The sequence below is a fragment of the Halomonas sp. MCCC 1A11062 genome (assembly GCF_021404355.1).
Lineage (GTDB): Bacteria > Pseudomonadota > Gammaproteobacteria > Pseudomonadales > Halomonadaceae > Halomonas > Halomonas aerodenitrificans.
The window spans coordinates 1-56,778 of record NZ_JABFTW010000017.1 but is presented as its reverse complement, the minus strand read 5'-3'; the positions used below and the strand labels follow the sequence as shown (position 1 = coordinate 56,778).

54 protein-coding genes, 1 tRNA gene and 1 pseudogene (1 of these 56 only partly in view) are annotated in these 56,778 nt (G+C 66.4%); 31 read left to right on the top strand and 25 right to left on the bottom strand.

Annotated elements, in window-relative coordinates; all coding sequences use genetic code 11:
* The 8 genes from astB to fabV all read right to left on the bottom strand — a co-directional run.
* Positions 1-201 carry the beginning of an N-succinylarginine dihydrolase gene (astB, locus tag HOP58_RS16765; RefSeq protein WP_234260947.1) on the bottom strand. It extends 1,167 nt beyond the left edge of the window, so only the first 201 of its 1,368 coding nucleotides appear in the window; the start codon lies at positions 199-201; its stop codon lies beyond the left edge, outside the window.
* Entirely contained in the window at positions 198-1,667 is a 1,470-nt protein-coding gene (astD, locus tag HOP58_RS16760) for a succinylglutamate-semialdehyde dehydrogenase (RefSeq protein WP_026037898.1), read from the bottom strand. The genes astB and astD overlap by 4 nt, the downstream gene beginning before the upstream one ends.
* Positions 1,664-2,710 carry an arginine N-succinyltransferase gene (astA, locus tag HOP58_RS16755; RefSeq protein ID WP_010626668.1) on the bottom strand — a complete coding sequence of 349 codons (1,047 nt, stop codon included), beginning with the start codon at positions 2,708-2,710 and terminating at the stop codon, positions 1,664-1,666. Before astA ends, astD begins: the two co-directional genes overlap by 4 nt.
* Positions 2,710-3,783, bottom strand: a complete 1,074-nt coding sequence (locus HOP58_RS16750) for an arginine N-succinyltransferase (protein WP_010626667.1) — start codon at positions 3,781-3,783, stop codon at positions 2,710-2,712. The genes astA and HOP58_RS16750 overlap by 1 nt, the downstream gene beginning before the upstream one ends.
* A 50-nt stretch (positions 3,784-3,833) precedes the next feature.
* On the bottom strand, positions 3,834-5,048 hold the full coding sequence (locus tag HOP58_RS16745) for an aspartate aminotransferase family protein (RefSeq protein WP_010626666.1): 1,215 nt from the start codon (positions 5,046-5,048) through the stop codon (positions 3,834-3,836).
* A 113-nt stretch (positions 5,049-5,161) separates the two neighbouring features.
* Entirely contained in the window at positions 5,162-6,136 is a 975-nt protein-coding gene (locus HOP58_RS16740; RefSeq protein ID WP_010626665.1) for a GlxA family transcriptional regulator, read from the bottom strand.
* Positions 6,137-6,276: 140 nt separating this feature from the next.
* A complete protein-coding gene (locus HOP58_RS16735; RefSeq protein ID WP_010626664.1) occupies positions 6,277-6,486 on the bottom strand; it encodes a hypothetical protein in 210 nt (69 codons plus the stop codon).
* Positions 6,487-6,543: 57 nt separating this feature from the next.
* A complete protein-coding gene (gene fabV, locus HOP58_RS16730) occupies positions 6,544-7,755 on the bottom strand; it encodes an enoyl-ACP reductase FabV (protein ID WP_010626663.1) in 1,212 nt (403 codons plus the stop codon).
* Between the two features lie 164 nt (positions 7,756-7,919).
* Here fabV and HOP58_RS16725 point away from each other — a divergent pair, with 164 nt between their 5' ends.
* Positions 7,920-8,312, top strand: coding sequence for a hypothetical protein (locus HOP58_RS16725; RefSeq protein ID WP_010626662.1), 393 nt, complete (start codon positions 7,920-7,922; stop codon positions 8,310-8,312).
* Here HOP58_RS16725 and HOP58_RS16720 read toward each other — a convergent pair.
* Positions 8,298-8,807 (bottom strand): glutathione peroxidase, encoded by a 510-nt coding sequence (locus HOP58_RS16720; RefSeq protein ID WP_010626661.1) that lies wholly within the window; start codon positions 8,805-8,807, stop codon positions 8,298-8,300. The genes HOP58_RS16725 and HOP58_RS16720 overlap by 15 nt on opposite strands.
* Before the next feature lie 228 nt (positions 8,808-9,035).
* Here HOP58_RS16720 and HOP58_RS16715 point away from each other — a divergent pair, with 228 nt between their 5' ends.
* Positions 9,036-10,688 carry an acyl-CoA dehydrogenase family protein gene (locus HOP58_RS16715; protein ID WP_234260946.1) on the top strand — a complete coding sequence of 551 codons (1,653 nt, stop codon included), beginning with the start codon at positions 9,036-9,038 and terminating at the stop codon, positions 10,686-10,688.
* Here the strand turns inward: HOP58_RS16715 and HOP58_RS16710 are convergent.
* From HOP58_RS16710 to HOP58_RS16690, 5 genes are all read right to left on the bottom strand, one after another.
* Entirely contained in the window at positions 10,628-11,863 is a 1,236-nt protein-coding gene (locus HOP58_RS16710) for an EAL domain-containing response regulator (RefSeq protein ID WP_234260945.1), read from the bottom strand. The genes HOP58_RS16715 and HOP58_RS16710 overlap by 61 nt on opposite strands.
* A gap of 128 nt (positions 11,864-11,991) precedes the next feature.
* On the bottom strand, positions 11,992-12,609 hold the full coding sequence (locus tag HOP58_RS16705) for a LysE family transporter (protein ID WP_234255287.1): 618 nt from the start codon (positions 12,607-12,609) through the stop codon (positions 11,992-11,994).
* A 45-nt stretch (positions 12,610-12,654) separates the two neighbouring features.
* The gene (rnk, locus tag HOP58_RS16700; RefSeq protein WP_010626657.1) at positions 12,655-13,068 is read right to left on the bottom strand and encodes a nucleoside diphosphate kinase regulator; all 414 of its coding nucleotides are present in this window, start codon (positions 13,066-13,068) and stop codon (positions 12,655-12,657) included.
* A gap of 158 nt (positions 13,069-13,226) precedes the next feature.
* Positions 13,227-13,385 carry a hypothetical protein gene (locus HOP58_RS16695; RefSeq protein ID WP_158409637.1) on the bottom strand — a complete coding sequence of 53 codons (159 nt, stop codon included), beginning with the start codon at positions 13,383-13,385 and terminating at the stop codon, positions 13,227-13,229.
* 197 nt (positions 13,386-13,582) lie between these two features.
* Positions 13,583-13,669 (bottom strand) — tRNA-Leu (locus tag HOP58_RS16690).
* Positions 13,670-13,805: 136 nt separating this feature from the next.
* Between HOP58_RS16690 and queA the strand changes: the two genes are divergently transcribed.
* From queA to secF, 5 genes are all read left to right on the top strand, one after another.
* Positions 13,806-14,846 (top strand): tRNA preQ1(34) S-adenosylmethionine ribosyltransferase-isomerase QueA, encoded by a 1,041-nt coding sequence (gene queA, locus HOP58_RS16685; protein WP_234260944.1) that lies wholly within the window; start codon positions 13,806-13,808, stop codon positions 14,844-14,846.
* A gap of 101 nt (positions 14,847-14,947) precedes the next feature.
* Positions 14,948-16,066, top strand: coding sequence for a tRNA guanosine(34) transglycosylase Tgt (gene tgt / locus HOP58_RS16680; RefSeq protein WP_234255417.1), 1,119 nt, complete (start codon positions 14,948-14,950; stop codon positions 16,064-16,066).
* 92 nt (positions 16,067-16,158) lie between these two features.
* A complete protein-coding gene (yajC, locus tag HOP58_RS16675) occupies positions 16,159-16,488 on the top strand; it encodes a preprotein translocase subunit YajC (protein ID WP_010626654.1) in 330 nt (109 codons plus the stop codon).
* 153 nt (positions 16,489-16,641) lie between these two features.
* The gene (gene secD / locus HOP58_RS16670; RefSeq protein ID WP_010626653.1) at positions 16,642-18,492 is read left to right on the top strand and encodes a protein translocase subunit SecD; all 1,851 of its coding nucleotides are present in this window, start codon (positions 16,642-16,644) and stop codon (positions 18,490-18,492) included.
* Positions 18,493-18,514: 22 nt separating this feature from the next.
* On the top strand, positions 18,515-19,444 hold the full coding sequence (secF, locus tag HOP58_RS16665; protein WP_234260943.1) for a protein translocase subunit SecF: 930 nt from the start codon (positions 18,515-18,517) through the stop codon (positions 19,442-19,444).
* A 216-nt stretch (positions 19,445-19,660) separates the two neighbouring features.
* On the opposite strand, the gene HOP58_RS16660 is transcribed toward secF, so the two are convergent.
* Positions 19,661-20,455, bottom strand: a complete 795-nt coding sequence (locus HOP58_RS16660) for an inositol monophosphatase family protein (RefSeq protein WP_234260942.1) — start codon at positions 20,453-20,455, stop codon at positions 19,661-19,663.
* Between the two features lie 191 nt (positions 20,456-20,646).
* Between HOP58_RS16660 and trmJ the strand changes: the two genes are divergently transcribed.
* The 15 genes and pseudogenes from trmJ (at position 20,647) to HOP58_RS16585 (ending at position 34,744) form a co-directional block, all read left to right on the top strand.
* Positions 20,647-21,462 (top strand): tRNA (cytosine(32)/uridine(32)-2'-O)-methyltransferase TrmJ, encoded by an 816-nt coding sequence (gene trmJ, locus HOP58_RS16655; RefSeq protein ID WP_010626650.1) that lies wholly within the window; start codon positions 20,647-20,649, stop codon positions 21,460-21,462.
* A 113-nt stretch (positions 21,463-21,575) separates the two neighbouring features.
* Positions 21,576-22,445: pseudogene (gene cysE / locus HOP58_RS16650) on the top strand (serine O-acetyltransferase); the annotation flags it as partial.
* A gap of 122 nt (positions 22,446-22,567) precedes the next feature.
* On the top strand, positions 22,568-23,038 hold the full coding sequence (locus HOP58_RS16645) for a Fe-S cluster assembly transcription factor (protein WP_010626648.1): 471 nt from the start codon (positions 22,568-22,570) through the stop codon (positions 23,036-23,038).
* A 41-nt stretch (positions 23,039-23,079) separates the two neighbouring features.
* Positions 23,080-24,228, top strand: coding sequence for an aminotransferase class V-fold PLP-dependent enzyme (locus HOP58_RS16640; protein ID WP_010626647.1), 1,149 nt, complete (start codon positions 23,080-23,082; stop codon positions 24,226-24,228).
* A gap of 35 nt (positions 24,229-24,263) precedes the next feature.
* Positions 24,264-24,590, top strand: coding sequence for an iron-sulfur cluster assembly accessory protein (locus HOP58_RS16635; protein WP_010626646.1), 327 nt, complete (start codon positions 24,264-24,266; stop codon positions 24,588-24,590).
* Positions 24,591-24,801: 211 nt separating this feature from the next.
* Entirely contained in the window at positions 24,802-25,227 is a 426-nt protein-coding gene (gene ndk, locus HOP58_RS16630; protein ID WP_010626645.1) for a nucleoside-diphosphate kinase, read from the top strand.
* Between the two features lie 73 nt (positions 25,228-25,300).
* Complete coding sequence (gene rlmN, locus HOP58_RS16625) at positions 25,301-26,425, top strand: 23S rRNA (adenine(2503)-C(2))-methyltransferase RlmN (protein ID WP_234255303.1); 1,125 nt, start codon at positions 25,301-25,303, stop codon at positions 26,423-26,425.
* A 133-nt stretch (positions 26,426-26,558) separates the two neighbouring features.
* Positions 26,559-27,284, top strand: a complete 726-nt coding sequence (gene pilW, locus HOP58_RS16620) for a type IV pilus biogenesis/stability protein PilW (protein WP_234255305.1) — start codon at positions 26,559-26,561, stop codon at positions 27,282-27,284.
* Positions 27,285-27,316: 32 nt separating this feature from the next.
* Complete coding sequence (locus HOP58_RS16615) at positions 27,317-28,297, top strand: RodZ domain-containing protein (protein WP_234260941.1); 981 nt, start codon at positions 27,317-27,319, stop codon at positions 28,295-28,297.
* Position 28,298: 1 nt separating this feature from the next.
* A complete protein-coding gene (gene ispG, locus HOP58_RS16610; protein WP_010626640.1) occupies positions 28,299-29,414 on the top strand; it encodes a flavodoxin-dependent (E)-4-hydroxy-3-methylbut-2-enyl-diphosphate synthase in 1,116 nt (371 codons plus the stop codon).
* A gap of 28 nt (positions 29,415-29,442) precedes the next feature.
* Complete coding sequence (hisS, locus tag HOP58_RS16605; protein WP_267963486.1) at positions 29,443-30,756, top strand: histidine--tRNA ligase; 1,314 nt, start codon at positions 29,443-29,445, stop codon at positions 30,754-30,756.
* Positions 30,757-30,790: 34 nt separating this feature from the next.
* Positions 30,791-31,435 (top strand): tetratricopeptide repeat protein, encoded by a 645-nt coding sequence (locus HOP58_RS16600; RefSeq protein WP_234255309.1) that lies wholly within the window; start codon positions 30,791-30,793, stop codon positions 31,433-31,435.
* Entirely contained in the window at positions 31,432-32,598 is a 1,167-nt protein-coding gene (gene bamB / locus HOP58_RS16595) for an outer membrane protein assembly factor BamB (protein ID WP_010626636.1), read from the top strand. Before HOP58_RS16600 ends, bamB begins: the two co-directional genes overlap by 4 nt.
* Complete coding sequence (gene der, locus HOP58_RS16590; RefSeq protein WP_010626635.1) at positions 32,595-33,998, top strand: ribosome biogenesis GTPase Der; 1,404 nt, start codon at positions 32,595-32,597, stop codon at positions 33,996-33,998. The genes bamB and der overlap by 4 nt, the downstream gene beginning before the upstream one ends.
* Positions 33,999-34,105: 107 nt before the next feature.
* Positions 34,106-34,744, top strand: a complete 639-nt coding sequence (locus tag HOP58_RS16585; RefSeq protein ID WP_010626634.1) for a hypothetical protein — start codon at positions 34,106-34,108, stop codon at positions 34,742-34,744.
* Here HOP58_RS16585 and HOP58_RS16580 read toward each other — a convergent pair whose 3' ends face one another.
* Complete coding sequence (locus HOP58_RS16580) at positions 34,745-35,629, bottom strand: ATP-binding protein (protein ID WP_234260940.1); 885 nt, start codon at positions 35,627-35,629, stop codon at positions 34,745-34,747. It lies immediately after the preceding gene.
* A gap of 119 nt (positions 35,630-35,748) precedes the next feature.
* Between HOP58_RS16580 and HOP58_RS16575 the strand changes: the two genes are divergently transcribed.
* Both HOP58_RS16575 and HOP58_RS16570 read left to right on the top strand, forming a co-directional pair.
* Positions 35,749-36,549 (top strand): M48 family metallopeptidase, encoded by an 801-nt coding sequence (locus HOP58_RS16575; RefSeq protein ID WP_010626632.1) that lies wholly within the window; start codon positions 35,749-35,751, stop codon positions 36,547-36,549.
* Positions 36,550-36,606: 57 nt separating this feature from the next.
* Complete coding sequence (locus tag HOP58_RS16570; RefSeq protein ID WP_010626631.1) at positions 36,607-36,867, top strand: hypothetical protein; 261 nt, start codon at positions 36,607-36,609, stop codon at positions 36,865-36,867.
* 84 nt (positions 36,868-36,951) lie between these two features.
* Here HOP58_RS16570 and HOP58_RS16565 read toward each other — a convergent pair whose 3' ends face one another.
* From HOP58_RS16565 to HOP58_RS16525, 9 genes are all read right to left on the bottom strand, one after another.
* Entirely contained in the window at positions 36,952-39,252 is a 2,301-nt protein-coding gene (locus HOP58_RS16565; protein ID WP_234260939.1) for an ABC transporter ATP-binding protein, read from the bottom strand.
* Positions 39,249-40,991 carry an ABC transporter permease subunit gene (locus HOP58_RS16560; RefSeq protein WP_234260938.1) on the bottom strand — a complete coding sequence of 581 codons (1,743 nt, stop codon included), beginning with the start codon at positions 40,989-40,991 and terminating at the stop codon, positions 39,249-39,251. Before HOP58_RS16560 ends, HOP58_RS16565 begins: the two co-directional genes overlap by 4 nt.
* Positions 40,988-41,968 carry an ABC transporter permease gene (locus tag HOP58_RS16555; protein WP_010626628.1) on the bottom strand — a complete coding sequence of 327 codons (981 nt, stop codon included), beginning with the start codon at positions 41,966-41,968 and terminating at the stop codon, positions 40,988-40,990. Before HOP58_RS16555 ends, HOP58_RS16560 begins: the two co-directional genes overlap by 4 nt.
* 81 nt (positions 41,969-42,049) lie before the next feature.
* On the bottom strand, positions 42,050-43,669 hold the full coding sequence (locus HOP58_RS16550) for an ABC transporter substrate-binding protein (protein WP_010626627.1): 1,620 nt from the start codon (positions 43,667-43,669) through the stop codon (positions 42,050-42,052).
* Between the two features lie 106 nt (positions 43,670-43,775).
* Positions 43,776-44,600, bottom strand: coding sequence for a shikimate dehydrogenase (aroE, locus tag HOP58_RS16545; protein ID WP_234260937.1), 825 nt, complete (start codon positions 44,598-44,600; stop codon positions 43,776-43,778).
* On the bottom strand, positions 44,597-45,532 hold the full coding sequence (gene hemF / locus HOP58_RS16540) for an oxygen-dependent coproporphyrinogen oxidase (protein ID WP_234260936.1): 936 nt from the start codon (positions 45,530-45,532) through the stop codon (positions 44,597-44,599). The genes aroE and hemF overlap by 4 nt, the downstream gene beginning before the upstream one ends.
* A gap of 32 nt (positions 45,533-45,564) precedes the next feature.
* Complete coding sequence (locus tag HOP58_RS16535; RefSeq protein WP_234255326.1) at positions 45,565-46,122, bottom strand: Sua5/YciO/YrdC/YwlC family protein; 558 nt, start codon at positions 46,120-46,122, stop codon at positions 45,565-45,567.
* A gap of 76 nt (positions 46,123-46,198) precedes the next feature.
* Positions 46,199-47,299, bottom strand: coding sequence for a DNA-processing protein DprA (gene dprA, locus HOP58_RS16530; RefSeq protein ID WP_234260935.1), 1,101 nt, complete (start codon positions 47,297-47,299; stop codon positions 46,199-46,201).
* A 14-nt stretch (positions 47,300-47,313) separates the two neighbouring features.
* Positions 47,314-48,396 (bottom strand): LysM domain-containing protein, encoded by a 1,083-nt coding sequence (locus HOP58_RS16525; RefSeq protein WP_234260934.1) that lies wholly within the window; start codon positions 48,394-48,396, stop codon positions 47,314-47,316.
* A 249-nt stretch (positions 48,397-48,645) separates the two neighbouring features.
* Between HOP58_RS16525 and def the strand changes: the two genes are divergently transcribed.
* The 7 genes from def to HOP58_RS16490 all read left to right on the top strand — a co-directional run bounded on the left by def (position 48,646) and on the right by HOP58_RS16490 (position 56,137).
* Positions 48,646-49,155, top strand: coding sequence for a peptide deformylase (gene def, locus HOP58_RS16520; RefSeq protein WP_010626621.1), 510 nt, complete (start codon positions 48,646-48,648; stop codon positions 49,153-49,155).
* A gap of 105 nt (positions 49,156-49,260) precedes the next feature.
* Positions 49,261-50,247, top strand: coding sequence for a methionyl-tRNA formyltransferase (gene fmt, locus HOP58_RS16515; protein WP_234260933.1), 987 nt, complete (start codon positions 49,261-49,263; stop codon positions 50,245-50,247).
* Positions 50,247-51,596 carry a 16S rRNA (cytosine(967)-C(5))-methyltransferase RsmB gene (gene rsmB, locus HOP58_RS16510; protein WP_234255334.1) on the top strand — a complete coding sequence of 450 codons (1,350 nt, stop codon included), beginning with the start codon at positions 50,247-50,249 and terminating at the stop codon, positions 51,594-51,596. Before fmt ends, rsmB begins: the two co-directional genes overlap by 1 nt.
* A 37-nt stretch (positions 51,597-51,633) precedes the next feature.
* Positions 51,634-51,840 (top strand): dodecin, encoded by a 207-nt coding sequence (locus HOP58_RS16505; protein ID WP_010626618.1) that lies wholly within the window; start codon positions 51,634-51,636, stop codon positions 51,838-51,840.
* A gap of 112 nt (positions 51,841-51,952) precedes the next feature.
* Positions 51,953-53,326, top strand: a complete 1,374-nt coding sequence (gene trkA / locus HOP58_RS16500; protein WP_010626617.1) for a Trk system potassium transporter TrkA — start codon at positions 51,953-51,955, stop codon at positions 53,324-53,326.
* Positions 53,327-53,369: 43 nt separating this feature from the next.
* The gene (locus HOP58_RS16495; RefSeq protein WP_234260932.1) at positions 53,370-54,818 is read left to right on the top strand and encodes a TrkH family potassium uptake protein; all 1,449 of its coding nucleotides are present in this window, start codon (positions 53,370-53,372) and stop codon (positions 54,816-54,818) included.
* A 74-nt stretch (positions 54,819-54,892) separates the two neighbouring features.
* On the top strand, positions 54,893-56,137 hold the full coding sequence (locus HOP58_RS16490; RefSeq protein ID WP_234260931.1) for a TraB/GumN family protein: 1,245 nt from the start codon (positions 54,893-54,895) through the stop codon (positions 56,135-56,137).
* Positions 56,138-56,778: the final 641 nt, after the last annotated feature.

The following is a 56,778-nucleotide window of genomic DNA, read 5'->3' as shown; positions in this document are numbered from 1 at the left end:
CACGCCCTGGGCGTAGCCGGCGTCCATCAGCGCCTTCATCTTGGCCAGGCCCTGCAGCGCCGCCTCGCGGGGGTTGGAGACCAGCCCGCCGTGGCGCATCGAGGCCACGTTGCCGTGGGCCAGCCCCGAGTAGTTATGGGTCGGGCCCACCAGGCCGTCGAAGTTGACCTCCCGGTAGTCGGTATTCGTCGTTTGGCTCATAACACCACTCCGGGCGGCAGGTTGTCGGGCAGGGTCAGGGTCTCGGCTTCCATGGAGGCCACCGGGTAGGCGCAGTAGTCGGCGGCGTAATAGGCACTGGGGCGATGGTTGCCGCTGATGCCCACGCCGCCGAAGGGCGCGTCGCCGGAGGCGCCGGTGGTCTGGCGGTTCCAGTTGACGATGCCGGCGCGGATGCGCAGCAGGAAGTCATCCCAGTCGGCGCGCTCACCGCCAATCAGGCCGGCGGCCAGGCCATAGCGGGTATCGTTGGCCAGGTGCAGGGCTTCGTCCCAGTCGCGATAGCGGTAGACCTTGAGCAGCGGGCCGAAGTGTTCCTCGTCGGGCACGTCGAGCCCGGTGACGTCGATCAGCGCCGGCGACAGCAGACTGGTACCCTCCTCCAGGCACTCCATGCGCGCCAGCACCACACCACCCAGTGTTTCCAACTCGTCCTGAGCCTTGAGCAGCCCCTGGGCCGCCTCCTGGCTGACCAGACCGCCGTAGAACGGCGCCGGCTCCTCGAACTGCCCCGCCACCCGCAGGCGGGCGATGGCGTCGACCAGGGCGTCGAGCAGGTGATCGCCGACCTGCCCCTCGGGCACGATCAGGCGCCGCGCGCAGGTGCAGCGCTGGCCACCGGAGAGGAACGCCGACTGCAGGATGGTCAGCACCGTGGCGTCCTGGTCATGGACATCCTTGACCACCAGCGGGTTGTTACCGCCGAGCTCCAGCGCCAGGATCTTCTCCATCTGGTCGGCGAAATGGCGGTTGAGCAGGCCGCCCACGCGGGCGCTGCCCGTGAACAGCAGGCCGTCGATGCCCGGATGCGAGGAGAGCGCCTGCCCCACCGGTGCGGCCCCCTGCACCAGGTTGATGACCCCGGCGGGCAGGCCCGCCTCCTGCCAGCACTGCAGGGTCAGATCGGCGGTCAGCGGGGTCTGCTCGCTGGGCTTGAACACCACGGTGTTGCCGGCCAGAAGCGCCGGCACCATGTGGCCGTTGGGCAGGTGGCCGGGGAAGTTGTAGGGGCCGAACACGGCCATCACGCCATGCGGGCGATGGCGCAGCACGGCGGTGGTGTCGCCGAGGTCGCGGCTGCGCTCGCCGGTGCGCTCCTGATAGGCGCGCGCGGAGATCGCCACCTTGCCGATCATGGCGCCCACTTCGGTACGCGCCTCCCACAGCGGCTTGCCGGTCTCGCCGGCGATGGCCCGAGCCAGATCCTCGCGGTGGGTCTCGAGCACCTCGCGAAAGCGTTCCACCACGCTCAAGCGCTCGGCGAAGCCCAGCCGGGCCCAGCCCGGAAAGGCGCCGCGGGCGGCTTCCACCGCTGCCGCTACCTGGCTGTCGCTGGCCGCCGCACCCTGCCACAGGGTCTCGCCGGAGACCGGATCGCGTTTGGTGAAGCCAATGGCATCGCCCGGCTGCCAGCGCCCGCCGATCATCAGCTGTTGCATTGCGTTCATGATGTCTCCTCGGTATCCAGGACGCGCAGGGAGTCGCCGGCCGACACGCCCAGCCGCTGCGCCTCCGCCTCGTTCAGGGTGAGGGTGCCCTCCTCATCGGGAGCACAGGCCACCCAGGCGGCGCGGAAGTCGGCCATGGTCGTGCTGGCTGCCAGCCAGCGAGGCCGGGCGGGGGGCGTGTCGCTGCCGCTGCGGATCTCCACCCGGCAGCAGCGCGACTTGCGCACCGCGCGTACGTCGTCGATATAGGCTTCCACCGTCGGCCCACCGTCGAAGATGTCGATGTAGCCCTCCCAACGCAGGCCTTCCTTCTTGAGCATGGCCAGCGCCGGACGCGTGTCGTGATGCACCTGGCCGATGCAGGCCCGCGCCTCGTCGGAGAGAAACGGCGTGTAGATCGGGAACTTGGGCATCAGCTCGCCGATGAAGCTCTTCTGCCCCAGCCCGGTGAGGCGGTCGGCCTCGTCGAAGTCCAAGGGGAAGAAGTGGCTGCCCAGGCACTCCCAGAACGGGCTCTTGCCGCGCTCGTCGAACACCCCACGCATCTCCGCCAGCACCTTGTCGGGGAACTGGTCGCGGAACTCGGCCATGAACAACCAGCGCACCATCGACAGCAGCGCGCCGTTGCGCTGATGCTGACGCTCCTTGCCACGGAAGCCGGGGCGCAGGAACAGCGAGGCCACCTCGGCATCGCCGGTGTGGTCGGAGCTGAGGAACAGGGTGTCGATAGTACGGTGCAGGTCGAGCTGCACCGAGGAGTGGGCCAACGTACCCAGGCGGTAGTGATAGAACGGCACCTCGCGACCCACCTGACCCTCGATGGCGCAGCAGCCCGCCAGCTCGCCGCTCTCCTCGTCTTCCAGCACGAAGAAATAGTTGCGCCGGTCGGCCGGGGTGCGCTGCTCGAAGGCGGCCACTGCGGCGGCGATCTTGGCCGCCAGGAACTCGCGGTTGTCGGGCAGCGAGGTGAAGCCGACCCCGGTCTCACGGGCGATCTTCTGCAGTTCGTCCAGGTCGCCCTCGGCAATCGGTCGAATACGCATCACAGCTCCCCCTCGTCGAAGCCCGCTTCCTCTTCGCCGTTGGACGGCAGCGTCAGCGGTGCAGCGAGCACCGCCCGCCCCTCCTCCACGCCGAGCAGCTCGGCGTGCTCCGGCGAGAGCATCAGCTGGCCGGTGGGCGACAGCGCATAGCGCGCCACCACGCAGCGGAAGTCGGCCAGGCGCTGGTTGGCGACCATCGCCGGCTCGGCGTCCGGCAGGGCGTGGGCCGGGCGTACCCGTACCGGGTGCCAGGCGGCATGGCGGAAGGTATGCAGACGATTGCGCTCGCCCTTGATCACCGGCCCCGCGTCGAACAGATCGACGTGACGCGAGCGCATGAAGCCCTCGGCCAGCATCTCGGCCATGGCCGCCTCGTGGGCGGGGTGCTCGCGACCAATGGCGGCCCGCGCCTGGGGAGTGAGCAGCGCCAGATAGAGCGGGAACTGCGGCATCACCTCGGCGATGAAGCTCTTCGAGCGCACCCCGGCCAGGTAGTTGATGTCGTGATAGTCGCGCACGAAGAAGTGGCGCCCCACGCTGTTCCAGAACGGCGATTCGCCCTGCTCGTCGAGATAGCCCGGGAACGCCATCGCCAACACCTCGGCGAAGCGCTCCGGGTACTGGGCGATGAACATCAGCCGCGAGCGGCGCAGCAGGCTCTCGGCGCTGGTGCCGCGATAGCGCGGGTCCAGCGACAGCGCGCACAGCTGAGTGGTCTCGGACACCTCATGGGAGAGCGAGAGGGTCTGCACCTCGCGGCGCACGTTGAGCTGCTGCGAGGCGTGGATCAGGGTTTCCTGGCGGTAGGTGTAGTAGGCCTCCCGCGCGCCGGCCTCGGCGCGCAGGGTGGCGGTACCTACGACCTCGTCGCGTTCGAGATCCTCGAGCACGAAGGTGTAGTGTTCGTCGCCGGGAAAGTCCACCTCGCGCCCGAACGACTGCCGCGAGCGGGCGATGCGCTCCTCGAGGCGGTCGCGGTGGGCCGGCAGGTTGGTCAGGCTCGGCGTGGCCAAGCCCGCCAGCCGCTCCAGGGCCGGCAGGTCGGCCGGCCGAACGGGGCGTACGACCATCATGGCGGGATCTCCTGGTCGATTGGCGGTGTCGCGCATGGCTCGGCCAGCCTTCACCCGGCCGCCACCAGCCGCTCGATGGCACGCTCCAGCCGCGCCATGCCCTCGGCGATGTCGGCTTCGGGAATTACCAGCGACGGCGCCATGCGCAGCACGTTGGGCCCGGCGATCAGCGCCATCAGCCCTTCTTCGATGGCCAGCGGCAGGATGTCCTTGGCCCGGTCCTTGTATTCCGGCGTCATTTCGGCGCCGATCAACAGCCCCATGCCGCGGATCTCCTTGAACACCCCGTGCTTGCGGTTGATCGCCTCGAGATGCTCGCGGAACAGGTCATGCCGCTGCTTGACGCCGCCGAGCACTTCCGGCGTGTCGATGTGCTCCACCGCGGCCAGAGCCACGGCCGAAGCCAGGGCGTTGCCGCCGTAAGTGGAGCCGTGGGTGCCGATGGCCAGTGCCGGGGCGACCCGGTCGGTGGTGAGCATGGCGCCGATGGGGAAGCCTCCGCCCAGGGCCTTGGCGCTGGTGAGGATGTCCGGCTCGATGCCGTACTCCATGTAGGCGTAGAGCGAGCCGGTACGGCCCACGCCGGTCTGCACCTCGTCGAAGATCAGCAGCGCATCGTGGGCATCGCACAGATCGCGCAGGCCCTGCAGGAACTCCTGAGTGGCCGGCGTGATGCCGCCCTCGCCCTGCATCGGCTCGACCATCACCGCGCAGGTGTCGTCGTTGATCAGGTCGCGCACGCTGTCGAGATTGTTGAACTCGCCGTGGACGATGCCGCCCGGCACCGGACCGAAGCCCTGGGAGTACTTGGGCTGACCGCCGACGCTGACGGTGAAGAAGGTGCGGCCGTGGAAGGACTGGTAGAACGAGACGATGCGATGCTTGTGCTCGCCGAAGTTGTCATGCGCCCAGCGCCGCGCCAGCTTCAGCGCTGCCTCGTTGGCCTCGCCGCCGGAGGAGCAGAAGTAGGCCTTGTCGGCGAAGGTGCGCTCTACCAGGGTCTTGGCCAGCTTGAGCGAGGGCTCGTTGGTGTAGACGTTGGAGAGGTGCCAGAGCTTGTTGCCCTGCTCGGTGAGCGCCTTGACCAGCACCGGATGGCAGTGGCCCAGGGAGTTCACGGCGATGCCGCCGGCGAAATCGATGTATTCGCGCCCCTCCTGGTCCCACAGTCGGCTGCCCTCGCCGCGCACCGGAATGACCTTCTGGGGGGAGTAGTTGGGCACCATGTACTGGTCGAAGTCGGCGCGGGTCGGGGTATGGCTCATCTCGGTCTCCATTCCTGCAAAAGAGTGATAGCAACGCAGCGATGTCATCCGAGTATAAGGAGCGACGCGCCGGCCGGCTTTCAGCAATGGGACCGCGACTTGTAGATAAAGGCTTAAAGACGTTCTTCGCGGGGTGTAACCCCGAAATGGTTACGGTAGGCGGTGGAGAAGTGAGCGGGCGAGGAGAAGCCCGTCTTCATGGCGATCTCGCCGGCGGGAAGGTCGCTTTCGCGCAGCAGGCGCCGCGCCTCTTTCAGGCGTAGATCGAGGTAGTAGCGGCCGGGTACCGCTTGCAGGTACTTCTTGAACAGCCGCTCGAGCTGACGCCGCGAGATACCCAGATGCTCGGCCAGCTCGTGGGTGGTGAGCGGCTCTTCGATGTTGGCCTCCATCAGCATCACGGCGTCCACCAGCGGCGCCGGCGCGTGCCCCAGCCGGGCGCGCAGCGGCACCTGCTGCGGCTCGTCGGCCATACGCACCCGCTCCAGCACGAAGTGCTCCGAGACCCGTTCGGCCAGCTCGCTGCCGTGGTGGGAGGCGATCAGGGTCATCATCATGTCCATCGCCGCCGTACCGCCGCCACAGGTGAGGCGGTCACGGTCGATCTCGAACAGCTGCTGGGTCAGTCGCACGCGGGGATAGTCGCGGGTGAAGGCGGCGAAGCGCTGCCAGGGCAGCGTGGCGCGGTAGCCATCCAGCACGCCGGCGCGCGCCAGCAGCTCGGTGCCACCGCCCACCCCCACCAGCACCACGCCGCTGCGCCCCAACAGACGCAGCTGACCCGGCAACGCACTGTCATGCATGACCGGCAATGGGCTCGGCGCGCAGACGATCAGCATGTCCAGTTCGGTCGAAGCGTGTTCGAAGGGAGTACAGGCCGCCTGACTGAGGTCGGCCATGCTGGCAACCTCCCCACCGCCCGGGGAGAACGCCTGCAGGCGATAGAGACGCTGGCCGGCCAACTGATTGACCACCACCAGCGGCTCCAGAGCGCAGGCTTGGGCGAGCAGCGAGAACCCCGGCAGCGTCAACACGCCGACCCAGCGGGCGGCGTTCATGGCGAAGGTAGAGGTGGGGGTATCGGGCATTGCGCAGCGCCGTGTGCCGAAACGAAGGAGAAATGGTACTCCATCGGCAGCGTTGGCAATACCGCACGTTATACGCCCGTTGACGAAGTCCACCGCGGCAGCGCCACGGTGGCCTTTGGTTCACATCGGCAACCGCCAGATCAGAGCCAGAACGCCGACACCAGCCGATAAATCAGGAAAAGCCCCGTGGCCACGGCCACGGCCAACACCAGCCAGTGCCAGCCCTTGGCCGGCCGCTTGGCTTCGGGCTGCTCCTCATCGGGCTCGAGATGCTCGAAGTCCTCGGGCATCCTCACTTCCTTGAGATGCTCGTACTCTTCTTGCGGCGTCTTGCTCTCCCGGGTGTCCATGAGGCACCTCCTTCGATACTGGATTTGCCCGCCGAATCGCGTTCCGTCGCAGCGGGCCTACAAAGTGACGACATCGAACTGAACGTCAGGGTTCACGTCGGCGTCGTAATCGACGTCGTCACGCTCGAACCCGAACAGCTTCAGGAAGTCGTGCTTGTAACCAGCATAGTCGGTGATTTGGAACAGGTTTTCGGTCGTCACTTGAGGCCACAGATCCTTGCACGCCTGCTGCACGTCGTCGCGCAGCTCCCAGTCGTCCAGACGCAGGCGGCCGGCCTCGTCGGTGGTGAGCTCACCCTCCTGCCCTTGAGATGTGTAGAGTCGCTCGCCGAACAGGCGGTTGAGCTGCTCGATGGTGCCCTCGTGCAGGCCCTTCTCCTTCATCACCTTGTAGACCATGGCGATGTAGAGCGGCATGACCGGAATCGCGGCGCTGGCCTGGGTCACCACCGACTTGAGCACCGCCACGTTGGCACCACCGCCGGTGGCCTTGAGCCTGGCGTCGAGCTCACCGGCGGCGCGATCGAGATCCTCCTTGGCCTTGCCCAGGGCGCCGTGCCAGTAGATCGGCCAGGTGATCTCGGTGCCGATGTAGCTGAACGCCACGCTGCGGGCGCCGGGAGCCAGCACGCCGGCCTTGTCCAGGGCATCGATCCACAGTTCCCAGTCTTCACCGCCCATCACCGCCTTGGTGTCCTCGATCTCCTGCTCGGTGGCGGGCTCGACCTCGGCCTCGATGATGGTGTCCTTGTTGGTGTCGATGGCGGTGGCGCGGTAGGTCTCACCGATCGGCTTGAGGCTGGAGCGCTTCAGCTCGCCTGAGTCGGGCAGCTTGCGCACCGGCGAGGCCAGCGAATAGACCACCAGATCGATCTGGCCCAGGTCCTGCTTGATCAGCTCGATGGCCTTCTCGCGCGCCTCATGGGAGAAGGCATCGCCATTGATCGACTTGCTGTAGAGCCCTGCGGCCTTGGCGAACTTGTCGAAGGCGGCGGCGTTGTACCAGCCGGCGGTGCCGGGCTTCTTCTCGCTGCCGGGCTTCTCGAAGAACACACCCAGGGTGTCGGCGCCGTAGCCGAAGGCCGCGGTGATGCGCGCCGCCAGGCCATAGCCGCTGGAGGCCCCCACCACCAGTACCTTCTTCGGCCCGTTGGCCTTGTCGAGCTGGCGGGCGCGGGTGGTCTCGATCTGCTCGAGCACGTTCTTCTCGCAGCCGAGCGGATGGGTGGTGGTACAGATGAAACCGCGAACCTTGGGTTTGATGATCACGACAGACCTCGTTATTGGTGTTACGACGCCGCTCGGGACGCCGATTCGATACGAATGGACAGTGGCGACATTCTAGCGGCCACGCATGCGTCTGTCCGCACTTGAGCGCCGCGGACTCCTGGGGCACGATGCAACCCGGTGCCATGACATGGCAGGAGGTGAACATGAACGCACAAGCACTGGTGGATGAGCGCGGGGAGCTGTGGCTGGCGCTGGCTCCGCTGTGGCTGGACCGCGAGCCCAGCGAACGCGAGTTCGCCCGTATGGTGGCGGTGATAGAGCGCCACGAGCTGACGCTGCACGAGCTGGAGTGGATCTTTCGCCTGGAGTTGGCACCGGTGATGTCGCGCAACCAGATGTCGATCGCCGGGCGCTGGCGCGATTTCGACGACTATCAGTTGATGCAGCAGCTGGTGGCCCACAACCTCAAGCTCAAGGGCTGGCGACGCAAGAGCTGGGCGCTGTTCTCGGGGCTGACCACCATGATGACCCGCCATCGCTGGAACGAGCTGATCGCCCGGGTGATGATGGAGCGAGGCGAGTCACCGCACCCGTGAATTGGAACGGAAGTCCTCATCCAGTGCCTGCTCCAGCGCACGTTCGAGCTCCGACCCGCTGTCGCGGGGCGAGAAGCGCCGCAACACCCGGCCGTCCCGCGCCACCAGAAACTTGGTGAAGTTCCACTTGACCATGCCGGTGCCCATCACTCCCGGTGCCTGTCGCTTGAGCTCGACGAACAGCGGATGAGCGCCGCGACCGTTGACCTTGACCTTCTCCATCACCGGAAAGGTCACCCCGTACTGACTGGAACTGAAGGCGCAGAAGTCCAGCGCCGTTTCCGGCGACTGACGCGCGAACTGATTGCAGGGAAAGGCCAATACGGTAAAGCCACGGTCGCGATGGCTGCGATAGAGGTGCTCCAGCTCGCCGAGCTGGGGCGTGTAACCGCAGCGGCTGGCCACGTTCACAATCAGCAGCACCTGCCCTTGCAGGGCACGCAGGTTGAAGGGCTCGCCGCGGAAGGTACGGCACTCGTGTTCGTGGATGGCCATGTCTGCCTGCCTCGCTGTCACCTTTCCCACGCCACGTTTTACACGTAGCACCTCTCAGCGTATCGCGGCAACCTTTCGATGGGGTTTGCCCAGCGAGGCTTCGTTCGCGCGCCGGCTCCAAGCCTACCGGGAAGCGGCAAGCAGGTCACGCCCAGTGCGCGTTGACCGACCCGGAGCGACTGGCCATGCTGCAAGAACGAGGCACGACGGCGCCCAAGGAGAGCCTGCATGCGCGATAACGCCCCTCGCAGCCGACTGGCCACTCATGAGGTGGTCAACCAACCCGACACGCCCAGCGACAGCGACCTGTTGGCCAGCGATCTGCCACTGCGTGAGGCGCTGGAGCGCGAAGCCCCCGCTTGGGTCAGCGAACGTCTGGCAGCGCTGGGACGTGCAGCCGGCAGCCGGCATGTGCAGGTACTTGGCGAACAGGCCAACCGCCACCCACCGGAGCTGGCTCTGTTCGACCGCCACGGCCGGCGGCTGGACGAGGTGTGCTATCACCCCGCCTACCACGAGCTGATGCACCTGGCCATCGACAACGGCTGGCATGCCGTGGCCTGGCAGGAGGAGGGCCGCGGCGGGCATCAGGCCCATATCGCCGCGCTCTACCTGCTGACCCAGGCCGAGCCCGGCTTCTGCTGCCCGGTAACCATGACCCACGCCGCCATGCCGGTGCTGCGCCGCAGCCCCGACATCGAAGCGGCATGGGCGCCGGGGCTGATGGCCAACGCCTACGACCCACGCCCGCTTCCCGCCTGTCAAAAGCACGGACTCACCTTCGGCATGGCCATGACCGAGAAACAGGGCGGCAGCGACGTGCGCCGCAACACCACCCGCGCCGAGTGCAACGGCGAGGGCTGGCGGCTCACCGGCCACAAGTGGTTCTGCAGCGCGCCGATGTCCGACGCCTTCCTCACCCTGGCCCAGACCGATGCAGGACTGACCTGCTTTCTGGCACCGCGCTTCACGCCGGACGGCGAGCGCAACGCCATCGAGATCCAGCGTCTCAAGGAGAAGTGCGGCAACCGCGCCAACGCCTCCGCCGAGATCGAGTATCGCAGCGCCTGGGCAACGCTCGTTGGCGAACCGGGCCGTGGGGTGGCCACCATCATCGACATGGTGCAGCAGACCCGGCTCGATGCCGCTACCGCCCCGGTAGGCATGATGCGCCAGGCCTTGGCCGAGGCGTGGCGCCACGTGCGTGATCGCCACGCCTTCGGCCACCTGCTGGCCGAACAGCCGCTGATGCAGGCGGTGATTGCCGATCTGGCACTGGAAGTGGAAGCCGGCGTGGCGCTGGTCATGCGCGCCGCGCGCGCCTTCGACGGTGACGCTCGCGGCGAAGCGCACGAGACGGCCCTGGCCCGGGTGCTGCCCACCCTGGCCAAGTACTGGCACAACAAGCGCGGGCCCGGCTTCATGGCCGAGGCCATGGAGTGCCTGGGCGGCATCGGCTATGTCGAGGAGGCGCCGCTGGCCAGGCTCTATCGCGAGGCGCCGGTGAATTCGATCTGGGAAGGCTCGGGCAACGTGATCTGCCTGGATCTGCTGCGGGTGCTGGCTCGACACCCCGAATCGGTCACCGCCCTGCGGGTCGAACTGCGCGCCGCCCAGGGCCTGCAACAGGACCTCGACCTGGCTCTGGCCGGCCTGGAACACGACCTGACACTACCCGTCGAGACGCTGGAGCCCCGCGCCCGCTGGCTGACCCAGCGTCTGGCGCAGAGCCTGCAAGCCGCGCTGCTGCTGCGTCATGCGCCGGCCGAGGTGGCCGAGACCTTCTGTCGCTCGCGCCTCGGCGTGGAAGCCAGCCCCGCCTATGGGGTGCTGCCGACCGATTCGCCGCTGGCGGCGATTCTGGCGCGAATCGGCGACTGATCGGACGCCAGCAGCGTAATCTCCTCGGCCGGTACCGGCCGAGACAGGCCGAAGCCCTGCACATGGGTGCAGCCGAAGCGGGCCAGAGTCGGCAGGCAGTCGAGCTCCTCGACCCCTTCCGCCACCACACGAATGCCAAGGCGTCGACCAAGCAGGGCGATGGCCTCGACGATGGCGGCATCTTGAACGTCCTGCTGCACGTGCCGGACGAAACTGCGGTCGATCTTCAGCTCGCTGATGGGCAGCATCTGTAAGCGAGAGAGTGAAGAGAAACCGACACCGAAGTCGTCCACCGCCACCTCCATGCCGCTCAGGTGCAGCCGAGCGGCGACCTCCGAGCCCAGCAGCTCGTCATCCATGGCCGCCGTCTCGGTGATCTCGAGCACCACCAGCGGCGAGTCTTCTGGGGTCAGCTGACGCGTCAACGCCGGCAATTGGGCCTCCATCAGGTCGTCGGCGGTGACGTTGACCGAGATCGACAGCAGCACGCCCTGCTCACGCCAGCGCCGAGCGTCGAGCAGCGCCCGCTCGAGCACATGACAGGTGAGCCGGCGACTCTGGCCGGCCGTGAGCATGGGCAGAAAGCTGGCCGGGCCGATCAGCCCAATGTCGGGATGCGCCCAGCGCACCAGCGCCTCGACCCCGCTCAGGCGGCCGGTCGCCAGCTCGAACTGCGGCTGATAGTGCACGGTAAGCTCATGGTGCTGCAGCGCCGACTCCAGTTCATCGGCGGAGAAGAAGGGGCTGTCCTCGGGCACGATGGCCGGCTTGCAGCCGGGGCGCAGCCGATCCAGGCGCTGCCTGAGTTCGGCCAGACGCATCGGCTTGTCCAGCGAACCGAGCATCTGCAGCCCCAGGGTCTGACCGACCCGCTCGGCAATGCGTGAAATCTTGCGCTCGACGCCACCCAACAGCAGCACCCAGCCGGCGAAGTGCTGCTGCGCCAGCAGGCGCAACAGCTCGATGCCGTCCGGGTCGCCGAATTCGAGCCCCATGATTACCAGCTGTGGGGCACACTCATCGAGCTCCGCCAGCAGCGCATCGGCGCGCCGATAGCAACGACTCTCGAGGCCCAGGACATGTAACTGGAGGGAGAGGACCGCGACCACATCCGGGTCCTCGTCGAGCACCATGGCCAGCGCCCGCTCTTCTTCCACCTCGGAGAAAACGTTCATCAGGGGGACTCGTTCTCGAATTATTCTGAGACTACCATCATCCCTGATGAACAGCCGGTTCACTTCTCAACGCAATCCACCCAACACGCCCCACTCAGCACGCAAGCCACCCAACCGAGCGCACCCGCTCAGCCGAGAGGACCCGCCACCACTCGCAGTGCGAGCGCCAGCAGCATGACGCCGGTGATGCGATGGATCCAGTGTGCCCGTGCCTGCAGCCAGGGCAGCACGCGTGAATGCGTCAAGGACACCGCCACCAGTACGTACCAGCCGCCATCGATGATCATCGCCGTGAGCACGATGACCGCCTTGGCGGTCACGGACATGTCCGGCGTGACGAACTGGCTGAGCAGGGCAACGAAGAACAGGATCAACTTGGGATTGCCCAGTGCGACCAGCATGCCTTCGCGCGCCGCCTGACGGCGGGTGGTCACCACCCCGGCGGCTTCGAGCGCCGCCGCCCTGCCGGCGCGCAGCGCCTTGATGCCGAGCCAGGCCAGATAGGCCGCGCCGGCCCAGGTGATAGCCTGGAACAGGGTGGGGAAGCGCACGATCAGCGCGCCCAGCCCCAGCACCGTGAGCAGAGCATAGAAGCCCACCCCCATGGCATGGGACAGTGCCGCCACGATACCGGGTGCACGTCCACCACCGAGGGTATGGCGCAGCACCAATGCCAGGCTCGGACCCGGCGACATCGCGCCCATGGCGCACACGGCCACCAGCGACATCCATAGGGAAAGCGGCACTCCCCAGCTCCTCTTCGACGTTACGGTATCAATGGCGATACCACCTCAACGGTGGAACTGCCCCTCGCGCTCGGGTTGCCACAGGATCGCGTCGATGCGCAGCTGCGCCTTGCCGCCGCCAGGCAGCGGCCACTCGATCTCGTCGCCAATACGCAGACCGATGAGTCCGGCGCCAATGGGCGCCATCACCGAGATGCCGTCTTCGGTCGTGGCCAGCGCATGGGGATAGACCAGCGTGCGTATCATCTGACGGTTACGTGTCAGATCGGTGAACTGCACCTGGCTGTTCATGCTGACCACATCTTCCGGAATGTCTTCCGGGTCAATCACCTCGCCGCGCTCGAGCTCCTCTTCGAGGCAGTCGGCCACGAAGCGGTCCTTGTCGTCGGCCTGATCGATCAGGCGCTGCAGCCGCTCTGCGTCCAGGCGGTTGATGATGATGGGGGGACGAGATGACATACAACCTCCTTGGCACCGGCAGCGCCCCTTTTGGGATTGATGGCTGCCGGCCATGCAACGAAAACAGCCCTTCGCCCGATGGGAGAAGGACTGTGACTCTAACTATGGTAAGCCTAAGCCCGATGAAAGTCAGGCCCGGCCAAGACCTTCGCGAGGGATCAACCGCCCGGTCGGCGCCCCGACGTGGCCAGCACCACGACACCCACCGCGGCCAACGCCATGCCCACGAACGCCGCCGGGTTCCACGCCTGCCAGCCATACAGCGCCGTTGCCAGCCCGAGCGCCACCAGCACCCAGGCAAATGTCTTCACACCCATTCCGCAGTCCTCAGCTCCGAGTATAGGCCTCAGCATGCAGCGGATAGGGAGGTACATCAAGGAAAGTGCAAATATCGGGATTAAGCTGCTGGCATGCTGCTCGCTGGCTCGGATGAATCTTCTTCAAGCGCAAGTCGAAAGGCCCAAAACGCAAAAACAGCCGCCCATAAGCGACTGTTTCAATAGCTATTCTTTGATGGTACCGGCGGTCGGACTCGAACCGACAAGCACTTGCGTGCGGCGGATTTTGAATCCGCTGCGTCTACCAATTCCGCCACGCCGGCAGCGCCGAGCATTATACGTGGCCGGTGCGGCAGGTCAATCGCCAGGCCTGACGCGAGAGTCGTTTTTCGGTATCCTTGCCGGCTGTTTGCGGCTGCCCGGCAGCCGCTCGTTTCGACCATCTGCGGACCAACCTGCATGCAGCGCGCCGACTTCCATTACGAGCTTCCCGAGGAGCTGATCGCCCGCTATCCGTCCGAGCGGCGCAGCGACTGTCGCCTGCTGTGCGTGGACGGCCAGAGCGGCGAGCTGGCCCACCGCCGCTTCACCGACCTGCTGGAGCTGCTCGAGCCCGGCGACCTGCTGGTGTTCAACGATACCCGGGTGATCCCGGCGCGGCTGCACGGCCACAAGGCCAGCGGCGGTAAGGTGGAGATGTTGCTGGAGCGCCCGCTGGACGCCCACCGCGGGCTAGCCCACATTCGCTCGAGCAAGTCGCCCAAGCCGGGCACCGAGCTGATCTTCGAGGGCGACGTACGCGCCGTGGTCGAGGGCCGCCGCGAGGCGCTGTTCGAGCTACGTTTTCTCGGCGAGACGCCGCTGATCGAGCTGCTGGAGCGCCACGGCCATATGCCGCTGCCGCCCTACATCGACCGCGCCGACGAGCTCGCCGATCGCGACCGCTACCAGACCGTCTATGCCCGTCGCGACGGCGCCGTGGCCGCTCCCACGGCCGGGCTGCACTTCGACGAACCGCTGCTGGAACGCCTGGCGGCGAAGGGAGTCGAAAGTGCCTTCGTCACCCTGCACGTGGGCGCCGGCACCTTCCAGCCGGTGCGCGCCGACGATATCCGCGAGCACAAGATGCACAGCGAGTGGATCGAGGTGAACGAAGCGGCCTGCGCCAAGGTGCGCACCGCCCAGGCCGCCGGACGCCGGGTGATCGCGGTGGGCACCACCAGCGTGCGCTGCCTGGAGAGCGCATGCCGGCAGAGCGCCGATGGCGCCATCGCACCCTACAGCGGCGAGACCGACATCTATATCTATCCCGGCTACGAGTGGCGCTGCGTGGACAACCTGATCACCAACTTCCACCTGCCCGAGTCGACCCTGCTGATGCTGGTCTCCTCGTTCGCCGGCTACGAGACGATCATGGCGGCCTATCGCGAAGCCGTGGCCGAGCGCTATGCCTTCTTCAGCTATGGCGACGCCATGCTGTTGAGCCGCAAGCACTCCTGAGCCGAAACGTTTCTGAACCCAAAGAATGGCTGATCCGCAAGACGACCACCGAACCGACGTCTTGCAGTAGAGAAGAGAACTCCATGCGCAACGAATGCTTCATGTCCTTCGAGCGGCTGGCCAGCGACGGCCGGGCGCGTCGCGGGCGCCTCACCTTCCCCCGTGGCACGGTGGAAACGCCGGCCTTCATGCCGGTGGGCACCTACGGCACGGTCAAGGGCATGACGCCCAAATCGGTGGAAGAGATCGGCGCCGAGATCATCCTCGGCAATACCTTCCACCTGTGGCTGCGCCCGGGCACCGAGGTGATCGAGGCCCACGGCGACCTGCACGACTTCGCCCAGTGGCACAAGCCGATCCTCACCGATTCCGGCGGCTTCCAGGTCTTCTCGCTGGGCGAGATGCGCAAGATCACCGAAGAGGGCGTGCACTTCCGCTCGCCGGTGGATGGCGCCAAGGTGTTCATGGGCCCCGAGGAGTCGATGGCGGTGCAGCGTTCGCTGGGCTCCGACGTGGTGATGATCTTCGACGAGTGCACCCCCTACCCGGCCACCGAGAAGGAAGCCGAGGTTTCCATGGAGCGCTCGCTGCGCTGGGCCAAGCGCTCCCGCGATGCCCATGGCGACTCGCCCTCGGCGCTGTTCGGCATCATCCAGGGCGGCATGTACCCGGAGCTGCGCCGTCGCTCGCTGGAAGGGCTGATGGAGATCGGCTTCGACGGCCTGGCCATCGGCGGGCTCTCCGTGGGCGAGCCCAAGGAAGAGATGATCAAGGTGCTGAACTATTTGCCCGACTGGATGCCCGAAGAGTATCCCCGCTACCTGATGGGCGTGGGCAAGCCCGAGGACCTGGTGGAGGGCGTTCGCCGTGGCGTCGACATGTTCGACTGCGTGATGCCTACCCGCAACGCGCGCAACGGCCACCTGTTCACCGCAGAGGGCACGATCAAGATCCGCAACGCCAAGCACCGCCATGACACTCGCCCGCTGGAAGACGACTGCGACTGCTATACCTGCCAGAACTTCTCCCGCAGCTACCTGCACCACCTGGACCGCTGCGGCGAAATGCTCGGCTCGATGCTCAATACCATCCACAACTTGCGCTATTATCAGCGCCTGATGGCTGGTTTGCGCGGTGCCATCGAAGCGGGTACATTGGCTGACTTCGTGGCAGGCTACTATGCGCAGCGGGGGCTGCCGGTACCTGACGCACCGGATTGAACGACCGACCGCTGGCACCAGCTCGAAGGCGCCAGCGGCCGGCGGCAACACGCTCACTCGCGACTTAACTTACCTCAGGAGATACGCTTCTCATGCTGGATTTCTTCATCTCTCCGGCCATGGCTCAGGATGCCGGTGCCGCAGGCGGCGGCATGGCCCAGATCATCATGCTGGTCGGTTTCGTGCTGATCTTCTACTTCCTGCTGTGGCGCCCCCAGTCCAAGCGGGCCAAGCAGCATCGCGAACTGGTCGGCGGCCTGTCCAAGGGCGACGAGGTCGTGATCGGTGGCGGTCTGGTAGGACGCATCACCAAGGTGAGCGACGAGTTCATCACCCTGGAAGTGGCCGACAACACCGAAGTCAACGTACAGAAAAATGCCGTGGCCAACGTGCTGCCCAAGGGCACCATCAAGTCCATCTGACGTCGACGCTCCTCGCCCTTGCCGTTGGCTCTGCCCGAGCCGGGTAACGGCGGGGGTCGCCTGGCGGCCGGGTGTTCCCTTCTCGATCGGAAGCGAACATGCGGCCGCGCTGCCGTCCCGTAGCCTTCTTTACGCAACCTAGGCAGGGCTCCCATGCTCAACCGTTATCCCTTGTGGAAGTATCTGCTGATACTCATCGTGCTCATTGGCGGCGTCGTCTACTCGCTGCCCAATCTGTACCCCGAAGATCCGGCCGTGCAGATCAGCAGCGTTCAGGGCGACACCACCCTGGATGAAGCGCAGCTCGAGCGCATCCAGCAGACGCTTCGCGATGCCGGCATCGGCATCAAGGCCGTGGAGCGCGACGACACCAGCGTGCTGGTCCGCCTCGACGATGCCGACCACCAGCTGCGCACGCGCGACCTGTTGACCGATCAGCTCGGCGACGACTTCGTGGTGGCGCTGAACCTGGCCGAATCCACCCCGGGCTGGCTGCAGAACCTTGCCGCTTCGCCCATGACCCTGGGGCTCGACCTGCGTGGCGGCGTGCACTTCCTGCTCGAGGTCGACATGGACGCTGCCGTGACCCAGCGCCTCGAGGTCAATGCCAGCGCCATGCGCGAGCAGTTGCGTAGCGAACGCATCCGCTACCGCGGCACCGACATCGACGACCGCACACTGACGATCACCTTCACCAACGACGAAGACCGCGACACGGCACGCCGGCTGATCAGCCGCGAGTTTCGCGATTTCGACTTCGCCAGCGAGCAGGACGGCCGCGCTTCGCTGCTGGTAATGACGCTGACCGACCAGGCGGTGAACGAGATCCAGGACTACGCCATCAACCAGAACCTCACCACCCTGCGTAACCGGGTGGACGAGCTGGGCGTGGCGGAACCGCTGGTGCAGCGCCAAGGGCCGGACCGGATCGTGGTCGAGCTGCCCGGCGTGCAGGACACCGTGGCCGCCAAGCGCGTGGTGGGCGCCACCGCCAACTTGGAGTTCCGCCTCGAGGCGCGCCCGGACACACCGGACGCCGAGACCGAAAGCTTCGCCTTTCGCAACAACCCGAACCGCACCGCCGACCTGATGCGTGACGTGATCATCACCGGCGACAGCGTTTCCAGCGCCCAGCGCAGCTTCGACGAGAACGGTCGCCCCCAGGTCAACATCAACCTGGACGGCACCGGCGGCACGCTGATGAACCGCGCCACCCGCACCAACATCGGGCGCAACATGGCGGTGCTGTTCATCGAGCACAAGACGCGTGACCGGGTGGTGATGGAGGATGGCGAAGAGGTCACCGTGCGCGAGCCCTATACCGAGCGCGGCCTGATCAGCCTGGCCACCATCCAGAGCGCGCTGGGCAACAGCTTCCGCATCACCGGGCTCGACTCGCCCACCGAGGCAGGCGAGCTGGCCCTGCTGCTGCGCTCCGGCTCGCTGGCGGCACCGATCTACTTCGTCCAGGAACGCACCATCGGTCCGAGCCTGGGGGCGGAGAACATTGCCCGCGGGGTGATGTCGGTGCAGATCGGCCTGGTACTGGTCGTGCTGTTCATGCTGATCCGCTACAAGGTGTTCGGCGTCTTCGCCAACGTGGCACTGGCGTTGAACCTGACCCTGCTGATCGCAGCCATGTCACTGCTCGGCGCCACCCTGACGCTGCCGGGTATCGCCGGTATCGTGCTGACGCTGGGCATGGCGGTAGACGCCAACGTACTGATATTCGAGCGAATACGCGAAGAGCTGCGCAACGGACTGTCGATACAGCAGGCCATTCATGCCGGTTACGAACGCGCCTTCAGCTCGATCGTCGACGCCAACATCACCACCCTGCTGGTGGCGGTCATCCTGTTCTCGATCGGCACCGGCCCGGTCAGGGGCTTCGCCGTGACCCTGTCGCTGGGGATCATCACCTCGCTGTTCACCGCCCTGCTGGTGACCCGTGCGATGGTGAACCTCACTTACGGCGGCAAACCGGTCAAGAAGCTCTGGATCTAAGGCTCACCAACTTGAGGTGGTTATGAAAACCCTCGTCAATCGACAGTTCGACTTCATGGGCAAGCGCCGTATCGCCTTCGCGATCTCGGCAGTGCTGCTCGTGGCGTCGATCGTCTCGCTGCTGTTCCAGCAGCTCAACCTGGGGTTGGACTTCACCGGCGGCACCCTGGTCGAAGTCCGCTATACCGTGGCCCCATCGCTGGACGCCATCCGCCAGGTGCTCGAACAGGCCGGCTTCCGCGATGTTTCGGTGCAGACCTTCGGCGCCTCCACCGAGGTGCTGATCCGACTGCAGCAGGCATTCGAACCCGATGTCGGCGAGCAGGTCGTTGCCCTGCTGCGCGCCGATGGCGATACCGTCGAACTGGTGCGCGCCGAGTTCGTCGGCGCTCAGGTGGGCGAGCAGCTTCGCGACCAGAGCGGCCTGGGGCTGCTGGTGGCCCTAGGCGTGGTGATGCTCTACGTTGCCTTCCGCTTCCAGTACAAGTTCGCCATCGGCGCCGTGCTGGCCCTGTTCCACGACGTCATCGTCGTGGTCGGCATCTTCTCGCTGTTCCAGTTCGACTTCGACCTCACCGTCATGGCCGCCTTGCTGGCGGTGATCGGCTACTCGCTCAACGACACCATCGTCGTCTACGACCGAATCCGCGAAACGATACGCACCTCGCGAATCGACGACATGCCGGCGATCTTCAACGAAGCGATCAACCTCACCCTGTCACGTACGCTGGCGACGTCTGGTACCACCTTGCTGGTACTGATGGCGCTGTTGCTGCTGGGTGGCGACATGATCCACTACTTCGCCATCGCGCTGATCCTCGGGGTGGTCGTGGGTACCTTCTCCTCCATTTACGTGGCGGCCGCCCTGCTGATCGCCGTGAAGCTGGAGCGCAAGGACCTGATTCCGCCGAAGAAGGAAGAGCTGGAAGAAGGCGAGGAAGAGCTGCCCTAGTCCAACACTCAGCCATACGAAAAAAGCCACCCGAGCGATAGCCGGGTGGCTTTTTTGAATTCTTCATTCGCCCATGGGAACAGCGAATTGGCGTCGCGAGCGACGAGAGGCTGGTCGCCGCCGGAGCACAGGAACCGGAGTTTACTTTAGTAAATGAGGATTCCGAGCACCGCCGGCGGCCAGGATATCGAGCGCAGCAGCCAATCCGCGTTCACATCAGAAGTGTGGCTTGAGCTGCTGAACCAGGGCCTTGTACAGGCGCGGACCGGCAGCCATCAGTTGGCCCTTGGCTTCGACACTCGGCTGGCCATCCGGGGTGCCCATCAGCGCACCGGCTTCCTTTAACAGCAGGCTGCCGACCAGGCGATCCTGCTCCTCCAGCCCGAGCACGAAAGCGGCGTCGACGCGGCCGGCGGCCAGCTCGGCCATGTCGAGCAGGCCACTGCCGGTGGCAAGCTGGGTCTCGACCTGCGGGCCGAGCTGCTGAACCAGGGTCAGGTAAGCGGGAAGATGACGCGAGCGATGATCGCTCTCGGGCAGACTCATGGCGATTCGAGTGCCGAGTATCGCACTGGACTTGGGCACACGAATACGCTTGCCGTTGTGCTGAGAACCGCGACCACGGCTGGTCAGGTACTCATCGTCGCTGTAGGGGCAGATCACCACCGCATGCTCCGGGCGACCCTTCACCAGGCACACCACCGACAGGGCAAAACCGCTGCCGGCCACGCCCAGGCTGGAGTAGCCATGGAAGGGCTCGATGCGCCATTCGATGTCCCGCCCTTCGCCTTCGCCGGCGCGGTGGGGGGTGAAGCGACCGCTGACCCCGTGCTGGGGATAGCCGCGGTTGAGCTGACGAACGATCAGCGTCTCGGCGTTGCGGGCAGTATCCTCGAGCAGGCGCTCGATACTGTGTTCTTCGTGAGCGTTCTCGATGCGCTCACGAATGCGCAAGAACTGTTCGGCGGCGCTGCGCGTGGCGCGCAGGGCGAATTGGACCATCGGATGCATGATCGGGCCTTGGAGCGTCGGTGATGTTAAAGAACAGGCTAGTTCGAACGTAGATCCCGGGTCGAACGGGGAGCTCGGTCGAACGCGTGGCGCGCATCCTAGCAGAATCGCCCGGCATGCGCCATTGCTGCCGGCAGGCGTGGTAGACTCGGCGGTTCGCAGTTTCTCTCGTACGGCAAAGGCAGCCCCGCATGCTAGAGCGCATTCGTATCGTGCTGATCGGCACCAGTCATCCCGGCAATGTCGGCGCCACCGCCCGCGCCATGCACAACATGGGGCTTGGCGACCTGACCCTAGTCTCACCGCGCTGCGAGCCGCTGACCAGCGAGAGCATCTCCCGCGCCTCGGGAGCCGACCATATCGTGCATGCCGCCCGGGTCGTCGAAACCCTGGAGGAAGCCGTCGCCGACTGCACCCTGGCGGTGGGAGCCAGCGCCCGCTCACGCACCCTGCCCTGGCCGATGATCACCCCGCGCGCGCTGGGAGAACGGCTGCCGGCCGAACTCGCCGGCCCTGAATCGCGGGTGGCACTGGTCTTCGGCCGCGAGGACAGCGGGCTCTCCAACGCCGAGCTGCAGCGCTGCCATGCCCACGTGCACATCCCCACCAACCCGGACTTCAGCTCGCTCAACCTGGCTGCCGCCGTGCAGGTGCTGGCCTACGAGTGCCGTCTGGCCTGGCTCGAAGCCGGCAACGGTGGGGGAAACAGAGAGAACGACCAGGATGAGGAGCCGCAGCAGCCGCTGGCCAGCCACCAGGAGCTGGAGCACTACTTCGCTCACCTGGAACGCACCCTGATCGCCATCGGCTTCCACGATCCGGCGCTGCCACGCCAACTGATGGCCCGGCTGAGACGCTTCACCCTGCGTGCACGTCCCGAGCGGATGGAGCTGAACATCCTGCGTGGCATGCTCACGGCCACCGAGAAGTGCGCCGCCGGGCACCCGGGAGCCGACGAGGGGGCCGTGTCACCCCCGGATGAGAAAGGCGGCGACGGCACAGCGTAGCCTAGCGCCTGCACTGCCACCAAAAATCCTTGAACGCTGCCCGGCGCGCCCCCATATGATGAGTCTGTTACCGATTCCCGCCGCCAGGCCGCTTCACCGCCACCAAGGACCGCTGCATGTTTCAACGACTGCGCGAGGACATCAATAGCGTATTTGACCGCGATCCGGCGGCACGCAACTTCCTGGAAGTGCTCACCAACTATCCGGGATTGCATGCGCTGCTGCTGCATCGTCTGGCCCATTGGCTGTGGCGAAAGCGCCTGAAGTGGCTGGCCCGCACCCTGTCGACCTTCTCGCGCTGGCTTACCGGCATCGAGATCCACCCCGGGGCGAAGATCGGCCGACGTTTCTTCATCGACCACGGCATGGGGGTGGTGATCGGCGAGACCGCCGAGGTCGGCGACGACGTCACGCTCTACCAGGGCGTCACCCTGGGTGGCACCAGCTGGCACAAGGGCAAGCGCCATCCGACCCTCGAAGATGGCGTCATCGTCGGTGCCGGCGCCAAGATCCTCGGCCCCTTCACCGTCGGTACCTGCGCCAAGATCGGCTCCAACGCAGTGGTGACCAAGGAAGTACCGGCCGGCGCCACGGTGGTGGGCATCCCCGGCAAGATCGTCAAGCGTGCCGATCCGGATGCCGCCGAGGCACTGGAGGTCGACCCGGAGCGCCGCGAAGCGATACGTCGCAAGTTCGGCTTCGACGCCTACGGCGTGAGCGAAGACATGCCCGACCCGGTGGCGCGCTCGATCCAAGCCATGCTCGACCACATGCACGCCGTGGACGAACGCATCGAGCGCATGTGCAGCACGCTGCGCAAGCTCGACGCCAGCTACCGCGAGGGCAAGCTGCCGGAGCTGCGCGACGAGGACTTCGCCGACATTCTTTCCGATGTCGACGCCTGCTGCGGTCCCACCGCCGGCTCCAGAACCGAACATGATGGAGATCAAGGCAACGGCGAGCCCCCTCGCAGCAATGGTTGACCTTGGCAGTCGGGCTTTACCATAATGGCGTTTCATCCTTGCTCGCCGCTGGCGGCGGGCCGTTTCGCCCCGCCCGACCGAAGGGCCGAGGTACGCTATCCGATGCGTCTGAAGAGCCTGCCATGCGTTTGACCACCAAGGGACGCTACGCCGTCACTGCCATGCTCGACCTGGCCCTGAACGCAGATAAGGGCGCCATCTCGCTGGCCGATATCGCACGCCGCCAGGAGATCTCCCTGCCCTATCTGGAGCAGCTCTTCGCGCGCCTGCGGCGTGCCGGGCTGGTCAACAGCGTGCGCGGCCCCGGCGGCGGCTACCTGCTGGCGGTTCCTGCCGCAGAGATCTCGGTGGCACGGGTCATCGACGCCGTCGACGAGTCGGTCGACGCCACGCGCTGCCAGGGGCTATCGGACTGCCAGCAGGGCGACACCTGCCTGACCCACCATCTATGGTGCGAACTCTCCGGCCAGATCCGCGGCTTTCTCGACGGCATCACCCTCGGTCAACTGGTCGAGCATGGTGACGTGCGCCGCATCGCGGCTCGCCAGAACGCCCGTCACGACGCCAACACCATCCTGACCTCCTCGCCCTGATCGCCCGGGCAGAGGAACAGACTGGAGAATTCCGCCAGACAATGAGCGCACTCGTCTATCTCGACTATGCCGCCACCACCCCGGTCGACCCCCGCGTCGCCGAGGTCATGCAGCGCCATCTGACCCTGGACGGCATCTTCGCCAACCCCGCTTCGCGCAGCCATATGCTGGGCTGGCAGGCGGAACAGGCGGTAGAGAACGCCCGCCGTCAGGTCGCCGACCTGATCGCCGCCGACCCGCGCGAGATCGTCTGGACCAGCGGCGCCACCGAGGCCGACAACCTGGCACTGATCGGCTTCATGCGCGCCAATCGCGAACGCGGCCGGCATCTGGTGACATCGATCGTCGAACACAAGGCGGTGGTGGACACCGCTGCGGCGCTGGAACGGGAGGGCTTCGAGGTCACCTGGCTGACGCCGGGCAGCGATGGCCGTATCCAGCCCGAGCAGCTGCGCGAGGCCATGCGCCCCGACACCGTGCTGGTCTCGCTGATGGCGGTCAACAACGAGCTGGGCTGCATTCATGACCTGGCCGCGCTGGCCGAGGTCGCCCATGCCGGTGGCGCGGCGTTTCATGTCGATGCCGCTCAGGGCGTGGGCCGCATCGACCTCGACGTCGGCCGGTTGGGCATCGACCTGATGTCCCTCTCCGGCCACAAGGCCTACGGCCCCAAGGGCATCGGTGCGCTCTACGTGCGACGCAGCCCCGACCTCCGCATCGAGCCGCTGATCCATGGCGGCGGCCACGAGCGCGGCATGCGCTCCGGCACCCTGGCCACCCATCAGATCGTCGGCATGGGCGAAGCCTTTCAACTGGCCGCCGCCGAAGGCGAGGCCGACCAGGCGCGCATCCTGGCGCTGCGGAACCGACTGCTCGCAGGGCTGTCCGAGCTGGACGGAATTCATTGCAACACCGCCATCGACGTGGCGGTGCCCAACATTCTCAACCTGGCGTTCGAGGGCGTGGACGGCGAGTCGCTGCTGATGGCCCTGCGCAGTATTGCACTGTCGACCGGTTCGGCATGCAACTCCGCCAGCGTCGAGCCATCCTATGTATTGAAGGGCATCGGCGTACCGCGAACGCTGGCACTGGCCTCGCTGCGTTTCAGTTTCGGCCGTTTCACCGACGAGGCCGATATCGAAGCTGCGCTCGAGGCCTTGCGTCACGCCCTTCCGGGCCTGAGACGCTGATCGTCGCTCAGCCACTTTGCTGCAGGAGTACCAACATGGCGCACCTTTCGATTACCTCCTCCGCCGCCGAACAGATCCAGCGGGCTCTGGCGGAGCGTGGGCACGGCCTGGGCCTGCGGGTCTCGGTCAAGCCCAGCGGCTGCTCCGGCTACAGCTACGTACTCGACTTCGCCGACGAGGCGGCCAATGACGATGCGGTGTTCGAGGAGCATGGCGTGACCGTCTTCGTCACCCCTGAGGCATTGCCGATGCTCGACGGCAGCGAGGTCGACTACGTCTCGGAGGGGCTCAACCGCTTCTTCCGCTTCAACAACCCGAACGTGAAGGATCAATGTGGATGCGGTGAGAGCTTCACCGTCTGACCCATAGTGGGTCGACGATTGTTCAACGCCTGCCGGCAGCGGTATACTCTGCGCCCATCGATGGCGCCGCCTGGGCGATGACCGGGCGACACCGAACGCATTGGATCTCTATTGGCGCCGCGCCGTACCGACACCACCCCGGTGGGCGGGTACGGCGTGGCGCCGCACCATTGGATCTTCAACTCCATCACTCAGCAACGAAGAGGCCACCATGGCAACCGAACGTACCCTGTCCATCATCAAGCCCGACGCCGTCGCCAAGAATGCCATCGGCGACATCATCTCTCGCTTCGAGAAGGCCGGTCTCAAGGTCGTTGCCGCCAAGATGCTGCACCTGTCCGAAGAGAAGGCCGGCGGCTTCTACGCCGAGCACAAGGAGCGCCCCTTCTTCAAGGATCTGGTGGGCTTCATGACCTCCGGTCCGGTGGTGGTGCAGGTGCTGGAAGGTGAAGATGCCATCGCCAAGAACCGCGAGCTGATGGGCGCCACCAACCCCAAGGAAGCCGCCCCGGGCACCATCCGCGCCGACTTCGCCGAGACCATCGACGCCAATGCCGTACACGGCTCCGACTCGCCGGCCTCCGCCGAGCGTGAAGTGGCCTACTTCTTCAGCGCCGACGAGATCTGCCCCCGCTAAGCCACCAGGCCAGGCACTTTTCGCGGGGGCGCTCACGCCCCCGCTCTCGCCCTGCCCCGATCTACGTGATGCCATGACCGCCACCACCGCCCAACGTACCAATCTGCTCGGCCTGACTCGCGAGGAAATGGAAGCCTTCTTCCTCTCCATCGGCGAGAAGAAGTTCCGTGCCGCCCAGGTGATGAAGTGGATTCATCACGACGGCTGCGACGACTTCGAGGCCATGACCAATCTGTCCAAGGCGCTGCGTCAGCGGCTCGCCGAGGTGGCCGAGATTCGCGGCCCCGGCGTGGTCTATGAAGGTACTTCCAGCGATGGAACCCGCAAGTGGGTGCTGGAGGTGGAGGACGGCAGCTACGTGGAAACGGTGCTGATCCCGGCCGACAACGGCAAGCGCCGCACCCTGTGCGTATCGTCCCAGGTGGGCTGCTCGCTCGATTGCAGTTTCTGCTCCACCGGCAAGCAGGGCTTCCAGCGCAACCTCACCGCCGCCGAGATCATCGGTCAGGTGTGGGTCGCCCAGCGCAGCGTGGGGCCGCGCAAGGATACCGCCAATCGCCCGGTCACCAACGTGGTGATGATGGGCATGGGCGAGCCGCTGATGAACTACGACAACGTCGTGCCGGCCATGAAGCTGATGCTCGACGACAACGGCTACGGACTCTCCAAGCGTCGTGTCACCCTCTCGACCTCGGGCGTGGTGCCGATGCTCGACAGGCTCGGCGACGAACTCGACGTGAGCCTGGCCATCTCGCTGCACGCCGCCACCGACGAGCTGCGCAGCGAGTTGGTGCCGCTCAACCGCAAGTACAACATCCGCACCCTGCTCGACGCCTGCCAGCGCTACCTGGCCAAGTGCGACGACACCCGCATGATCACCATCGAGTACACCGTGATCAAGGACGTCAACGACCAGCAGGAGCATGCCCAGCAGTTGGCCGAACTGCTGCGCGAGCTGCCGTGCAAGATCAACCTGATTCCGTTCAACCCGTTTCCTCATTCGGGCTACGAGAAACCGTCGCGCAACCAGGTGATGCGCTTCCAGCAGTGGCTCTATGAGCTTGGCTACACGGCGCCGATCCGCACCACCCGCGGCGACGACATCGATGCCGCCTGCGGGCAGTTGGTGGGTCGCGTCAAGGACCGCACCCGGCGTCATGAGCGCTACATCCGCTCGATTCAGATCGACGCCGACTGATGCGGGAAGCCGCCTTGACTTCAACTCGTCACGGCGCTTTGATGAACAGGCTTTTTTCGTCCCTGGCCAGCGCCGCTCGGGTGCCAGGCAAGCGAAACACCCACAGCCCGACAGGCCCGACCATGAGGATGCCATGACGCGCTTCCCCAACCTGCCAAGCCGATGCCCCCCGCTGGTAGCCATGGCGGTCGTCTCGTTGTGGCTTTCCGGCTGTGCCAGCCAACCCGAGCAGCAAACCGAAGCGAATCCGACCGAGGCATTCACGCAACTGGGCATGGCCTATCTGGAGCGCGACAACCTGCCGCGTGCCATGTCCGCGCTCAACCGTGCGTTGGAACGCTCGCCCAACGACCCCGAGGCGCTGCAAGCCATGGCCATCGTCTATCAGCGCCAGGGCGAGCGGGAGCAGGCTGACAAAACGTTTCAGCGAGCCATCGCCGCGGCACCGGACAACAGCCGTGCACGCAACAACTATGCCGTCTTTCTTTACGAACAGGGTCAGGTGCGGCGCGCCTGCGAGCAGCTCGAGGCGGCTTCCCGGGATACCCGCTATGCCAACCGAGCCCAGTTGTTCACCAACCTCGGCCAGTGTCAGTGGGAGCTGGGCGAGATCGACCAGGCACGCCACAGCCTGGAACGCGCCCGCAGTCTCGAACCGCGCAATCCCTGGAGTTACTTCACCCTGGCTGAGCTGGAGCTGGAACAGGGCAACCCCGACCGCGCCAGACAACAGCTGGAGATATTCGTGGGGCTTGCCGGCATGACGCCGGATGCCCAGGCGCTGGCCCGGCAGATCGCCGCCAGCGCACCGGACATGACCGTCACCCCCGGCTCTGACAACCAGCGTGACGCACATTGATCAACGATTCCAAGACTGAAGGATGCTCAGCCATGAGCGATAACCAAGATATCGATGCCGTCGGCCTCGGGTCCCAGGCCTCTCCCGGGGAGATGCTGCGCCGAGAGCGTGAAACGCAAGGTCTGTCGCGGGAAGAGGTCGCCACGGCGCTCAACCTGCGCCCTGCCGTGGTCATCGGCATGGAAGAGGACAACTACGAGCAGGTGCCGGTGGCTGCCTATCGCCGCGGCTATTTGCGCGCCTATGCCCGCTTGCTGGGCATCGACGACCGACCCGTGCTGCAGGCCTATACGGAGCGCTTCGGCTCCCAGGAGAGCGAGCAGCGGGTCACCCCGGTACAGGTCACCAAGCCACCGTCGCGCATCGGCGTATGGCTGTTCAAGCTCGTCACCCTGCTGGTAATTGCCGGCCTTATCGGCCTGACCCTGGTGTGGTGGCAGAGCCGTGACGGCAACCAGCCGCCCGCCGTCGACGATGGCGAGCCGGTATCGGTCGAGACCCTCGACGGCACCACCACCATCGAGGAGGAACCGCGCCCTGAGGTCGAAGAGGCGCTGCCGCCGGTGCCTCTCGAAGGCGTCGACCCGATCGGCGAAGAGGACACACAGCCCCTCCTCGGCGAAGTCGACCCCAGCGGTGCCCAGGCCCTGCTGGCCCAGACCGGTACCGCGACCACTCCCGAGGAAGAGGCCATCGTCGAGGAAGCCGCGGCCCAGGACATCGTCGCCGAGGTGGAGCCGGAAACGACCGACGTGGCGGCGCCCGCCGACCGCACCGTGCTGCAGCTGACCTTCAACGAGCAGTCCTGGACCGAGATCTTCGACGCCACCAATAGCCGCGTTTTCGTCGGTCTTCAGGAACCCGGCACCACAGCGACCGTCGAAGGAGAGCCACCGTTTCGCCTGACCATCGGCAACGCCACCGGTGTCGAACTGAGCTGGGCCGGCGAGCGCGTCGACCTGCGCGCGCGCGCCGGGGCCAACAACGTCGCCCGCTTCACCCTGGGAGAGTGACATGCATTCCCCATCGCCCATCGTGCGTCGCAAGTCGCGCCAGATCCACGTCGGCAAAGTACCGGTCGGGGGCGACGCCCCCATCTCGGTGCAGAGCATGACTAACACCGACACCCTGGACGTGGCCGCCACCGTGGCCCAGATTCAGCGCCTCGAGGACGCCGGCGCCGATATCGTACGCGTCTCGGTGCCGTGCATGGATTCAGCCGAAGCCTTCGGCCGCATCAAGCAGCAGGTCAACGTACCGCTGGTGGCGGATATCCACTTCGACTACAAGATCGCCCTGCGCGTGGCCGAACTCGGCGTCGACTGCCTGCGCATCAACCCCGGCAACATCGGCAAGGAAGACCGCGTGCGCGCCGTGGTTTCCGCCGCCCGCGACAACGGCATCCCGATTCGCATCGGCGTCAATGCCGGCTCGCTGGAGAAAGAGCTGCAGCGCAAGTACGGCGAGCCCACGCCGGAGGCGCTGGTGGAGTCGGCCATGCGCCACATCGACCACCTCGACCGCCTCGACTTCCAGGAGTACAAGGTCAGCGTCAAGGCCAGTGACGTGTTCATGGCCGTGGCCGCCTATCGCCAACTGGCCAAGCTGATCGAACAGCCGCTGCACCTGGGCATCACCGAGGCCGGCGGCCTGCGCTCGGGTACCGTCAAGTCGTCGATCGGCCTCGGTATGCTGTTGATGGACGGCATCGGCGATACCATCCGCGTCTCCCTGGCCGCCGACCCGGTGGAAGAAATCAAGGTCGGCTACGACATGCTCAAGAGCCTGCGGCTGCGCAGCAAGGGCATCAACTTCATCGCCTGCCCCAGCTGCTCGCGCCAGAATTTCGACGTCATCGGCACCATGAACGCCCTCGAAGAGCGCCTGGAAGATATCATGACACCGCTCGACGTCTCGGTGATCGGCTGTGTGGTGAACGGCCCCGGCGAAGCCAAGGAAAGTGATATCGGCCTGACAGGCGGCACTCCCAACAACCTGATCTACATCGACGGCAAGCCCGCCACCAAACTGACCAACGACCATCTGGTCGACGACCTGGAGCGCCTGATTCGCGAGAAGGTGCGCGAGAAGGAACAGGCCGAAAAGGATCTGATCGCCCGCGGGGCCTGATCCGCCGTTGACCATCAAGGAGCCATCGTTGAGCAAGTCCGACAGCAGCAAGAAGAAGATCCAGGCCATCCGCGGCATGAACGACCTATTGCCGGACCGGTCCGCCCTGTGGCAGTACTTCGAAGGCAAGGTACAGGCGCTTACCCAGCGCTACGGCTACGCCGAGATCCGCACGCCCATCGTCGAGCAGACCGCACTGTTCGCCCGCTCCATCGGCGAGGTCACCGATATCGTCGAGAAGGAGATGTACACCTTCGAGGATCGTAATGGCGACAGCCTGACCCTGCGCCCCGAAGGCACGGCCAGCTGCGTGCGCGCCGCCATGGAACACGGCCTGCTGCACAACCAGACCCAGCGGCTGTGGTACCAGGGCCCGATGTTCCGTCACGAGCGTCCACAGAAGGGTCGCTACCGCCAGTTCCATCAGGTCGGCGTGGAAGCCTTCGGTCTGGAAGGTCCGGACATCGATGCCGAGGTGATTCTGCTCTCCGCCCGCCTGTGGCGGGAGCTGGGTCTCAGCGATCACGTCACTCTGGAGCTCAACTCGCTGGGCTCCAGCGAGGCGCGCGCCGCCTATCGCGACAAGCTGGTGGCCTATTTCGAGCAGCACCGCGACCAGCTCGACGAGGACTCCCTGCGCCGTCTGACCAGCAACCCGCTGCGTATCCTCGACTCCAAGAACCCGGACATGGCGCCGATGCTGGCCGATGCGCCCAAGCTGATGGATCATCTCGACGACGCCTCGCGGGAGCACTTCGAGGGCCTCACCGCCCTGCTCCAGGCTGCTGGCATCGACTACGTGATCAATCCGCGCCTGGTGCGCGGCCTCGACTACTACGGCCGCACCGTGTTCGAGTGGACCACCACGGCGCTCGGCAGCCAGGGTACCGTGTGTGCCGGCGGCCGCTACGACGGCCTGGTCGAGCAGCTCGGCGGCAAGCCGATCCCCGCGGTAGGCTTCGCCATGGGCATCGAACGGCTGGTGCTGCTGCTCGAGACCCTGGAGCTGGTGCCCGACTCCGCCCTGGGCGAGCTGGACCTCTACGTGCTGCCCATGGATGATGTCGCCACCACCCAGGCCATGCTGCTTGCAGAAAGGATCAGAAGCGAGCTGCCCGAGCTGCGCCTGCAGCTGCACTGCGGCGGCGGCAGCTTCAAGAGCCGGATCAAGAAGGCCGACAAGAGCGGTGCCCGCCTGGCCCTGCTGCTGGGCGAAGACGAACTGGTGGCAGGCCGCGCCACGCTGAAATTCCTGCGCGAGGAGCGCGAGCAGATGAGCCTGGACCAGGGCGCTCTGATCGACACCCTCGCCAGCATGACGGCGAGCGACGAGCACGCCTGATCGAACCGCATATTGCAGTAAAAGGAGACCGCCCGTGGCGGAGCTGAGAACCGAAGAAGAGCAGCTGGAAGCCATCAAGCGCTGGTGGAAGGAGAACGGCACGGCGCTGATCGCCGGTGTCGCCATCGCCATTGCCGGCGTGGTCGGCTGGAACGCCTGGCAGAACCATCAGGAAAACCAGTCGGCATCGGCCTCCATGCGCTACCAGCACCTGGTCAATCTGACCGACAGCGGCGAGATCGATGAAGCCCGCAGCCTGGTCGCCGAGATCACCGACAACCACGGTCGCACCCTGTATGCCGACCTGGCGCGCTTGATCGACGCCCGCCTGGCCGTGGAGACTGGTGACCTCGACGCCGCCCGCGGGGTGCTCGAAGGCGTGATCGAATCCAGCAACCGCGACTACGTGCAGGGCCTGGCGCGGCTGCGTCTGGCCAGACTGCAGGTGGCCGCTGGCGATGCCGAAGCCGCCCTGGACACGCTGGCACGGGACATCCCGGCAGCCCTCGCCGCCCAGCAGGCCGACGTGCGCGGCGACGCCCTGCACAGCGTGGGACGCACCGACGAAGCCCGTCAGGCCTGGCAGGAAGCGCTTGCCGTCGCCGAACAACGCAACCAGCCGATCTATGGCGTCCAGCTCAAGCTCGACGACCTGGGCGCCGAAGAGGCCACGCTATGAAGACGACTCTCGCTCGCAAGACCACTCTCGCTCTGGTCGCCACGCTGACCCTCGGCCTGCTGGCCGGCTGCGCCAACCGCTCGGAACCGCGCTACACCCCCAAGGAGCTGCAGCGCTTCGAGGCCCGCGCCGAGCTGCGCAGCGACTGGCGCCAGCGCGTGGGGCAAGGCCTCGGCCGCGCCGTCTACCCCATTTCGCCCACCCTCGACGGCGGCGTGATCTATGCCGCCGACGAACGCGGCCGACTCATGGCCGTGGCAGCCGACAGCGGTGAGCGGCGCTGGCAGACCGACCTCGAGGTCGGCGTCTCCAGCGGCCTGACGGCGGCGGCCGGGCAGATCTACCTGGGCACCCGCAACGGCGAAGTGCTCGCAGTGAGTCAGGCCGACGGCGAGGTCACCTGGCGTTCACGTGTCGCCAGCGAAGTGTTGGCCGCGCCCCAGCCCAACCAGCAGCTCCTCGTGGTACAGAGCGTGGATGGCACCGTTACCGCGCTGGATCGGCGTACCGGCCAGGAGCGCTGGGTGTACAACACCACCGAACCGGCCCTGACCCTGCGCGGCACCGGCACCCCGTCGGTGATCGATCCGGTCACCTTCGTCGGCTTTGCCAGCGGCCGCCTGACCACGCTGGACAACCGCAGCGGTCAGCCGCTGTGGGAGCGTCGTATCGCCGTACCCCGCGGACGCAGCGAAATCGACCGCATGGTCGACCTGGGCGGCCAGCCCGTGCTGACCCCCGATGGCCGACTGTTCGTGGCCAGCTACAACGGACGCCTGACCGCCCTCGATGCGACCAGTGGTGAAACGCTGTGGGAGCGCGATCACTCCAGCTATCAGACCCCCGTGCTGGTGGGCGATCGCCTGTTCACCGTCAGCGAGGCCAGCCATGTGACGGCCTTCGACGCCCGCACCGGCGAGGAAGTGTGGCGCAACCGCGACCTCGAGGGTCGCTGGCTGACCTCTCCCGCCTTCGCCGACGGCAACCTGGTGGTGGGCGACTTCGAGGGCTACATCCACCTGATCGACATTCAGAACGGTCGCTTCACCGCGCGTACCCGGGTCGACAGTTCCGGCATCAGCGTGCGTCCGGTCACCGACTTCCGACGTCTCTACGTGCTGACCAATAACGGCCGCCTGGAGGCCCTGGAAATTACCCGATGACACCTGTGATCGCCCTGGTTGGCCGCCCCAATGTGGGCAAGTCGACGCTGTTCAACCGCCTGACCCGCAGCCGGGATGCCCTGGTGGCCGACTTCCCGGGGCTTACCCGCGACCGCAAGTACGGTAACGGCATGCTGGGCGACAAGGCCTATACGGTGATCGACACCGGCGGCATCAGCGGCGACGAGGAGGGTATCGATGCGGCCATGGCCGAGCAGTCGCTGGCCGCCATCGACGAAGCCGACATCGTGCTGTTCCTGGTCGATGCCCGCGCCGGACTGAATGTCGCCGACGAAGCGATTGCCAACCACCTGCGGGTCAACCAGAAGAAGACCTGGCTGGTGGTGAACAAGACCGACGGCCTGGAAGAGCACTCGGCCATGGCCGATTTCTGGCAGTTGGGTCTTGGCGACCCGCGCCCCATTGCCGCGGCCCACGGTCGCAACGTCACCAGCCTGATCGAGGAAGTGCTGGCACCCTTCCCCGAGCGCGACCTGAGCATCCCGGCGGATACCGGCACCAAGGGCATCCGCATCGGTGTGATCGGCCGGCCCAATGTGGGCAAGTCGACCCTGGTCAACCGCCTGCTCGGCGAAGAACGGGTGGTGGTATTCGACGAGGCCGGCACCACCCGTGACGCCATCGAGATCCCCTTCGAGCGGCGCGGCAAGCCCTACGTGCTGATCGATACCGCCGGCGTGCGGCGGCGCAAGAACGTCAGCGAGATCGCCGAGAAGTTCTCGATCATCAAGACACTGGAGGCGATCAAGGAGTGCCATGTCGCGATCATGGTGCTCGACGCCCGCTCGGGCCTGGTGGAGCAGGATCTGCATCTGCTCGACTACGTGCTCACCACCGGGCGTGCCCTGGTGCTGGCGGTCAACAAGTGGGACGGCCTGGAGCACGAGGCCAAGGAGAAGATGCGCGCCGACATCAAGCGTCGGCTGGGCTTCGCCGACTACGCCGACCTGCACTTCATCTCGGCCCTGCACGGCACCGCCGTGGGTGACCTCTATCCCTCCATCGAGCGCGCCTTTGCCTCAGCCAACAGCCACTGGTCGACCAACCGTCTCACCACCCTGCTGCAGGATGCCGTCAGCCAGCATCCGCCGCCGCTGGTGCATGGGCGACGGATCAAGCTGCGCATGGCCCACCAGGGTGGCAGCAACCCGCCGATAATCGTGGTTCACGGCAACCAGACCGAAGCGCTGCCCGAGTCCTACAAACGCTTCCTGACCAATACGTTCCGCAAGGTGCTCAAGGTTCGCGGCACCCCGATTCGCTTCGAGTTTCGCTCTGGCAACAACCCCTTCGACCCGCTGGCCGGTGCCAGCGACCGGGAGAAAGCCAAGCAGCGCGAGCTGGGACGCACTCGGGCCGCACGCAACAAACGCCGCTGATGCCTGTCAAAGCGCCCGATCGCCAGATCGGGCGTATTGCCACCCGCTCCCTGGTCTACCCTGCTACCTACCCTTAGCTTTAGTCGTTCATCCAACAGGAGGAACCGATGTTCCTGAGTCGCGTGTCGTCGTTCTTGCTGCCGCGTCGCCGTTGGCGCCTGCTGGCCCCGCTGAGCCTGTCCTTGCTGCTTGCCGGCTGCCTGGCCCTGCCCCAGACCGGCCTTTTCGCCTTCCGCCTGGCCGTGACATCGCTGGGTGTGGAAGACGTGCGGATCGGCCCCTACTCGATCCAGGCCGGTCTCGACACCAGCGACGTGGCCTCGCTGATCGCTTCCAGCCTCGGTGCGGGCAGCCTGCCCGTGCAGGCCACCCTGGCCATGGGGCTGGCGCTGCCCGTCGGCATGCCGGCAGTGGAGATGTCGGGGTTCCGCTGGACCCTGGACGTGCCCGGCGCCGATCCGGTCAGCGGCAACTATCAGCAGGACGTGACGCTGACCTCGGGTGACGACACCCGCCTGCGCCTACCGGTGGAATTCGACGTGCTGGCCACCGACCGCCGCCGCCTGGCCCCCATGGTGGAACTGGCCACCCAACTGGCAAGCCAGGGCGAGCTGCCGGCAGGCAGTGAGCTCGCCATCACCCCGGGCAGCCTGCGCGGCCTGGGCGTGACCCTGCCCGCCGGCCTCTTTACGCCGACCCTGCGCTTTGCCGTGGGGCAGGATGGCGAGCTGACTCCCCAGCGCTGATCACTCGCCCTGCCGGCGCCCAGCTTCATGCAGCCGCCGGCGCCCGACCCACTGGCAGGCGAACTGCCAGGCTCCTCTGCCGCTGCGTCCGCCGCGCAGGGTGGCGTAGCGGATCGCCTCGGCACGCGCCTCGGCGTCCCAGTCCTTGGCGCTGCCCAGGTGCGTGACCCAGTGGCAGCAGGCTTCCAGATAGGTGTCCTGGCTGAAGGGGTAGAAGCCCAGCCACAGGCCGAAACGGTCGGAGAGCGAGATCTTCTCCTCCACCGCATCACCGTGGTGAAGCTCCTCCCCCACCAGGCGCGAACCTTCGTTGTCGGCCATGGACTCCGGGAGCAGGTGGCGACGGTTCGACGTGGCGTAGAGCAGCACGTTCTCGGGCGGGCCGGTGAGCGCACCGTCGAGCACGCTCTTGAGCGCCTTGTAGGCGTCGTCGTGGCCCTCGAAGGAGAGGTCGTCGCAATACACCACGAAGCGCTGCGACTGAAGGCGCAGTTGCTCGACCAGCATGGGCAGGCCAGCCAGATCGTGGCGGTCGACCTGCACCAGGCGCAGCCCCTCCGGGGCCAGACTGTTGAGCAGCGCACGAATCAACGACGACTTGCCGCTGCCGCGTGAGCCCCACAGCAGCGCATGGTTGGCCGGCAAGCCCTGTAGAAAGGCGCGGGTATTGTCGACCAGCGCCAGCTTCTGGCGCTCGATGCCCAGCAGGTCGTCGAGGGTGAGGCTATCCCGTGGCGGCACCGGCAACAAGCGGCCGCCCAGCACGTGGCGCTGCCACAGTGCAGCCACATCACGTGACCAGTCGACCTCTTGCGGGGCGGGCGGCAGCCAGTGCTCCACGTGATCCAGCAGGCGGCCAAGGCGTCTGCTCAGCTCGGCATCCATCGGTATCTCCTTGGAAGTTCCACGGTTCGTGGTTGACGTTGCGTCGTTACGGGGTATCTTGTGGCGAACCGTCACCGACGTCCAGGGTCTCAAGGGATCTGAAGAACGAGGAATCGAACATGCGCTGGATTCGTTATGCTGCCGTGGCCGCCCTGGCCCTGACCCTAACTGCTTGTACCACCTCGCCTACCGGCCGCCAGCAGCTCACGCTGGTGTCGGATGCACAGCTCAATCAGATGGGCCGCGAGGCCTTCGAGCAGTACCAGCAAGACCTGCCGGCCGCCGGCCAGGCCGAACAGCGCTATGCCCAGTGCATCGCCAATGCCCTGATCACCGTGCTGCCGGAGCGCGAGCGCGACCAGGACTGGCAGATCCGCGTGTTCGAATCGGAGCAGGCCAACGCCTTCGCCCTGCCTGGCGGCTACATGGGCATCAATACCGGCCTGCTGCGGGTTGCCCGCAACCAGGATCAGGTCGCCGCCGTGGTGGGTCACGAGATCGGCCACGTGCTGGCCCGCCACGCCAACGAGCGCGTCTCTACCCAGACCTCGACCCAGTTGGCGCTGTCGGTACTGGGGTCCGCGGCAGGCCTGCAGGGCCCTGGCGGCGAGCAGCTGATGGGTGCGCTGGGCCTCGGCGCCCAATACGGCATCATGCTGCCCTTCTCGCGTCGCCACGAAACCGAGGCCGACATCATCGGCGTGCGGCTGATGGCGGATGCCGGCTTCGACCCGCGCGCCAGCCTCGACCTGTGGGACAACATGAGCGCCGAGGGCGGCGCCCGTCCACCGGCCTGGATGTCCACTCACCCCAGCCACGGCCAGCGCACTCAGGTGCTGCAGCAGGAGATGGACGGTGCCCTGACCCGCTATGAACAGGCGCGCCAGGCGGGAAGGCAGCCTAACTGCCAGCGCCCCTAGAGAAACACCGATGTATTGCTGCGCCACCTGAAAGCCCCGTAGACGGCTGGAAAACGAATGCTGAGACTAGGACTGCTGCTGTTGACCCTGCCCATCCTCGTACTGATGGGCCTCTACTTCTGGGAACTAAGCAGCGTGCGTGAATGCACCCTTATCCAGGGCGGCTACTGGGACTACCTCGACGGCGTGTGCCGCTCCACCCCGCAGCCCTTCGTGCCCTGGGTGGAACGTCAGCCCTGGCTGGTCAACGGCGGCATGCTGCTGTCGGTGGCCGGTGTGGTGCTGTGCATGGCGGGGCTCTACGTCAAGCGACGCTGACGTTGATCGACCGCGCAGGGCGCGCCCCTGCGCGGTACTCACCTCCCGACGAGCGACGCGCTCCTGTGACCTATCGCCCAAGCGCTACTCGTAGAGATAGCACGCCACCGAATGCTGATCGGCGACCTGCCGCCGCTGAGGCGAAGCCTGTGCCTGGAAGCGCACGCTGAGGGTCCCCTCTCCGCCACGCTCGATGCGGCCGGCTTCGGCCAGCGCCGAATGCTTGGCCCGCATCACCTCGAGCAGCTCGCGCTCCGCGGCCTCGGCGCTCCCCCCGCGCACCTGCAGGTGTACGTCGAGCCCAGCCACTTCGGCGCTACCCAGATGCTCGATCTCACGCCCGGCGATTCGCCACTCGCTCAGAGCGGTGATCACGTCGCGCCCTTCCCAGCCGCAGTGGGCCATGGCCCGGGGGCAGCGGGTATGGAAATGGCAGCCGTTGGGCGGCTCCACCGCGCTGGGAATCTCCCCGGCACTCTCCAAGGGCGGTTTGACCACGCTGGGGTCCGGCTCGGGACTCGCCTCCAGCAGCAGTTGGGTGTAGGGGTGCTTGCGCTCGCGCACCACCTGTTCGGTAGGCCCCACCTCGATGATCTCGCCCAGGTACATGATCGCCGTGCGATCCGCCACGTAGCGGATGGTCGGCAGGTCATGGCTGACGTAGACGAAGGAGATGCCCAGTTCGTTGCGAAAGCGGTGCATCAGGTTGAGCACCCCGGCGCGGATCGAGACGTCGAGCATCGACACCGGCTCGTCGGCGACGATGAAGCGCGGCTCGAGCACGATGGCCCGGGCGATGGCGACCCGCTGGCGCTGGCCGCCGGAGAGCTCGTGGGGAAAGCGCTCGGCATACACCTCAGCCGGCTTGAGCCCGGCCCGCTCCAGCGCCTCGACCACCTTGTGCCGCAGCGCCTCGCCCTCGGCCAGGCGATGGATGATCAGCGGCTCGGCGACGATGTCGAAGATGGTGAAACGCGGGTTGAGCGTCTGGTAGGGGTCCTGAAAGATCATCTGCGCCCGACGCCGGAACGTCTTCAGCTCGCGTCCGCTGAGCTGGGCGATGTCGGCGCCCTCGAAGCGAATCTCTCCCGCGGTGACGTCGAGCAGCCGCACCAGCATCTCGCCGGTGGTGGTCTTGCCCGAGCCCGACTCGCCGGCCAGGCCCAGGATCTCACCTTCACGCAGGTCGAAGGAGATACCGTCGACGGCATGCACCTTGCGGTCCTTGTTGCGACCACGCAATCCATCGAGGAAGCCCTGTTCCACCGGAAAGTGCTTCTTGAGCTCCGCCACTTCGAGCAGCAGCGGTGGATCGGCATCCAGGTGCTCGATGGAGCCGGCGCCCTGCACCGGCTCGTTCAAGCGCTCCCCGACCACCGCCCAGGTCTCGTTGAGCGCCGCCTTCACGCGGAAGGCCTCGGCCTGGTCAGGGTAGTGGCAGGCCGACTGGCGATCCGGGCCGACGCTGTGCAGTGGTGGCGTCTCACGCACGCAGCGCTCGGTGGCAAAGGGGCAGCGCTCGGCGAAGCGACAGCCGGCCGGCGGATGGAGCAGGTCGGGCGGGCTGCCGGGAATGGAGATCAGCTCGCGCTGGGCGCCCTCCAGGGTCGGGAAGGCGTTGGTCAGGCCCATGGTGTAGGGATGGAACGGCGTGCCGAACACCTCCCGCACCGGCCCGGTCTCCATGATGTGGCCGCCGTACATCACCGCCACCCGATCGCAGGTCTGTACCACCACCGAGATGTCGTGGGTGATGAACAGGAGCCCCATGCCGCGCTCGCGGCGCAGCTTGGAGAGTCGCGCCAGGATCTGCGCCTGGGTCACCACGTCGAGCGCGGTGGTCGGCTCGTCGGCGATGATCAGCTTCGGGTCCAGCGCCAGGGCCATGGCGATCACCGCGCGCTGCTTCATGCCACCGCTCATCTCGTGTGGGTAGGCGGAGAGCCGGCCCGGGTCGATGCCTACCGCGCGGAACAGCTCCTCGGCGTGGGCCCAGGCGGCTTTGCGGTCGATCTTGATGTGGGCACTCATCGCCTCGAGGATCTGATCGCCCACGGTGTAGACCGGGTCCAGCGCGTTCATCGCCGCCTGGGAGATCCAGGCGATTTCCTTCCAGCGCACCTTGCGCATGCTCTCGTCGTCGAGCCCCACCAGGTCGCGCCCGTCGAAGTCGATGCGCCCGCGGGGCACCTCGCCGTTGGGCGGCAACAGCCGCAGCATCGCCTTGGCCGCGGTGGTCTTGCCGCAGCCCGACTCGCCCACCAACCCCAGCGCCTCGCCGGGGCGCAGATCGAAGTGGATACCGTCGACGGCCTGCACCGGCCCAGCGCCAGTGCGGTAGTGAATGGCCAGGTCCTCGACCTTCAGCAGTCGTTGATCGGTCATCGGCGTGCCCTCAAGCGTGGGTTGGCGACCAGCTCCAGCGAGCGGGAGATGAAGAACACGGAGAGCACCGTGATCATGATGAACAGCCCCGGCGGCAGGTTCCACCACCAGGCGTCGCGCCAGGCGCCGGAGAGCCGCGCATTGTGCAGAATGCCACCCCAGGAGATCGACTGGGGCGGCCCCAGGCCGAGGAACGAGAGCGTGGCCTCGGCGATGATCGACACCCCGACGATGATGGCCAGCTCGAGGAATACCAGCGGCATAACGTTGGGGAAGATGTGCAGATACATGATGCGCAGGTCCGAGGCACCGGCCACCCGCGCCGCCTTGACGAAGGGACGCTCGCGCAGGCTGAGCACCTGGGAGCGGATCAGCCGCGCCACGGTGCGCCAGGTGAGCAGCGACACGGCGAGGATGACGATCAGCAGGCTCGGCTCGAACAGCAGCACCAGAATCAGCGCGAAGGGCTCGAAAGGGATGCCGTACATGACGTCGACGGTACGCATCAGCACGGTCTCGGTACGGCCGCGGAAGTAGCCGGCAATGAGCCCCACGTTGGCGCCGATCAGCACCACCAGGGCGGCGCCGATGAAGCCCACCAGCAGGGCGATGCGCGAGCCGTGCACGTTCTGGCTGTAGAGGTCACGGCCGAGGTGGTCGGTGCCGAACCAGTGCTCGCCGGAAGGCGGCGCCAGGCGGTTGACGAAGCGGTCCGAGCCCAGTGCGAAGTAGTCCTCCCCGGTGACCATCAGGGCCCGCAGGTGACGCTCCTCCTCACTGGGCACCAGTTGCCAATCGTCCGCCTCGCGCTCGAACACGATACCGCTGCGGCCCACGGCGAAGGCGTGGCCCTCGTCGGTGACCCAGCCGGCGCGCATGGCGCGGGAATCGGGCGAGTCCTGGCTCTGCCAGCGCTCGCCCACGGCGCTGCGCGAGAGCAGCGTGCCGCGTTCGCCGACGATCAGGCCGTGACCGCTTTCGGCCAGGTGGATGTGGTTGAGGTCACGATTGGTGGGCAGCCGCTCCAGCGAAAGGCTGTCGTCGTCCGGGTCGAGGCGCAGGGTCAGGCCGCGCTCGCCCACCATCCAGGCGCTGCCGTCCGCATCCAGCGCCACCGAGTTGAGCCTCATGCCGCGCCCCAGCGGGCTTTCCAGCGCCTCGAACTCGCCGCTGGCAACGTCCAGGCGCAGGATCGTCTCGTCGACGCCCACCAGCAGCGCCGTGGCGTCGTCGAGCCAGGTCACGCCGGTCAAGGCCACTGACACCGGTGCCTCGATGGGCAGCCACTCGCTGCCTGCGGCGGCATCGTCGAGCAGGGCGACGCTGCCACCCACGCCCACCGCCAGCGCAGCACCACCGGGGGCTATGGCGACGTCGATCAGGGTCGTGGGCAGCGGGGCCTCGAGCTCGGCCCACTCGCCGTCGCGATAGCGCCAGGTGGCGCCGTCGCGCCCCACGGCCAGCCCCACGCCGTCGCGATAGTCCGCCGCGTTGAGGGTGCGCTCGCCGAGCGCGGGCAGCTGCACCCAGCGCGGGCGCTCGCCGTCGACGCTGCGCGCCAGCAGCGAGCCCTCTTCGCGCTCGTTCACCGCCAGCGGTTCATGGGTGGAGAGAAACGGCGCGAACAGCGCCATGCAGATGATCGACAACAGCACCACGACGCCCACCAGGGAGAGGCGATCGCCGATCATCGCGCGCAGCGGTTCCTGCGCGCTCTTGAGTATGCGGGATCCGATCATTTGAAGCTCACCCTCGGGTCAAGCATGGTGTAGAGAATGTCCACCAGCAGGTTGAGCGTGACCACGAAGGCCGCCATCACCAGGAAACTGGCCTGGGCCAGGGGGAAGTCCGAGGTGCGCACCGAGTTGAGGATCTCGCGCCCCAGCCCCGGCCAGGAGAACACCACCTCCACCACCACCTGACCGCCGGCGGCCAGGCCCACGGTCACCGCCAGTTGAGTCACCACCGGCAGCAGCGCATTGCGCGCGGCGTGGGCGTAGAGGATACGCCGCTCCGGCAGGCCCTTGGCGCGGGCCATCTCGATGAAGTCCTCGCCGTACACCTCGAGCATGGTGTTGCGCATGATCAGCAGCGGCGAGCCCAGGTAGTAGAGCGCTACCACCAGCGCCGGCAGGATCAGGTGGTGCAGGAAGTCGAGGGTGAAGATCTTGTCGAAGAAGCCCGTAGCCTCGTAGGGCAAGGTGCGCATGCCGCTGGTGGGCAGCCAGCCCAAGGCGATGCCGAATACCAGAATGGCGATCATGCCGGTCCAGAACATCGGCGCCGAACGGAACATCAGACCGACGAAGATGCCGGTGGTGTCGGTACGGCTGCCGCGACGCCAGGAGAGCCAGGCCCCCAGCGGCACGCCCACGGCGTAGGCCAGCAGGATCGCCGGCAACATCAGCACCATGGTGTTGCCGAGCCGTTCCCAGATGATGTCGGCCACCGGTGCGCGGTAGTGGAAGGAGTAGCCGAAATCGCCCTGCAGGATGTTGGCCAGGTAGATGAAGTACTGCTCCCAGATCGGCCGGTCGAGACCGAAGCTGGCGCGGATGCGCTCGCGCTCCTCGGGGCTCAGGCCCTCGGTGATCAGAGCGGCGGTGGGGTCGGGCAGCCCCAGGCGGAACAGGAAGAACAGCATGGTGGCGATGATGAACAGCGCCATCAGGCCGTGCAGCACACGGCGTATCAGGTAGCTTCTGCGTGACGACATGGAAGACTCGCTCTTGACGACTGGCACTCCCTCTCACCGCCTTGTGAGCGGTGAGAGGGAAACCTACGGCTCGGAAAAGGCTTACCTGACCAGGCGGCCTTCGTCGTCCCAGGAGTAACCGGCTTCCTCGAGCTCGGCCCGGGCAGCCTCCATGTCGAAGTCGAAGCGCTCGACGAAGGGGTCGTGCCAGAAGGTATTGACCGGCGCGATCACGCTGGAGCCCACCTCGCCACGACCGTCGAGCAGCACGTTGACCATGCGCTCGCGGTCGGTGGCCATGGTCAGGGCACGGCGCACGGCGCGGTCGTCGAACGGCTCGCGACGCAGGTTGTAGGTCATGTGGAAGTAGCCGAAATCGGGCACGTTGACCACGGTGAGGTGGTCCTCGCCCTCGGCCAGGCCGATCTGGCCGGGCTCCATGCGCCAGGCGGTGACGTCGATCTGGCCGGTCTGCAGGCCGGTGTAGACGCCCTCCATGTCGGCGTAGATGATGAACTCGACGCCATCCGCGGCAATCTCGTCAGCGTGGAAGTGCTCCTCGAACTTGCTCAGCGCCATGAACTCGCCGCGATCGAAGCGCTCGTGCACGAAGGGCCCGGAGCCGACGGTGGGAATCTGCGAGGGCGAGAGCGTCGAAGCGTCCTCGATCTCCTCCCACAGATGTTTGGGCAGGATCGGGATCTGCGACAGCGAGATGCTGGCAAAGGAGGCCGAAGGCTCGCTCAGGTGAAAATGCACGGTATGTTCGTCGACCTGCTCGGCCCGCTCCAGCGCGGCCAGGTAAGAGTTGAAGTAGCTGTAGTCCTGGTCGAGATAGTAGTTCCAGGTGAAGGCGACGTCCTCGGCGGTGACCGGCTCGCCGTCATGAAAGGTCATGCCCTGGCGCAGGGTGACCGCCACGGTGTTGTCGTCGACCTGATCCACCGACTCGGCGGCCCAGGGCAGCGGCTCCACATCGGCGGAGAGACGTACCAGGCGATCGTAGTAGAGGCGCATCCACTTCCAGCCCCATACCGAGGTGGACGCCAGCGGGTTGAGGTTGTCCGGCTCCTGCGGGCCGCCGATACGCAGGATGGAACGATCGCCCACCGGGCGTGCCTCCATCGGACCCCACTCGCTGTAGAGCCCCTCGCCGGCCATGGGGTTGATGCCTTCGAAGGCATCGTGATTGAACGCTACCACCTCATCGCGATGGAACAGCACGACGAGAGGCGCGTCGGGCTTGTAGAGCTCCTGCATCTCCTGAACGATACGCTGGCGCTCGTCCATGTCGAAGGCCTGAGACTGCTGGTCGAACAGCGCGTCGAACTCCGGATTCTCGTAGCCCCCCGGGTTGTTGCCGCCGAGATTGGACTGGCGTGAATCGAGAGTGCTGAGGAAGAACTGCGGATCGAGACGGTCGGTGCGCCCGCTCCAACCGAGAATGGTCGCGTCGAAGTCCTGCTGATCGTAGAAGCGCTCCAGCGCGGTGCTGAACTCGGTGGGCTGGACGTTGACCTCGAAGCCCAGTTCGCGCCAGCGCTCGGCGATGATGAAGGCAGCTTCGTAGCGGATGGGATCGTAGGACTCGGTGGTGGTCATCAGATTGATGGAAGCGACACGCTCCTGAGCCAGCACCTGGCCACCGGCTACCATTAGCCCCACGCTCACCGCAGCGGACACGAGCTTGATGGGCACTCCGGCCCTGATCTTGTTTTTCACTGTTTTTTCCTCGGATTGTAGTTGTTATTCATGCCGGAAGCGCAGCCCGGCATGAATATCTCCAACCCAACCTAGGAAGCAGCGTTGAAGGTGTCAACCCTGCGCTTCAACGCTTGTCCTGCAGCCGCTGCCTGAGAGTGTCCCGCACCGGCCCCGTCTCCGGACGCTTGTTGCGCCATAGGAAGAACGACTCCGCGGCCTGCTCCACCAGCATGCCGAGTCCGTCGATACCCCGCGCCCCACGGGCCTCGGCCCAGCACAGGAAGACGGTGGGTTCGGCGCCGTACATCATGTCGTAGGCGCTGGCTCCAGGAGCAAAAAGCGCATCGGGCAACGGCGGCAGCTCGCCGGAAAGACTGGCACTGGTACCGTTGACCACCAGGTCAAACGGCCCCACGACCGCCTCGAAACCGCCGCCATGGATCTCGCCCAGATCGGCGAAATCCGCCGCCAGCGCCGCGGCCTTGGCCGCCGTACGGTTGGCCACCTGCACACGTGCCGGTCGCATCGCCAGCAGCGGCTCCAGCACACCACGCACCGCACCACCCGCGCCGAGCACCAGGATACGGGCCCCTTCCAGTGCCACCCCATGGTGCTGAAGATCGCGCACCAGGCCGACGCCGTCGGTGGTATCACCGTATGTGAGACCGTTCTTGCCCAGCACCAGCGTATTGACCGCCCCGGCCCGCTGAGCGCGACGGCTCAGGGTATCGCAGAGCTGGAAGGCTTCCTCCTTGAACGGCACGGTGACATTGGCGCCGCGTCCGCCCTGGGCCACGAAGCGCTGCCAGGCGCCAGCGAAGTCGTCCAATGGCGCCTCGATGGCGGTGTACTCGAGCGCCTCGCCGGTCTGCGCAGCAAAAGCGGCGTGGATCAGCGGCGACTTCGAATGCGAGATGGGATTGCCGAAGACGCAGTAGCGGTTGGTCATGAAGAGACTCCTCCCCCTGCTATTTCCCCCAGCCAGTCGCGGGGGCGCAGATACTCCCGATACAAAACCTCTTCGGCGCTACCCGGCTCGGGCGTCCAGCCATACTCCCAGCGCGCCAGCGGCGGCATCGACATCAGGATCGATTCGGTACGCCCGCCGCTCTGCAGCCCGAACAGGGTGCCGCGGTCCCACACCAGGTTGAACTCCACGTAGCGGCCGCGACGGTAGAGCTGAAACTCGCGTTCGCGCTCGCTCCAGGGGGTGTCGCGCCGGCGCCGGACAATGGGCAGGTAGGCGTCGAGGAAGGCATCCCCCACCGCGCGCTGGAAGGCAAAGCAGCTATCGAAGTCCCACTCGTTGAAGTCGTCGAAGAACAGCCCGCCCACGCCGCGGGTCTCCTCGCGGTGCTTCAGGTAGAAGTACTCGTCGCACCAGGCCTTGAAGCGCGGGTAGACCTCGGCGCCGAAAGGGGCGCAGGCGTCGCGGGCCACCCGGTGCCAGTGCACCACGTCTTCGAGCACCGGATAGTAGGGGGTGAGATCGAAGCCGCCGCCGAACCACCACACCGGCGCCTCGCCCTCCTTCTCGGCAATGAAGAAACGCACGTTGCCGTGACTGGTCGGCACGTGGGGGTTCTCGGGGTGCAGCACCCAGGAGACGCCTACCGCATGGAAGCCGCGACCGGCCAGCTGAGGCCGGGTCGCGGTGGCCGAGGGCGGCAGCCGGTCACCGTAAACGTGGGAGAAGTTGACCCCGCCCTTCTCGAACACGCGACCGTGCTCCATCACCCGGGAACGGCCGCCACCGCCGGCCTCGCGCTGCCAGCTCTCCTCGCGGAAACCGGCGCCGCCGTCCTCGGTGGCCAGGCCATCGCACAGCCGATCCTGCAGGTCGAGCAGGTAGGACTTCACCGTTTCGAGATTGGCTCGCACCGCGTCTCTCCTCGTCGCTGACTGGTCTAAGCCTAGGCCCGCAGCACCCGGCCGCTGCGCAGGTCGCGAATGGTACTGGGCCGGTCGAGCCCACCCAGCTCGCCTTCGACGATGGCATCCAGTTCGTCGCCGAAGATCTCGCGCACCTCGGCGGCGCTCATGGCCGAGGGTTCGCTGGCCTTGTTGGCCGAGGTCGAGACGATCGGCCCACCGTAGGCCTGACACAGAGCGATGACACCGGGATGGTCGCTGACCCGCAGTGCCACGCACTCATGGGCGCCACGTACCAGCGCATGGGTACGCCCGTTGTCCGGCACCAGCCAGGTGTTGGGCCCCGGCCAGCTGGCGACCAGCGGCGCATGCAGCTCTGGCGGCAGCCCCTCGAGCCAGGGAGCGAACTGCGCGATGGAAGCGGCGATCAGAATCAGCCCCTTGGCCGGGTCGCGCTGCTTGAGCCGCAGCAAGCGCGCCACGGCCTCGTCGCTGTCGGGATCACAGCCCAGCCCCCACACGCCTTCGGTGGGATAGGCAATCACGCCGCCACCACGCAGCGCGGCAACGGCGGCATCCAGTGTATCGGCCACGATCATGGGCTCTCCTGCGGGCAGTGCAACCGCCGCAGCCAAGTGACCGCGGCGATCAAGAAAGGTCGATATGCTAGCACGCTCAGGCCGTCTCCGGCAGGCGCACCCAGCCGCCCGGAGCCTGGGCGGCACGGCCCTCGAGTTCGAGCTCCAGCAGACGGCGCTGACAGTCGGACACGCTCAGTCCGGTCAGGTTAACCAGGGCATCGAGAGGAGACGGCGAGTCGCTCAGCCAGCGCAACAGCGGATCGGCCACACTGCCCGCCTCGGCGCCAGACGCCTGTGATGCAACCACGGGAGCCACCACGGCCGCCCAGTGGCTGAGTTCTTCGAGGATGTCGTCGATATGACGCACCAGCACCGCACCCTGACGAATCAGCTGCAGGCAGCCGCGGGCCTGGGGATTGTTGATCGAGCCGGGCAGCGCGAAGACTTCGCGATTCTGCTCCATGGCCAGCCGGGCGCTGACCAGCGAACCGCTCTTCTCGGCGGCCTCCACCACCAGCACGCCCAACGACATGCCGGTGACGATGCGATTGCGGCGGGGAAAGAAACCGGAGCGGGCCGGTGTGCCGGGCAAGTATTCGGAGAGCACCAGACCGCCATGTTCGAGCAACTGATGGTAGAGCCGTCCATGACGCGGCGGATAGATGACATCGGCACCGCAGCCCAGCACCGCCACACTGCGCCCACCGGCTTCGATGGCGGCCTGCTGGGCCGCACCGTCGATGCCCAGCGCCAACCCGCTGACCACGCACCAGTCGCGGCTGGCCAGCTCGCGCCCAAAGAGCGCCGCATTGGTCAAGCCGTCGCGGGTGGGGCGACGGGTGCCGACGATGGCAAGCCCGGGGGGCTCCAGCGCGGCCAGGTCGCCGACTCCCCAGAGCAGCGGCGGCGGGTCGCCGATCTGTTCCAGCAGCGCCGGCCAGGCCGGGTGCCCCGGATACAGCAGGTGCCGCCCGGGCGCGGCCGTAAGCCAGGCCAGATCGGCCTCCAGCGCCTCGGTCAGCGGGCTGCGCCCCGGGTGGTCGAGCCAGTGGCGCAGCATCGTGGCCGCCTGATGCGGCAGCCGGGCCAGCCAGCCGGCAGGCCAGTCGGGGGCGGCCGCGGCGATCTCGGCCAGCCGCGCCGACCCCACGCCTGGCAGCTTCGTCAGTATCAGCCACTCCTGTTGGCCAAGCACACTCTCTCCAGCTTTCACCGCTGTGCCACCCCCACCCCGCGCCGGGGGTTGTGCACGCGATCGCCGACTTCGAGGGTGCGCGTCGCCTGCAGCACCAGGCCGTAGCTCACCTTCTCGTAGGGCCGGAAGACCATGATCAAGCCGGCATCGGTGCCGGGCAGGCGCAGCGACTCGCCGGTGCGTGGGTCGATGATGCGCTCGCCCTGCTGCTCGACCTGCAGCACGTGTCCGATCTCGAGCCCGTCGCGGCGCCCTCGGTCCAGTGTCACCACCTGCAGCCGGCCGATGAAGCGCACCCCTCCGGGCACCGCCAGAATGGCGCCTTGTACGTCGTGGTCGGGTGCACGTGGCACGAACTCGCTGACCAGTTCACGCTCCTCCAGCGGCAGCACGATGTCGTCATTGCGCACCTCCTGGTTGGCGGAGACGATCTCCATGATCGCAATGTCGTCTTCACTGCGATCGGCCCGCGCCCGACCGATGCTAACCAGCTCCAGACCCAGCAGTTCACCGCTGGCGCCATCCTGGTAGCGGTCGCCCACACGGTAGATGCCGTAACGCGACCCGCGCTGCAGCTCGCCGCGAGCATAGATTCGATCGCCCGCGCCGCTGATGATGCGCCGGTCGTTGCCGGCCACCACGTAGGCCAGTTCGTTCAAGGCTTCGGGGTCGTCGACGACCCGATGATCGCGCAGGAAATGGCGCACCGCATCGAGGGGGATCGGCTCGATGGCCTCGCGCACGGGCACGCGGCGCACCTCAGGCGAGAGTCGCACCTCGCCCTGGCCGCGTTCCAGCCCCAAGCAGGGTCGCCCGTTGCAGTCGTAGAGATAGACCACATCGCCGGGATAGATCAGGTGGGGGTTGCGAATCTGCGGATTGACCTGCCACACCTCCGGCCACTGCCAGGGATGGCTCAGGAAGCGCCCCGAGATGTCCCACAGGGTATCGCCACGCACCACCGTATAGCGATCCGGTGCATCGCTGCGCAGGCCCCGGTCCCAACTGAGCCCCTGGGCCTGAGCCAGCGCCGCGCAGAGCAGCAGCGCCATGCCGCCACCCCAGCTCAGCGCTCTCTTCACCAAAGCCCTTTTCATCAGAACTTGCTTCATCAGCACAATCTTCCGCGGCCCGCCGGGCTTCCGCTTCGTACTCTTCTGCATCCCGTCCGCTCCCCCGCCCTTCACCCCAGCTGTCCTGCGCGACGCATCCACCCCCGGAACCGAGGTGCCATGCTATAGTCCAACACTATTGAATCGATATGCGGCCGGCAGTTTCACCCCGGCGCGCCAACCCCTAGAATAGGGGCAATCCCCGAATGACAGCATAACGGTGGTTCCAACGCCATGGCCAAATTGACTATCCTCGAATTTCCCGACGAGCGGCTGCGCACCAGAGCGGCGCCGGTCGAAGCGGTCGATGACGAGGTACGCCGGCTGGTCGACGACATGCTCGAAACCATGTACGACGCCTCCGGAATCGGCCTTGCCGCCACCCAGGTGGACGTCCACCGCCGCGTGATCGTGATGGACGTCAGCGAGGAACGCTCGCACCCCCTGGTACTGATCAACCCCGAGTACACGCCCATCGGCGAAGAGCGCGAGCTGATGTCCGAGGGCTGCCTGTCGATCCCCGAGTACTATGCCGAGGTGCCGCGCGCGCTGAAGGTCCGGCTCAAGGCGCTGGACCGCGACGGCAAGCCCTACGAGCTCGAGGCGGACGGTCTGCTGGCCCACTGCATCCAGCATGAGTACGACCATCTCGAAGGTGTGCTGTTCGTCGACTACCTCTCGCCACTCAAGCGCGACCGCGTGCTCAAGAAAATGCAGAAGCGCCACAAGCTGCAATCTGCCTGACCCAGAATGACGGTTAACGAAGGCCGGCGCCGGTGCGCCGGCCTTCGTCGTTTGCGGCCGCCTCCGTTATGATGAGGGCAACCGTTCATTGGCAAGGCTCGACTCATGTCCCGACCTCTGCGCATCATCTTCGCCGGCACCCCCGATTTCGCTGCCGCCAGCCTGGCCTCCCTGCTGCACAGTCAGCACCAGGTAATCGCCGTCTACACCCAGCCCGACCGCCCGGCCGGCCGAGGCCGCAAGCTCACCGCCAGCCCGGTCAAGTCGCTGGCCCTGGAGCACGGGCTGCCGGTGCTGCAGCCCGAAACCCTGAAGAGCGCCGAGGTGCAGGCCGAACTGGCCGCCTTCGAGGCCGACCTCATGGTGGTGGTGGCCTACGGTCTGATCCTGCCCCAGACGGTGCTCGATACCCCCCGCCTCGGCTGCCTCAACGTGCACGCCTCGCTGCTGCCACGCTGGCGCGGTGCGGCGCCGATCCAGCGCGCCATCGAGGCCGGTGACGACGCGAGCGGCGTGACCATCATGCAGATGGATGCCGGGCTCGATACCGGCGACATGCTATTGGTGAAGCGCACCCCCATCACCGCCACCACCACCGGCGGCGAGCTGCACGACACCCTGGCCCGGCTGGGCGGCGAGGCGATCGTCGAGGCACTGGATGCCCTGGCAGGCGACGGGCTTGCCGCCACGCCGCAGCCCGAGGCTGGCGTGACCTATGCCGCCAAGCTCTCCAAGGCCGAGGCCGAGCTGGACTTCAGCCGCCCCGCCGCCGAGCTTGCCGCCAAGGTACGCGCCTTCAATCCCTGGCCGGTCGCCTGGTGCCACCTGGGCAGCGAGCGCCTGCGCCTGCTGATGGCCGAGGTCGGCACCGCACGCGATGACGAGCCCGCCAGCGTGCCGGGCACCCTGCTGGCGCCCGATACGGATGCACTGCGCATCGCCTGCGGCCAACAGGGCAGCGAGGTACTGCGGGTCACTCAGGCGCAACTGCCGGGCGGCAAGCCGCTGGCGGCCCGCGACCTGCTCAACGCCCGCCACGAGCGACTCCATCCCGGACACGTCCTTGGACAGGCCAACGAGGAGAGCGCCTGATGCATCGTTCCACGCCATCCACCCGCGCCGGCAAGTCGGTGCAGGACGGCGGCCAGGCGGTTCGCGCCAGCGCCGCTCGCGCCCTGGTGCCCGTGATCACCGCCAAGGGCTCGCTCAGCGACCTCGACGACCATCAGGTGGTGATTCGCGACCGCGCGCTGTTCAAGGCGATGTGCTACGGCGTATGTCGCACCCTGCCGCGTCTCGAGGCGTTGGCCGAGCGTCTGCTCAAGACGCCGTTCAAGGCCCGCGACGCCGACGTTCAGGCGTTGCTGCTGCTGGGCATCTATCAGCTGCTCTATCTGCGCATCCCGGCCCACGCCGCCGTGGGTGAAACCGCCGGCGCCGCACGCCAACTGGGCAAGGAGTGGGCAACCAAGGTGCTCAACGGTTGCTTGCGACGGCTCACCCGCGAATCCGCCGCGCTGCAGGCCGAGGTCGATCAGGATCCGGCGGTGGCGCTGCTGCATCCGCGCTGGCTGCTCAAGGCCCTGCGCGAGGACTGGCCCGACGACTGGCGAGCCATTGCCGAGGCCAACAACCAGCCGGGCCCCATGGCCTTGCGCATCAACCGCCGTCGCGGTGACCGTGAGGCCTACCTGGCCAGGCTGGTCGAAAGCGGCATCGATGCGCGCCTGTGCACCCACTCCCCCGACGGCCTGGTACTGGAGAAGCCCTGCGACGTCCAGGCACTGCCCGGCTTCACCGAAGGCGACGTCAGCGTGCAGGACGAAGCGGCGCAGCTCGCCGCCGAACTACTGGGGCCGGCCCTGGCACCGCGCCCCGGCGGCCGCGTGCTGGACGCCTGCTGCGCTCCCGGCGGCAAGACCGCGCACCTGCTGGAACTGTTCGACATCGAGCTGCTGGCGCTGGACAGCGACGCCGTCCGCCTGGCCCGGGTCGAGGATACCCTGGAACGGCTGGGTCTTTCAGCCACGCTGGTGCACGCCGACGCCACCGGGCGCGACTGGTGGGACGGTACGCCCTTCGACGCCATCCTGCTCGATGCCCCCTGCTCCGGCACCGGCGTGATCCGTCGTCATCCCGACATCAAGCGCCTGCGGCGCGCCTCCGACATTGCCAAGCTTGCTGAGCTGCAGACACGCCTGCTCGACAATCTCTGGCCCCTGCTGCGCCCCGGCGGCTCGCTGCTGTACGCTACCTGTTCGGTGCTGCGCGAGGAGAACGACGAACAGATCCGCGCCTTCCTCGAACGCACCCCCGATGTGACCGTCACCACCCCCGCAGAGGTGAGCTGGGGCCGGGCGGTGGGTGCCGGGCGCCAGCTGCTGCCTGAGCCCGACAGTCACGACGGCTTCTTTTATGCCAGACTGAGGAAGCAGGGCTGACCCGCCCTGCCATCGATCACATGAGCAAGGAGCACCCATGAGCGATCACGTCTACAAGCACATCGAGCTTACCGGTTCCTCGGAAAAAGGCGTCGAGGACGCCATCCAACGCGCGCTGGAGAAGGCCTCACAGAGCCTGCACGGCATGCGCTGGTTCGAAGTGACGGATACCCGCGGGCATATCGAGAACGGCCGCGTCGCCCACTGGCAGGTCACCATCAAGGTGGGCTTCACCCTCGACTGACGACGACCGCTCCCTACGCGGCTGTTACATCACCTTCGGCTGGTTTATGCTAGCCACGGATGCTGCGGCGCCATATCGGCGTCGCAGAGTCGTTTGATGGGCCTGACAGCATATGAAGATCATCATCCTGGGGGCCGGCCAGGTCGGCGGCACGCTGGCCGAGCATCTGGCCCGCGAGGAGAACGACATCACGGTGGTGGACACCGACGGCGAACGGCTGCGCGAGCTGCACACCCGGCTCGACATCCGCACCGTGGTGGGCCCCGGCTCCTACCCGGTAGTGCTGCGCCAGGCCGGCTGCGAAGACGCCGACATGCTGATCGCGGTGACCAGCCAGGACGAGGTCAACATGATCGCCTGCCAGGTCGCCCACACCCTGTTTCGCACCCCCACCAAGATTGCCCGGGTGCGTGCCACCGCCTACCTCACCCGCAAGGGGCTGTTCGCCCACGAGGCGGTCCCCATCGACGTGCTGATCAGCCCCGAGCAGGTGGTCACCGACCATATTCGTCGTTTGATCGAGCACCCCGGTGCGCTGCAGGTGCTGGAGTTCGCCGGCGGCCTGGTGCAGCTGGTGGCGGTCAAGGCCTACTACGGCGGCCCGCTGGTGGGCCAGGACCTCGGCTTCCTGCGCCGCCACATGCCCAGCGTCGACACCCGGGTGGCGGCCATCTACCGCCGCAACCGGCCGATCATCCCCCGCGGCGACACCGTGATCGAGGCCGACGACGAGGTCTTCTTCATCGCCGCCCGGCGCGACATTCGCGCGGTGATGAGCGAGCTGCGCCGGGTCGACCGCGACTTCCGCCGGGTGGTGATCGCCGGCGGCGGCAACATCGGCGAGCGCCTCGCCGAGCACCTCGAGCACAGCCATCAGGTCAAGATCATCGAGCACGGCCTGGAGCGCTGCACCGTGCTCTCCGAACGCCTCAACCGCACCGTGGTGCTGCACGGCAGCGCCACCAACAAGCGCCTGCTGGAAGAGGAGAACATCGAGGAGTGCGACATCTTCTGTGCGCTGACCAACGACGACGAGGTCAACATCATGTCGTCGATGCTGGCCAAGCGCATGGGCGCCAAGAAGGTGCTGACGCTGATCAACAACGCCGCCTACGTCGACCTGGTGCAGGGCGGCGAGATCGACATCGCCATCTCGCCGCAGCAGGCCACCATCGGCAGCCTGCTGACCCACGTGCGCCGCGGCGACATCGTCAACGTGCACTCGCTGCGCCGCGGCGCTGCCGAGGCCATCGAGGCCATCGCCCACGGCGACACCCAGTCATCGAAGGTGGTGGGGCGGGCCATCGGCGAGATCGACCTGCCCCGCGGCACCACCATCGGCGCCATCGTGCGCGGCAAGGAGGTGCTGATCGCCCACGACGACGTGGTGGTGGAGTCCGGTGATCACCTGATCCTGTTCGTGATCGACAAGCGCCGCATCCGCGACGTCGAGCGGCTGTTCCAGGTCGGGCTGACGTTCTTCTGATGGCCCGCTCGATGACACCCCGCGACGCAGGGAACGCCGCCCCATGAGCCTGCGAGTCATTCTCCGCATCCTCGGCCTGCTGCTGATGATGTTCAGCCTGACCATGCTGCCGCCGATCCTGATCTCGCTGCTGTTCGGCGACGGTCAGTGGGACGCCTTCATCATCGCCATCCTGATCACGGCGGTGACCGGGTTGGTGATGTACCTGCCCAACCGCCGGGCGCGCAAGGAGCTGCGCATTCGCGACGGCTTCCTGATCGCGGCGCTGTTCTGGAGCGTACTGGGGCTGTTCGGCTCGCTGCCGTTCATGCTCACCGGCGATGCCGCTCTGGCTCCCACCGATGCCGTGTTCGAATCCTTCTCGGGACTGACCACCACCGGCGCCACGGTGATCACCGGCATCGAGTTCCTGCCCGAGTCGGTGCTCTACTACCGCCAGCAGCTGCAGTGGCTGGGCGGCATGGGGATCGTGGTACTGGCGGTAGCAATCCTGCCGACGCTGGGGGTCGGCGGCATGGCGCTCTACCGCACCGAGATCCCGGGGCCGCTGAAGGACTCCAAGCTGACCCCGCGTATCACCGAGACGGCCAAGGCGCTTTGGTACATCTACGCCGCGCTGACGCTGACCTGCTTCCTGGCTTATCTGGCCGCCGGCATGAACTGGTTCGATGCCCTGGGTCACAGCTTCTCCACCGTGGCCATCGGCGGTTTCTCCACCTACGACGCCAGCATCGGTCACTTCGACAGCGCCGTGATCGAACTGATCTGCGCCTTCTTCCTGATCGTCTCGGCGATGAGCTTCAGCCTGCACTTCCTGGCCTGGCGGGGACGCCAGTTGAAACACTACCTCCAGGACCCCGAGGCGCGCTTCCTGCTGCTGTTCCTCTCCGGGCTGATCGTCATCGCCGTGGTGTCGCTGTGGCTGACCGGCACCTACGACACCGAGCGCGGCCTGCGTCACGGCCTGTTCCAGTCGGTCGCCATCGCCACCACCGGTGGTTTCAGCGTGGCCGACTTCTCGGCCTGGCCGGGAGCGCTGCCCTTTCTGCTGTTCATGGCCGCCTTCGTCGGCGGCTGCTCCGGCTCCACCGGCGGCGGCATGAAGGTGATCCGCATCATCCTGATCCTGAAGCAGGGCATGCGCGAGGTGATGCGCCTGATCCACCCCAGCGCGGTGATCGCGGTAAAGGTGGGCAAGGTAAGCGTGCCGGACGGCATCGCCCAGGCGGTGTGGGGCTTCTTCTCGGCCTACCTGATGCTGTTCTTCCTGATGCTGGTGGGGGTGATGGCCACCGGCGTCGACCAGGTTACCGCCTGGTCCTCGGTGGCCTCGGCACTCAACAACCTGGGACCGGCCCTGGGCGAGGCTTCCGACAACTACGGCGAGCTACCGTTACTGGCCAAGTGGATCCTGGTAGTGGCGATGCTGCTCGGCCGCCTGGAGATCTTCACCGTGCTGGTGCTCTTCACGCCCGCCTTCTGGCGCAGGTAAACCCGGCGCCGAGTTTGGTTCGGGGCTCGGCTTCGTGGATAATCGAGGCTTCACTCCCTGCAACCCGAGCGTTCATGACCGACTCCCAGGATTCCGTGACCGACCCCCGCCAGGAAGGCGCCTTCAGCGGCCCCCATCGCGTCGTCGAGGTGGGAGAGACCCGCTATACCCTGCTAGGCACCGCCCACGTCTCCGCCGAGAGCGCCGAAGACGTGCGCCGCATGATCCGCTCCGGTGAATTCGATGCCGTGGCCATCGAACTGTGCGACGCCCGCCATCACAACCTCAGCAATCCGGATGCGCTGGCTCAGCAGGACCTGTTCGAGATTTTTCGTCAGGGCAAGGCGGGCATGGTCGCCGCCAACCTGGCGCTGGGCGCCTTTCAGCAGCGCGTGGCCGAGCAGTCCGGTATCGAGCCGGGCGCCGAGATGCGTGCCGCCCTGGATGAGGCCCGCGCTCATGACCTGCCGCTGCTGCTGGTCGACCGCGACGTGGGCGTGACGCTCAAGCGTATCTATCACAACGTGCCCTGGTGGCAGCGCATGTCGCTGTTCACCGGCCTGCTCGGCAGCGTGATGTCGCGCCAGGAGGTCAAGCCAGAAGAGATCGAGAGGCTGAAGGAGGGCGACGTGCTGGAGTCCACCTTCAGCGAGTTCGCCGCCGAATCGGAAGCCCTCTACACGCCTCTTATCACCGAGCGCGACCGGTACATGGTGCTGCGCCTGGCCGAGCAGGCCCCACCCGGGCGCTACTGCAACGTGCTGGTGGTGATCGGTGCCGGACACATGAAGGGCATGGTCGAGCATCTCGAGGCCCCGCTGCCCGCTGCCCCGCAAACGGAACGCGAGAGCCTGGAAGCCACTCCGCCGCCATCGAAGATCTGGCGCGCCCTGCCCTGGCTGATCACAGCACTGGTGCTGACCGGCTTCGCCATCGGCTTCTCGCGCAATACCGAGCTCGGCTGGCAGCTGGTCGGCGAATGGTTCCTGATCAACGGCGTGCTCTCGGGGCTCGCCACGCTGATCGCCCTGGCCCACCCGGTCACGGTGGTGGCCACCATGTTCGCCGCCCCGTTGACCTCGCTCAACCCCACCATCGGCGCCGGCTTCGTCGCGGCAGGGGTCGAGCTGTGGCTGCGCAAGCCCAAGGTGCGGGACTTCTCGACCCTGCGCCACGACGTCACCGAGCTCAAGGGTTGGTGGCGCAACCGCGTTTCACGCACTCTGCTGGTATTCCTCTTCGCCACATTGGGCTCCGCTGCCGGCACCTGGGTCGCGGGCTTCCGCATCGCCGGCGCCTTGATGGGTGGGCCGGCCTAGCCGGCGTCGCCTTCGCCCTCCCACCGCTTTGTGGCGATGGGGGAACACCCGCCGCACGCCGGGAGACGCCAACGCATCAGCCAGGCTCTCCCGACGATGCGAAGCAGACTGGGTACTGGCTGTGTTCAGCGCGCCGGTCATGTGGGTTTATGGTTATACTCTCACCACATTTAGCTAATACAAGTGGCTTTTTATTAAGCATGAAAAGAATACTCTCCGTCCTCATAGCAACCACTTCTTTCCATTCTCCTGGAGTGTTAGCCATAGGTGAGCATATTGAAATATCCAGTCTTGAGGCTTTGCTTTTCTTTGGCCTTGTACACGTCTTAGGAACACCATCCCTGCTAGCCGGCGCGCTAGCAATGATAGCAGCCGTCGCGACCCTCATTATCTGGATCAAAAAGAAAGAGAAAAAGTATTTAAGAAAAGGCCCGAGCTACAACTGGATTTGTCCCTCATGCGGCACCGCAAACCTAGCACATACTCTCACTTGCTCCGAGTGCAAGGAATCGGTGGTGTACCTAGATTCATAGAATAACCGCAGCACTTTGGACCACCCGGTAGAAGCAGGAGGGCCAGCGCCGGTACCCTCCCTGCTTTACCGACCAAAGTGAAGCAGAGCATGGGATACCGACAGCTGA

Coding starts and splice junctions, on each gene's coding strand:
- HOP58_RS16490 (WP_234260931.1), top strand. CDS start 54,893: ATGACCGACTCCCAGGATTCCGTGACCGACCCCCGCCAGGAAGGCGCC.
- HOP58_RS16660 (WP_234260942.1), bottom strand. CDS start 20,455: ATGCATCCGATGGTCCAATTCGCCCTGCGCGCCACGCGCAGCGCCGCC.
- def (WP_010626621.1), top strand. CDS start 48,646: ATGGCCAAATTGACTATCCTCGAATTTCCCGACGAGCGGCTGCGCACC.
- HOP58_RS16720 (WP_010626661.1), bottom strand. CDS start 8,807: ATGGCCATCCACGAACACGAGTGCCGTACCTTCCGCGGCGAGCCCTTC.
- HOP58_RS16525 (WP_234260934.1), bottom strand. CDS start 48,396: ATGAAAAGGGCTTTGGTGAAGAGAGCGCTGAGCTGGGGTGGCGGCATG.
- rsmB (WP_234255334.1), top strand. CDS start 50,247: ATGCATCGTTCCACGCCATCCACCCGCGCCGGCAAGTCGGTGCAGGAC.
- astD (WP_026037898.1), bottom strand. CDS start 1,667: ATGAACGCAATGCAACAGCTGATGATCGGCGGGCGCTGGCAGCCGGGC.
- HOP58_RS16635 (WP_010626646.1), top strand. CDS start 24,264: ATGGCGCACCTTTCGATTACCTCCTCCGCCGCCGAACAGATCCAGCGG.
- ndk (WP_010626645.1), top strand. CDS start 24,802: ATGGCAACCGAACGTACCCTGTCCATCATCAAGCCCGACGCCGTCGCC.
- rnk (WP_010626657.1), bottom strand. CDS start 13,068: ATGTCATCTCGTCCCCCCATCATCATCAACCGCCTGGACGCAGAGCGG.
- HOP58_RS16615 (WP_234260941.1), top strand. CDS start 27,317: ATGAGCGATAACCAAGATATCGATGCCGTCGGCCTCGGGTCCCAGGCC.
- HOP58_RS16740 (WP_010626665.1), bottom strand. CDS start 6,136: ATGCCCGATACCCCCACCTCTACCTTCGCCATGAACGCCGCCCGCTGG.
- HOP58_RS16575 (WP_010626632.1), top strand. CDS start 35,749: ATGCGCTGGATTCGTTATGCTGCCGTGGCCGCCCTGGCCCTGACCCTA.
- HOP58_RS16715 (WP_234260946.1), top strand. CDS start 9,036: ATGCGCGATAACGCCCCTCGCAGCCGACTGGCCACTCATGAGGTGGTC.
- queA (WP_234260944.1), top strand. CDS start 13,806: ATGCAGCGCGCCGACTTCCATTACGAGCTTCCCGAGGAGCTGATCGCC.
- HOP58_RS16565 (WP_234260939.1), bottom strand. CDS start 39,252: ATGACCGATCAACGACTGCTGAAGGTCGAGGACCTGGCCATTCACTAC.
- HOP58_RS16495 (WP_234260932.1), top strand. CDS start 53,370: ATGAGCCTGCGAGTCATTCTCCGCATCCTCGGCCTGCTGCTGATGATG.
- secD (WP_010626653.1), top strand. CDS start 16,642: ATGCTCAACCGTTATCCCTTGTGGAAGTATCTGCTGATACTCATCGTG.
- HOP58_RS16585 (WP_010626634.1), top strand. CDS start 34,106: ATGTTCCTGAGTCGCGTGTCGTCGTTCTTGCTGCCGCGTCGCCGTTGG.
- HOP58_RS16570 (WP_010626631.1), top strand. CDS start 36,607: ATGCTGAGACTAGGACTGCTGCTGTTGACCCTGCCCATCCTCGTACTG.
- HOP58_RS16695 (WP_158409637.1), bottom strand. CDS start 13,385: ATGGGTGTGAAGACATTTGCCTGGGTGCTGGTGGCGCTCGGGCTGGCA.
- HOP58_RS16710 (WP_234260945.1), bottom strand. CDS start 11,863: ATGAACGTTTTCTCCGAGGTGGAAGAAGAGCGGGCGCTGGCCATGGTG.
- ispG (WP_010626640.1), top strand. CDS start 28,299: ATGCATTCCCCATCGCCCATCGTGCGTCGCAAGTCGCGCCAGATCCAC.
- HOP58_RS16725 (WP_010626662.1), top strand. CDS start 7,920: ATGAACGCACAAGCACTGGTGGATGAGCGCGGGGAGCTGTGGCTGGCG.
- HOP58_RS16560 (WP_234260938.1), bottom strand. CDS start 40,991: ATGATCGGATCCCGCATACTCAAGAGCGCGCAGGAACCGCTGCGCGCG.
- der (WP_010626635.1), top strand. CDS start 32,595: ATGACACCTGTGATCGCCCTGGTTGGCCGCCCCAATGTGGGCAAGTCG.
- HOP58_RS16735 (WP_010626664.1), bottom strand. CDS start 6,486: ATGGACACCCGGGAGAGCAAGACGCCGCAAGAAGAGTACGAGCATCTC.
- HOP58_RS16535 (WP_234255326.1), bottom strand. CDS start 46,122: ATGATCGTGGCCGATACACTGGATGCCGCCGTTGCCGCGCTGCGTGGT.
- HOP58_RS16645 (WP_010626648.1), top strand. CDS start 22,568: ATGCGTTTGACCACCAAGGGACGCTACGCCGTCACTGCCATGCTCGAC.
- HOP58_RS16640 (WP_010626647.1), top strand. CDS start 23,080: ATGAGCGCACTCGTCTATCTCGACTATGCCGCCACCACCCCGGTCGAC.
- HOP58_RS16555 (WP_010626628.1), bottom strand. CDS start 41,968: ATGTCGTCACGCAGAAGCTACCTGATACGCCGTGTGCTGCACGGCCTG.
- HOP58_RS16750 (WP_010626667.1), bottom strand. CDS start 3,783: ATGATGGTCGTACGCCCCGTTCGGCCGGCCGACCTGCCGGCCCTGGAG.
- HOP58_RS16505 (WP_010626618.1), top strand. CDS start 51,634: ATGAGCGATCACGTCTACAAGCACATCGAGCTTACCGGTTCCTCGGAA.
- rlmN (WP_234255303.1), top strand. CDS start 25,301: ATGACCGCCACCACCGCCCAACGTACCAATCTGCTCGGCCTGACTCGC.
- fmt (WP_234260933.1), top strand. CDS start 49,261: ATGTCCCGACCTCTGCGCATCATCTTCGCCGGCACCCCCGATTTCGCT.
- astA (WP_010626668.1), bottom strand. CDS start 2,710: ATGCGTATTCGACCGATTGCCGAGGGCGACCTGGACGAACTGCAGAAG.
- secF (WP_234260943.1), top strand. CDS start 18,515: ATGAAAACCCTCGTCAATCGACAGTTCGACTTCATGGGCAAGCGCCGT.
- HOP58_RS16580 (WP_234260940.1), bottom strand. CDS start 35,629: ATGGATGCCGAGCTGAGCAGACGCCTTGGCCGCCTGCTGGATCACGTG.
- bamB (WP_010626636.1), top strand. CDS start 31,432: ATGAAGACGACTCTCGCTCGCAAGACCACTCTCGCTCTGGTCGCCACG.
- HOP58_RS16745 (WP_010626666.1), bottom strand. CDS start 5,048: ATGAGCCATACCCCGACCCGCGCCGACTTCGACCAGTACATGGTGCCC.
- trmJ (WP_010626650.1), top strand. CDS start 20,647: ATGCTAGAGCGCATTCGTATCGTGCTGATCGGCACCAGTCATCCCGGC.
- aroE (WP_234260937.1), bottom strand. CDS start 44,600: ATGACCAACCGCTACTGCGTCTTCGGCAATCCCATCTCGCATTCGAAG.
- yajC (WP_010626654.1), top strand. CDS start 16,159: ATGCTGGATTTCTTCATCTCTCCGGCCATGGCTCAGGATGCCGGTGCC.
- trkA (WP_010626617.1), top strand. CDS start 51,953: ATGAAGATCATCATCCTGGGGGCCGGCCAGGTCGGCGGCACGCTGGCC.
- pilW (WP_234255305.1), top strand. CDS start 26,559: ATGACGCGCTTCCCCAACCTGCCAAGCCGATGCCCCCCGCTGGTAGCC.
- tgt (WP_234255417.1), top strand. CDS start 14,948: ATGTCCTTCGAGCGGCTGGCCAGCGACGGCCGGGCGCGTCGCGGGCGC.